The sequence below is a fragment of the Stenotrophomonas cyclobalanopsidis genome (assembly GCF_008710035.1).
GTDB classification, from domain to species: Bacteria; Pseudomonadota; Gammaproteobacteria; order Xanthomonadales; family Xanthomonadaceae; genus Stenotrophomonas; species Stenotrophomonas cyclobalanopsidis.
Genome location: NZ_VYKI01000003.1, coordinates 182,611 through 234,512, shown reverse-complemented (window position 1 = coordinate 234,512; position 51,902 = coordinate 182,611). Strand labels below are relative to the sequence as shown.

General features: G+C 66.8%; 52 protein-coding genes and 8 tRNA genes (1 of these 60 running past the window's edge). 43 read left to right on the top strand and 17 right to left on the bottom strand.

Going from position 1 to position 51,902, the window contains the following annotated elements; translation table 11 throughout:
* Positions 1–285 precede the first annotated feature (285 nt).
* Positions 286–906: a glutathione S-transferase family protein gene (locus FJU31_RS04490; protein WP_108768382.1), complete on the bottom strand. Its 621-nt coding sequence runs from the start codon at positions 904–906 to the stop codon at positions 286–288.
* 81 nt (positions 907–987) lie between these two features.
* Between FJU31_RS04490 and FJU31_RS04485 the strand changes: the two genes are divergently transcribed.
* The 7 genes from FJU31_RS04485 to FJU31_RS04455 all read left to right on the top strand — a co-directional run bounded on the left by FJU31_RS04485 (position 988) and on the right by FJU31_RS04455 (position 7,037).
* Entirely contained in the window at positions 988–1,956 is a 969-nt protein-coding gene (locus tag FJU31_RS04485; protein WP_150453659.1) for a helix-turn-helix transcriptional regulator, read from the top strand.
* A 46-nt stretch (positions 1,957–2,002) separates the two neighbouring features.
* Complete coding sequence (locus tag FJU31_RS04480; protein ID WP_150453658.1) at positions 2,003–2,935, top strand: lytic transglycosylase domain-containing protein; 933 nt, start codon at positions 2,003–2,005, stop codon at positions 2,933–2,935.
* A 157-nt stretch (positions 2,936–3,092) separates the two neighbouring features.
* Positions 3,093–3,713 (top strand): ubiquinol-cytochrome c reductase iron-sulfur subunit, encoded by a 621-nt coding sequence (petA, locus tag FJU31_RS04475; RefSeq protein WP_004151998.1) that lies wholly within the window; start codon positions 3,093–3,095, stop codon positions 3,711–3,713.
* A complete protein-coding gene (locus tag FJU31_RS04470; protein WP_150453657.1) occupies positions 3,713–4,972 on the top strand; it encodes a cytochrome b in 1,260 nt (419 codons plus the stop codon). Before petA ends, FJU31_RS04470 begins: the two co-directional genes overlap by 1 nt.
* The gene (locus tag FJU31_RS04465) at positions 4,965–5,714 is read left to right on the top strand and encodes a cytochrome c1 (RefSeq protein ID WP_150453656.1); all 750 of its coding nucleotides are present in this window, start codon (positions 4,965–4,967) and stop codon (positions 5,712–5,714) included. The genes FJU31_RS04470 and FJU31_RS04465 overlap by 8 nt, the downstream gene beginning before the upstream one ends.
* Positions 5,715–5,848: 134 nt before the next feature.
* Positions 5,849–6,484 carry a glutathione S-transferase N-terminal domain-containing protein gene (locus FJU31_RS04460; protein ID WP_150453655.1) on the top strand — a complete coding sequence of 212 codons (636 nt, stop codon included), beginning with the start codon at positions 5,849–5,851 and terminating at the stop codon, positions 6,482–6,484.
* Between the two features lie 85 nt (positions 6,485–6,569).
* Positions 6,570–7,037 (top strand): ClpXP protease specificity-enhancing factor, encoded by a 468-nt coding sequence (locus FJU31_RS04455; RefSeq protein WP_150453654.1) that lies wholly within the window; start codon positions 6,570–6,572, stop codon positions 7,035–7,037.
* A gap of 91 nt (positions 7,038–7,128) precedes the next feature.
* Here the strand turns inward: FJU31_RS04455 and FJU31_RS04450 are convergent, their stop codons facing one another.
* The 4 genes from FJU31_RS04450 to FJU31_RS04435 all read right to left on the bottom strand — a co-directional run bounded on the left by FJU31_RS04450 (position 7,129) and on the right by FJU31_RS04435 (position 9,770).
* Positions 7,129–7,479 carry a DUF3301 domain-containing protein gene (locus FJU31_RS04450; RefSeq protein WP_150453653.1) on the bottom strand — a complete coding sequence of 117 codons (351 nt, stop codon included), beginning with the start codon at positions 7,477–7,479 and terminating at the stop codon, positions 7,129–7,131.
* 68 nt (positions 7,480–7,547) lie between these two features.
* Positions 7,548–8,486, bottom strand: a complete 939-nt coding sequence (locus FJU31_RS04445; RefSeq protein ID WP_150453652.1) for a DUF2272 domain-containing protein — start codon at positions 8,484–8,486, stop codon at positions 7,548–7,550.
* Between the two features lie 163 nt (positions 8,487–8,649).
* Positions 8,650–9,504: a carboxylating nicotinate-nucleotide diphosphorylase gene (gene nadC / locus FJU31_RS04440; protein WP_150453651.1), complete on the bottom strand. Its 855-nt coding sequence runs from the start codon at positions 9,502–9,504 to the stop codon at positions 8,650–8,652.
* Positions 9,501–9,770: a Trm112 family protein gene (locus tag FJU31_RS04435; RefSeq protein WP_150453650.1), complete on the bottom strand. Its 270-nt coding sequence runs from the start codon at positions 9,768–9,770 to the stop codon at positions 9,501–9,503. Before FJU31_RS04435 ends, nadC begins: the two co-directional genes overlap by 4 nt.
* A 58-nt stretch (positions 9,771–9,828) precedes the next feature.
* Here FJU31_RS04435 and purE point away from each other — a divergent pair, with 58 nt between their 5' ends.
* Positions 9,829–10,332, top strand: a complete 504-nt coding sequence (gene purE / locus FJU31_RS04430; protein WP_150453649.1) for a 5-(carboxyamino)imidazole ribonucleotide mutase — start codon at positions 9,829–9,831, stop codon at positions 10,330–10,332.
* Positions 10,329–11,477 carry a 5-(carboxyamino)imidazole ribonucleotide synthase gene (locus FJU31_RS04425; RefSeq protein ID WP_150453648.1) on the top strand — a complete coding sequence of 383 codons (1,149 nt, stop codon included), beginning with the start codon at positions 10,329–10,331 and terminating at the stop codon, positions 11,475–11,477. Before purE ends, FJU31_RS04425 begins: the two co-directional genes overlap by 4 nt.
* 106 nt (positions 11,478–11,583) lie before the next feature.
* Here FJU31_RS04425 and FJU31_RS04420 read toward each other — a convergent pair whose 3' ends face one another.
* The gene (locus FJU31_RS04420) at positions 11,584–12,162 is read right to left on the bottom strand and encodes a superoxide dismutase (protein ID WP_150453647.1); all 579 of its coding nucleotides are present in this window, start codon (positions 12,160–12,162) and stop codon (positions 11,584–11,586) included.
* A gap of 119 nt (positions 12,163–12,281) precedes the next feature.
* On the opposite strand from FJU31_RS04420, the gene grxD reads away from it, so the two are divergent.
* The 11 genes from grxD (at position 12,282) to FJU31_RS04365 (ending at position 26,496) form a co-directional block, all read left to right on the top strand.
* Positions 12,282–12,602 carry a Grx4 family monothiol glutaredoxin gene (gene grxD, locus FJU31_RS04415; protein ID WP_150453646.1) on the top strand — a complete coding sequence of 107 codons (321 nt, stop codon included), beginning with the start codon at positions 12,282–12,284 and terminating at the stop codon, positions 12,600–12,602.
* Positions 12,599–13,375, top strand: coding sequence for an SDR family NAD(P)-dependent oxidoreductase (locus tag FJU31_RS04410; RefSeq protein WP_150453645.1), 777 nt, complete (start codon positions 12,599–12,601; stop codon positions 13,373–13,375). The genes grxD and FJU31_RS04410 overlap by 4 nt, the downstream gene beginning before the upstream one ends.
* Before the next feature lie 229 nt (positions 13,376–13,604).
* The gene (locus FJU31_RS04405; RefSeq protein WP_246161213.1) at positions 13,605–16,811 is read left to right on the top strand and encodes a TonB-dependent receptor; all 3,207 of its coding nucleotides are present in this window, start codon (positions 13,605–13,607) and stop codon (positions 16,809–16,811) included.
* Positions 16,812–17,061: 250 nt separating this feature from the next.
* Positions 17,062–18,450, top strand: coding sequence for a nucleotide 5'-monophosphate nucleosidase PpnN (gene ppnN / locus FJU31_RS04400; protein ID WP_150453644.1), 1,389 nt, complete (start codon positions 17,062–17,064; stop codon positions 18,448–18,450).
* A 195-nt stretch (positions 18,451–18,645) separates the two neighbouring features.
* A complete protein-coding gene (locus tag FJU31_RS04395; RefSeq protein ID WP_150453643.1) occupies positions 18,646–19,164 on the top strand; it encodes a GspH/FimT family pseudopilin in 519 nt (172 codons plus the stop codon).
* A 26-nt stretch (positions 19,165–19,190) separates the two neighbouring features.
* On the top strand, positions 19,191–19,631 hold the full coding sequence (gene pilV, locus FJU31_RS04390) for a type IV pilus modification protein PilV (RefSeq protein WP_150453642.1): 441 nt from the start codon (positions 19,191–19,193) through the stop codon (positions 19,629–19,631).
* On the top strand, positions 19,628–20,824 hold the full coding sequence (locus FJU31_RS04385; RefSeq protein WP_246161212.1) for a PilW family protein: 1,197 nt from the start codon (positions 19,628–19,630) through the stop codon (positions 20,822–20,824). The genes pilV and FJU31_RS04385 overlap by 4 nt, the downstream gene beginning before the upstream one ends.
* Positions 20,825–20,831: 7 nt before the next feature.
* Entirely contained in the window at positions 20,832–21,317 is a 486-nt protein-coding gene (locus tag FJU31_RS04380) for a pilus assembly PilX family protein (protein WP_150453641.1), read from the top strand.
* Positions 21,314–25,936: a pilus assembly protein gene (locus tag FJU31_RS04375; RefSeq protein ID WP_150453640.1), complete on the top strand. Its 4,623-nt coding sequence runs from the start codon at positions 21,314–21,316 to the stop codon at positions 25,934–25,936. Before FJU31_RS04380 ends, FJU31_RS04375 begins: the two co-directional genes overlap by 4 nt.
* A 22-nt stretch (positions 25,937–25,958) precedes the next feature.
* Positions 25,959–26,372 (top strand): type IV pilin protein, encoded by a 414-nt coding sequence (locus FJU31_RS04370; protein WP_150453639.1) that lies wholly within the window; start codon positions 25,959–25,961, stop codon positions 26,370–26,372.
* A 47-nt stretch (positions 26,373–26,419) separates the two neighbouring features.
* A tRNA-Asn gene (locus tag FJU31_RS04365) sits at positions 26,420–26,496 on the top strand.
* Between the two features lie 56 nt (positions 26,497–26,552).
* Here the strand turns inward: FJU31_RS04365 and FJU31_RS04360 are convergent.
* Positions 26,553–27,032, bottom strand: a complete 480-nt coding sequence (locus FJU31_RS04360) for a GspH/FimT family protein (protein WP_246161211.1) — start codon at positions 27,030–27,032, stop codon at positions 26,553–26,555.
* A gap of 187 nt (positions 27,033–27,219) precedes the next feature.
* Between FJU31_RS04360 and uvrB the strand changes: the two genes are divergently transcribed.
* From uvrB to FJU31_RS04345, 3 genes are all read left to right on the top strand, one after another.
* Positions 27,220–29,247: an excinuclease ABC subunit UvrB gene (gene uvrB / locus FJU31_RS04355; protein ID WP_150453637.1), complete on the top strand. Its 2,028-nt coding sequence runs from the start codon at positions 27,220–27,222 to the stop codon at positions 29,245–29,247.
* Positions 29,248–29,351: 104 nt separating this feature from the next.
* Positions 29,352–29,426, top strand: a tRNA-Val gene (locus FJU31_RS04350).
* 99 nt (positions 29,427–29,525) lie between these two features.
* Positions 29,526–29,600 (top strand) — tRNA-Val (locus tag FJU31_RS04345).
* Positions 29,601–29,686: 86 nt separating this feature from the next.
* Here the strand turns inward: FJU31_RS04345 and FJU31_RS04340 are convergent.
* The 4 genes from FJU31_RS04340 to FJU31_RS04325 form a co-directional block, all read right to left on the bottom strand.
* Positions 29,687–30,166 carry a hypothetical protein gene (locus tag FJU31_RS04340; RefSeq protein ID WP_150453636.1) on the bottom strand — a complete coding sequence of 160 codons (480 nt, stop codon included), beginning with the start codon at positions 30,164–30,166 and terminating at the stop codon, positions 29,687–29,689.
* A gap of 69 nt (positions 30,167–30,235) precedes the next feature.
* Positions 30,236–30,502 carry a hypothetical protein gene (locus FJU31_RS04335; RefSeq protein ID WP_150453635.1) on the bottom strand — a complete coding sequence of 89 codons (267 nt, stop codon included), beginning with the start codon at positions 30,500–30,502 and terminating at the stop codon, positions 30,236–30,238.
* A gap of 153 nt (positions 30,503–30,655) precedes the next feature.
* The gene (locus FJU31_RS04330) at positions 30,656–30,943 is read right to left on the bottom strand and encodes a hypothetical protein (RefSeq protein ID WP_150453634.1); all 288 of its coding nucleotides are present in this window, start codon (positions 30,941–30,943) and stop codon (positions 30,656–30,658) included.
* 32 nt (positions 30,944–30,975) lie between these two features.
* Positions 30,976–31,743 carry a MipA/OmpV family protein gene (locus FJU31_RS04325; RefSeq protein WP_150453633.1) on the bottom strand — a complete coding sequence of 256 codons (768 nt, stop codon included), beginning with the start codon at positions 31,741–31,743 and terminating at the stop codon, positions 30,976–30,978.
* Between the two features lie 144 nt (positions 31,744–31,887).
* Here FJU31_RS04325 and FJU31_RS04320 point away from each other — a divergent pair, with 144 nt between their 5' ends.
* The 12 genes from FJU31_RS04320 (at position 31,888) to pgsA (ending at position 45,444) form a co-directional block, all read left to right on the top strand.
* Positions 31,888–32,559, top strand: a complete 672-nt coding sequence (locus FJU31_RS04320) for a response regulator transcription factor (RefSeq protein WP_150453632.1) — start codon at positions 31,888–31,890, stop codon at positions 32,557–32,559.
* Position 32,560: 1 nt separating this feature from the next.
* Complete coding sequence (locus FJU31_RS04315) at positions 32,561–33,904, top strand: sensor histidine kinase (RefSeq protein WP_150453631.1); 1,344 nt, start codon at positions 32,561–32,563, stop codon at positions 33,902–33,904.
* Between the two features lie 68 nt (positions 33,905–33,972).
* Positions 33,973–36,360, top strand: coding sequence for a DNA internalization-related competence protein ComEC/Rec2 (locus FJU31_RS04310; RefSeq protein ID WP_150453630.1), 2,388 nt, complete (start codon positions 33,973–33,975; stop codon positions 36,358–36,360).
* Between the two features lie 3 nt (positions 36,361–36,363).
* Entirely contained in the window at positions 36,364–37,026 is a 663-nt protein-coding gene (locus FJU31_RS04305) for a MotA/TolQ/ExbB proton channel family protein (protein WP_108768412.1), read from the top strand.
* A 3-nt stretch (positions 37,027–37,029) separates the two neighbouring features.
* A complete protein-coding gene (locus FJU31_RS04300; RefSeq protein ID WP_150453629.1) occupies positions 37,030–37,452 on the top strand; it encodes an ExbD/TolR family protein in 423 nt (140 codons plus the stop codon).
* A complete protein-coding gene (gene msbA, locus FJU31_RS04295; RefSeq protein WP_108768414.1) occupies positions 37,449–39,197 on the top strand; it encodes a lipid A export permease/ATP-binding protein MsbA in 1,749 nt (582 codons plus the stop codon). Before FJU31_RS04300 ends, msbA begins: the two co-directional genes overlap by 4 nt.
* Positions 39,197–40,216 (top strand): tetraacyldisaccharide 4'-kinase, encoded by a 1,020-nt coding sequence (lpxK, locus tag FJU31_RS04290; protein WP_150453628.1) that lies wholly within the window; start codon positions 39,197–39,199, stop codon positions 40,214–40,216. Before msbA ends, lpxK begins: the two co-directional genes overlap by 1 nt.
* Positions 40,217–40,291: 75 nt before the next feature.
* On the top strand, positions 40,292–41,065 hold the full coding sequence (kdsB, locus tag FJU31_RS04285; protein WP_150453627.1) for a 3-deoxy-manno-octulosonate cytidylyltransferase: 774 nt from the start codon (positions 40,292–40,294) through the stop codon (positions 41,063–41,065).
* Positions 41,062–41,550 carry a low molecular weight protein-tyrosine-phosphatase gene (locus FJU31_RS04280; protein WP_150453626.1) on the top strand — a complete coding sequence of 163 codons (489 nt, stop codon included), beginning with the start codon at positions 41,062–41,064 and terminating at the stop codon, positions 41,548–41,550. The genes kdsB and FJU31_RS04280 overlap by 4 nt, the downstream gene beginning before the upstream one ends.
* Positions 41,547–42,959 carry a hypothetical protein gene (locus tag FJU31_RS04275; protein WP_150453625.1) on the top strand — a complete coding sequence of 471 codons (1,413 nt, stop codon included), beginning with the start codon at positions 41,547–41,549 and terminating at the stop codon, positions 42,957–42,959. Before FJU31_RS04280 ends, FJU31_RS04275 begins: the two co-directional genes overlap by 4 nt.
* Positions 42,956–44,800: an excinuclease ABC subunit UvrC gene (gene uvrC, locus FJU31_RS04270; RefSeq protein ID WP_150453624.1), complete on the top strand. Its 1,845-nt coding sequence runs from the start codon at positions 42,956–42,958 to the stop codon at positions 44,798–44,800. The genes FJU31_RS04275 and uvrC overlap by 4 nt, the downstream gene beginning before the upstream one ends.
* Before the next feature lie 17 nt (positions 44,801–44,817).
* Positions 44,818–45,444: a CDP-diacylglycerol--glycerol-3-phosphate 3-phosphatidyltransferase gene (gene pgsA, locus FJU31_RS04265; protein WP_150453623.1), complete on the top strand. Its 627-nt coding sequence runs from the start codon at positions 44,818–44,820 to the stop codon at positions 45,442–45,444.
* Between the two features lie 35 nt (positions 45,445–45,479).
* Here pgsA and FJU31_RS04260 read toward each other — a convergent pair whose 3' ends face one another.
* The gene (locus tag FJU31_RS04260) at positions 45,480–45,803 is read right to left on the bottom strand and encodes a DUF7710 domain-containing protein (RefSeq protein ID WP_150453622.1); all 324 of its coding nucleotides are present in this window, start codon (positions 45,801–45,803) and stop codon (positions 45,480–45,482) included.
* Between the two features lie 74 nt (positions 45,804–45,877).
* Here FJU31_RS04260 and FJU31_RS04255 point away from each other — a divergent pair.
* From FJU31_RS04255 to FJU31_RS04245, 3 genes are all read left to right on the top strand, one after another.
* Positions 45,878–45,953: transfer RNA gene (locus tag FJU31_RS04255), tRNA-Gly, on the top strand.
* Positions 45,954–46,091: 138 nt separating this feature from the next.
* Positions 46,092–47,198: an NAD(P)/FAD-dependent oxidoreductase gene (locus tag FJU31_RS04250; protein WP_150453621.1), complete on the top strand. Its 1,107-nt coding sequence runs from the start codon at positions 46,092–46,094 to the stop codon at positions 47,196–47,198.
* A gap of 105 nt (positions 47,199–47,303) precedes the next feature.
* Positions 47,304–47,379: transfer RNA gene (locus FJU31_RS04245), tRNA-Gly, on the top strand.
* 44 nt (positions 47,380–47,423) lie between these two features.
* Here FJU31_RS04245 and FJU31_RS04240 read toward each other — a convergent pair.
* The 3 genes from FJU31_RS04240 to FJU31_RS04230 form a co-directional block, all read right to left on the bottom strand.
* Positions 47,424–47,792 (bottom strand): hypothetical protein, encoded by a 369-nt coding sequence (locus FJU31_RS04240; protein WP_246161209.1) that lies wholly within the window; start codon positions 47,790–47,792, stop codon positions 47,424–47,426.
* Entirely contained in the window at positions 47,789–48,238 is a 450-nt protein-coding gene (locus FJU31_RS04235; RefSeq protein WP_150453620.1) for a hypothetical protein, read from the bottom strand. The genes FJU31_RS04240 and FJU31_RS04235 overlap by 4 nt, the downstream gene beginning before the upstream one ends.
* Positions 48,239–48,313: 75 nt before the next feature.
* A complete protein-coding gene (locus FJU31_RS04230) occupies positions 48,314–48,634 on the bottom strand; it encodes a hypothetical protein (protein ID WP_246161208.1) in 321 nt (106 codons plus the stop codon).
* Between the two features lie 130 nt (positions 48,635–48,764).
* Here FJU31_RS04230 and FJU31_RS04225 point away from each other — a divergent pair.
* The 4 genes from FJU31_RS04225 (at position 48,765) to FJU31_RS04210 (ending at position 50,474) form a co-directional block, all read left to right on the top strand.
* Positions 48,765–48,840, top strand: a tRNA-Gly gene (locus FJU31_RS04225).
* A 142-nt stretch (positions 48,841–48,982) separates the two neighbouring features.
* Positions 48,983–49,058, top strand: a tRNA-Gly gene (locus FJU31_RS04220).
* 65 nt (positions 49,059–49,123) lie between these two features.
* A tRNA-Cys gene (locus tag FJU31_RS04215) sits at positions 49,124–49,197 on the top strand.
* 161 nt (positions 49,198–49,358) lie between these two features.
* Positions 49,359–50,474 carry a site-specific integrase gene (locus FJU31_RS04210; RefSeq protein ID WP_150453619.1) on the top strand — a complete coding sequence of 372 codons (1,116 nt, stop codon included), beginning with the start codon at positions 49,359–49,361 and terminating at the stop codon, positions 50,472–50,474.
* On the opposite strand, the gene FJU31_RS04205 is transcribed toward FJU31_RS04210, so the two are convergent.
* Complete coding sequence (locus FJU31_RS04205; RefSeq protein WP_150453618.1) at positions 50,462–50,827, bottom strand: helix-turn-helix domain-containing protein; 366 nt, start codon at positions 50,825–50,827, stop codon at positions 50,462–50,464. The two genes, FJU31_RS04210 and FJU31_RS04205, sit on opposite strands and share 13 nt — an antisense overlap.
* 14 nt (positions 50,828–50,841) lie before the next feature.
* Here FJU31_RS04205 and FJU31_RS04200 point away from each other — a divergent pair, with 14 nt between their 5' ends.
* Positions 50,842–51,489 carry a hypothetical protein gene (locus FJU31_RS04200; protein ID WP_150453617.1) on the top strand — a complete coding sequence of 216 codons (648 nt, stop codon included), beginning with the start codon at positions 50,842–50,844 and terminating at the stop codon, positions 51,487–51,489.
* Between the two features lie 8 nt (positions 51,490–51,497).
* Here FJU31_RS04200 and FJU31_RS04195 read toward each other — a convergent pair whose 3' ends face one another.
* Positions 51,498–51,902, bottom strand: partial view of a DNA cytosine methyltransferase gene (locus FJU31_RS04195; protein ID WP_150453616.1) — the final stretch only. Its footprint extends 1,677 nt past the window's final position; the window shows 405 of its 2,082 coding nt (coding positions 1,678–2,082); the start codon falls outside the window, past its right edge; its stop codon occupies positions 51,498–51,500.

Here is a 51,902-nt window from a genome sequence, read left to right as displayed (position 1 = left end):
CTACCCGCATCCCACTCTGCCCGCCGCGCTGCGCGCTCGCGGGGCATGGCCCCGCGCTACCCGCATCCCACTCTGCCCGCCGCGCTGCGCGCTCGCGGGGCATGGCCCCGCGCTACCCGCATCCCACGCCGCCCGCCGCGCTGCGCGCTCGCGGGGCATGGCCCCGCGCTATCCGCATCCCACGCCGCCCGCCGCGCTGCGCGCTCGCGGGGCGTGGCCCCGCGCTACCCGCATCCCACGCCGCCCGCCGCGCCGCTGTAGAGCCGAGCCCACGCTCGGCTGCTCTTACGCCGCCACCAGCTCCGCGTCGATCTGCCGCGAGCGGTCGAACGCGGCCAGCGTGCCCATCCGGTCGATGTAGGCCGCGGTGGCCGGGGCCGGCTGCACCAGCCCGAACTCGCGCATCCAGCCCAGCGCATTGCCCCACAGGATGTCCGCCGCGCTCAGGGCCTCGCCCAGCAGGTACGGACCCTGCGCCAGCTGCGCTTCGATCACCTGCAGCACGGTCTCGGCATCGTTGTAGGGCGACATCATCCGCGGCGGCGGCTCGCGGTGCAGGGCCTTGTCGGTCATCGCCGGCTCGAAGCAGGCGCCGTAGAAGGCCATCCAGCGCAGGTAGGGGCCGCGCTGCGCATCGCCGATCGGCGGCGCCAGCCCGGCTTCCGGGTACAGGTCGGCCAGGTACAGGTAGATGGCCACCTGTTCGGTCACCAGCGCGCCGTTGTGGATGATCGCCGGCACCTTGCCCATCGGGTTGATGGCCAGGTAGGCCGGGGCCAGGTTGGCGCCGGCCTTCAGGTCGAGCACCTGCAGCCGGTAGTCGGCGCCGAGTGCCTCGAGCAGGGCGACGGCACCGCTCGAGCGTGAACGGGCGGCGTGGTAGAGGGTGATCTGGCGTGCAGACATGGCAGGGCTCCGTGCGGTGGGTGGTGAAGCGGGACGCCATGCTGGGGCACAATCGCGGACGACTTCTGTCCTCGATTCCTCATGCGCCATACCGCCCATCGACTGCTGCGCCTGATCTCGCTTCTGCAGGCCCGCCGGCACTGGTCCGGCGCCGAGCTGGCCGAGCGCATGGGCGTGGACCGGCGCAGCATCCGCCGCGACATCGAACGCCTGCGCGAGCTCGGCTACCCGGTGCAGGCCTCGGCCGGGGTAGGTGGCGGCTACCGGCTCGGTACCGGCGCGCCGGTGCTGCCGATGCTGCTGGACGAGGAGGAGGCGACCACCCTGGCCATTGCCCTGCGGGCCGCCTCGGCCACCCTGTCCGGCATCGACGAGACCGCCCGCGGCCTGCTGTCCAAGCTCGACCCGCTGGTGCCGACCCGGCGTCGGCAGCAGGCCGGCGAGGTGCATGCGGCCACCGCCACCCTGTCCGACCTGCCGGCCACCGATGCGCGCCTGCTCGGCCGCCTGGCCCAGCACTGCCGGCAGGCCGCACGGCTGTCCTTTGACTACCGCAGCGCGCAGGACGTGCTGACCCAGCGCCAGGTCGAGGCCCAGCACCTGGTCAACTACGGCCGTCGCTGGTACCTGCTGGCTTGGGATCTGGTCCGCGAGGACTGGCGCACCCTGCGCGTGGACCGGATGGGCGCGGTGCAGCTGCAGCCCGGGCCCGGCCTGCACCGGCGCACCCCGGCGCCGCCCGACGTGATGGTGCGGCAGGCCGTCAGCCAGGCGCCTTTTACCCTGCAGGCCACCCTGCGCCTGGCCGGCAGCCTGGCCGAGCTGGAGGGTCGCATTCCGCCCTGGTGCGGAGTGCTGGAGCCCGAGGGCCCCGACCATTGCCTGCTGCGCATGGGCGCGGAGAGCTGCGGCATGATGCTGGCTCAGATCCTCAGCCTGGACCGGCTGCCACTGGCCCTGTGGACCTCGCCGCCGGAACTGTGCGACGAACTGGCACAGCGCCTGGCTGGGCTGGGCCAGCTGCTGGCTGTGCCGGCGGTCGCGGACTGAGCGGGGCGGCTTGGCAAGGCAGGGCGAAGCTGGGACACTCGCCGCCATGAAGGGGATACTGGGGACAACGGCGATCATCATCGCTGCGCTGACCGCTGCGCCGGCCAGCGCCGGCACCCTGTTCAAGTGCCAGGGTGCCGACGGCGTCACCAGTTATGTCAGCAAACGCGTGCCCGGCGCGCGCTGCAGCAGCATCAGTTACAGCCGCGATACCCGCCGTCCCGCCACGCCGCGCGCCGTACCGGCCGCTGCGCCGGTGCAGGCCGCCAGCACCACTCCCACCGCCACCCAGGTGGCCAGCGCCGAGCGCAACCCGGTGGCCGTGGCCGCCAGTGCCGCCAGCCCGGCCGTCGCCGCCACCCCTGCAGCCAAGCCGGCGACCACGCCGCGCGGCGGCCGCATGGTCAGCGGCCAGGTCTATTCGTACATGCAGGATGGCGTGCGCCACTACACCAGTGCGCGCCCGACCCAGGTCGCCAACCTCGGCCCGGTGCGCACCATCCGCTACAGTTTCATGGAGCGCTGCTACGCCTGCGGGGTCAACCCGCGCGTCGACTTCGGCAGCGTGCGCCTCAACACCACCTCGTTCCAGACCGAGATCGCCTCGGCCGCGCGTGAGTTCGGCGTGGAAGAAGCGATCGTGCGCGCGATCATCCATGCCGAGTCGGCCTACAACCCGACCGCGCTCAGCCGCGCCGGCGCGCAGGGCCTGATGCAGCTGATGCCACCGACCGCCGCACGCTTCGGGGTCAGCGATTCCTACGACGCCAGCCAGAACATCCGTGGCGGCGTGCAGTATCTTGCGTGGTTGCTGAAGCGCTTCAATGGCGATCTGACCTTGGCCGCAGCGGGCTACAACGCCGGCGAAGGCGCGGTCGACCGCCACGGTGGCGTCCCGCCGTACAGTGAAACCCAGTACTACGTGCGCCGCGTCGGCCAGCTGGCCGACCGCTACCGCACGGAATTGAGCAAGCAGTAGGTGCCGACTGTCAGTCGGCACGCCTTCAAAAGATTGTTGCAATGCGTTGTGTGGCGCGCGACGGTTCCGCTACACTCGCCCATGATTCAATGCGGCTCTGGCCCCCACCGGATCCGCTGGCAGCCTTAAAGCTACCTAATCAATATCGGAGTGCCGGATGGCCAACGATGGGGTACACGATCCAGTCAACACCGGACGTCGGCGTTTTCTTTCTGCCACCACAGCCGTGGTGGGCGCCGTCGGCGTCGGATTCACCGCAGTTCCTTTCATCAAATCCTGGAACCCCAGTGCCCGCGCCAAGCTTGCCGGCGCACCGGTGGTGGCCGACATCAGCGCCCTGCAGGAAGGCCAACGCCTGATCGTGGAATGGCGTGGCCAGCCGATCTGGATCGTCAAACGGTCCAAGGCGATCCTCGATGCGCTGCATGGGCTGGATGGCCGTCTCAAGGATCCCGAGTCCGGCGAGAAGGACCAGCAGCCGGACTACGTGCTCAAGCAGAACCCCGAGCTGCGTTCGATCAAGCCGGACATCTCCGTGCTGGTCGGCCTGTGCACGCACCTGGGCTGTTCGCCTGAAATGGTCGCCGAGATCCGGCCCGAGCCCTACGACCCACAGTGGAAGGGCGGCTACTTCTGCCCCTGCCACAAGTCGCGCTTCGACATGTCCGGCCGCGTCTTCAAGGACGTGCCGGCGCCGATCAACCTGAAGGTGCCCGCGCACCATTACCAGGACGACAACACCATCATCATCGGTGTCGATCCGCAGGGGGCAGCCTGATGGCCAATATCCTCGCCCGTACCGCCAGCGGCGTGGCCGACTGGGTCAACGCCCGCGCGCCGGGGCTGATGCCGGTCTACCGCAAGCATGTCAGCGAGTACTACGCGCCGAAGAACTTCAACATCTGGTACTACTTCGGTTCCCTGGCGCTGCTGGTGCTGGTCAACCAGATCGTCACCGGCATCTTCCTGACGATGCACTACAAGACCAACGCCGCCGAGGCGTTCGGTTCCATCGAATACATCATGCGGGACGTGGAGTGGGGCTGGCTCATCCGCTACATGCACTCCACCGGGGCCTCGCTGTTCTTCATCGTGGTCTACCTGCACATGTTCCGCGGGCTGCTTTACGGCAGTTACCAGAAACCGCGCGAGCTGGTGTGGATCCTCGGCATGCTGATCTACCTGGTGCTGATGGCCGAAGCCTTCATGGGTTACGTGCTGCCGTGGGGCCAGATGTCGTTCTGGGGCGCGAAGGTCATCATCTCGCTGTTCGGTGCCATACCGGTCATCGGCAACGGCCTGACCGAGTGGATCATGGGCGACTACCTGCCCAGTGACGCCACGCTCAACCGCTTCTTCGCGCTGCACGTCATCGCCCTGCCGCTGGTGCTGCTGCTGCTGGTGGTGCTGCACCTGGGCGCGCTGCACGAAGTGGGCTCCAACAACCCCGACGGCGTTGAGATCAAGAAGGGGCCCAAGGGCAACCGCTGGTCGCCGAACGCACCGGCCGACGGCATTCCCTTCCATCCGTACTACACGCTCAAGGATGGCGTCGGCGCCGGCTTCCTGCTGATCATCGCCGCCTTCATCATCTTCTTCGCACCGGCCTTCGGTGGCCTGTTCCTGGAACACGACAACTTCACCGAGGCCAACCGCTTGGTGACGCCCGAGCACATCAAGCCGGTCTGGTACTACACGCCGTACTACGCGATGTTGCGCGTGGTGCCCAACAAGCTGGGCGGCGTGCTGGTGATGTTCTCGGCCATCGCGATCCTGTTCCTGGTGCCGTGGCTGGACCGTGCGAAGGTCAAGTCCTACCGCTACCGCGGCGTGTTCTCGAAGGTGCTGCTGGGCGTGTTCGCCGTGTGCTTCGTCTGGCTGGGCGTGATCGGCTCCGGCCCCGGTACCGATGCGCATGAAACCTACGTCGGGCGGGTGCTGACCTTCCTGTACTTCGCGTTCTTCATCACCATGCCGGTATGGACAAGGTTGGACAGGACCAAGCCGGTACCGGAGAGGGTGACCACCCATGACTGATCGCTGGATGGTCCGGCTGGCCCTGACGGCCACCCTGATGCTGGGCAGTTTCCTGGCCTCCGCCGCCGAAGGTGGCACCAAGCTGCTGCAGGCCGGCAACGACCTCGGTGACCGCGCATCGCTGCAGCGCGGCGCGCAGCTGTACATGAACTACTGTTCCGGCTGCCACGCGCTGAAGTACCTGCGCTATTCGCGCCTGGCGCAGGACCTGGGCCTGAGCGAGGAAGAGGTAATGGCCAACCTCAACTTCACCGGCTCGGCGATCGGCGACCCGATCCCGGTGGCGATGCCCAAGGAACAGTCGGAAAAGTGGTTCGGCAAGATGCCGCCGGACCTCAGCCTGATCTCGCGGGTGCGCGGCAGCGACTGGGTCTACACCTATCTCAAGTCGTTCTACCTGGACAGCAGCCGGCCGCTGGGCTGGAACAACGCCCTGTTCGCCAACGCATCCATGCCCAATCCGCTGTGGGAGATGCAGGGCCTGCAGCACGCGGTGCATGGCAAGGCCGAGGCGCCGGGCATGGATCCGCCGGTCACCGGACTACGCCTGGAAACGCCGGGCAACGTTGATGCCGGGCAGTACGACCAGGCCGTGAGGGATATCACCAACTTCCTTGAGTACGCCGGTGAACCGGCCGCCCTGAAACGCCAGCAGCTGGGCGTGTGGGTGATCCTGTTCCTGGCCCTGCTGACCTTCCTGCTGTACCTGCTGAAGAAGGAATACTGGAAGGACGTGCACTGATTCTGCTGCCAGCACGACGCAAAGCCTATTGGCTTTTGTGATGCTCGGTTGCACACTCGGGGAGGAGTCGACCGCCAGCACGGTGCTGGCGGCGCCGATGCGGCAGGCGGTCTCCTGTCGTGGGAGAGCCTTTGATGGCGGCGAGCGTACGCATGCGCAATACACTGACGCTGTTTTCCTCGAACGATGATGTCCTGTGCCACCGGGTCCGCCTGGTCCTGGCGGCCAAAGGGGTCAGCTATGACGCTGTTCCTGTCGACCCGCAGAACCCGCCTGAAGATCTGATCGACCTCAATCCCTACCACTCGGTGCCGACCCTGGTCGAGCGCGAGCTGGTGCTGTACGCCGCCTCGGTGGTCAGCGAGTACCTCGACGAGCGCTACCCGCATCCGCCGCTGATGCCGGTCGATCCGCTTTCGCGTGCGCGCATCCGCCTGGCCATGCTGCGCATCGAACACGACTGGGTGCCGCAGGTGCAGGCCATCCAGCTGGGCAACAAGACCCAGGCCGAAGCCGGCCGCAAAAGGCTGAAGGAACTGCTGACCGCCTCGCTGCCGCTGTTCAAGGCCAGCAAGTTCTTCCTCAACCCGGAAATGAGCCTGGCTGACTGCGCGATGGCGCCGATCATCTGGCGCCTGCAGTCGCTGGACGTACCGCTGCCCAAGGATGGCAAGGCCATCGAGGATTACGGCAACCGCATCTTCCGTCACCCCGGTTTCGTCCGCAGCCTGACCGACCAGGAAAAGAAGCTGCGCGACCTGCCGGGCTGAGTCCGGCGGGCGCATTCCGTCTGCATGCCTACCGGCGTGCAGGCGATCCACCCCGGCAGGGGCGTCGGGCGCGTACACTTCACGCATGACCGACGACTTCTTCCACATGACCAGCCACCGCCCGTACCTGCTGCGGGCGCTGGTGGAATGGATCAACGACAACCAGCTGACCCCGCACATCCTGGTCGACGCCGGCGTTCCCGGCGTCCAGGTTCCGCCTGCGGCGGTGAACGATGGCCGCGTGGTGCTCAACATCGCCGAGCGCGCCGTGGTGCAGCTGATGATCAACAACGAGATGGTGAGCTTCTCGGCCCGCTTCTCAGGTACCAGCTATCCGGTGCAGGTGCCGATCAGTGCGGTGCTGGCCGTGTACGCGCGCGAGACCGGGCAGGGCATGGCGCTGCCGGACGATATCCCGGGCACCGAACCGGCACCGACCAGCGACGAGCTGCTGCACGAAGGCGAGACCCCGTCGGATGACACGCCGCCGGACGACCGGCCGCCGACCACGCCGCCGCCGAAGGGCCGCCCGACGCTGCGCGTTGTCAAATAACGGGTAGGTGCCGACCGTTGGTCGGCACTCCATCAAGCAACCGGTGGGTGCCGACCGTTGGTCGGCACGCTTCTGCCCGGCGCTACCGGGTTCAGACGTCCTCTGCGTCTTCCACATCCGCGCGGATCTGGCTGATCCGCGCCGCACCCGGGCCGGTGAACGACACCAGCTGGTCGCCGCGCAGCACCATGCGGCCGACGTGGCGATCGATGCCGTCGTAGGAATACTCGAACTTGAAGGTGCGCTCGAAGCCGAGCCGCCCATCCTCGCCGCGTGACAGGCGCATGCCGGTGGCGTGCACTGCCTGGTCCAGCCACTGCACGTCGGCGGCGCGGCAGGCATTGCGGCCGAGTTCGATGGCACGCTCGGCGGCCGAGCGCGCGGCATTCCAGAAGAAGTAGACGATGCCGCCGGCAATCAGCAGAAACAACAGGGTAGGCATGGCATCACGCGTGCAGGGTCGATCCCGCAAAGATGGCGGCGAACGCGCAGCGGATCAAGCCACCCCGCTCATTGTCCGTCCGCAGGTGGTGCCACCGGGGGCGGTGCCACCCGCGATGCTGGGGCCGTCAGTTGCAGCAGTGCCGCCCAGTCCTGCCGGTTGAAACTGCATTCGTCCTCGCGGCCGGGCGTGCAGCTGGGGTCGATGCCGGTGTTGCTGCGATCGCGTGCGGGCGGCAGCTGGATCAGGCCGGTGCGGTCCAGCTGCAGCAGGCGCATGGCCACGGTGTTCATCACGTTGCCGCCCACCAGGTACAGGGTCTGGTCCCCGCCGAGGTTGGCCGCCACCACGACTTCGCAATGCGATTTCCAGTGGCCGACCGAGCCGTTGCCCAGCGCCTTCACCAGCCCGCTGTAGCTCAGCGTGCTGCTGCGGTCGCGCAGGAAGCACAGCAGGTCGCCCGGTGCCGGCTTGGCCGTGGCCGGATCCACCAGCCGGTACGGCACGCCGGAAGGCCCCGCCTGGTAGGCGGCGCGGATGTAGTCGATATGCCGCGGCGAAGTGGTGAAGCTCGGCACGCCTGCGCGGGTCATCACCCAGGAAATGAACGCGGCCGACCACGGGTTGTCGACCAGGAACGCGCGGCAGTCGTTGTCGGTGTAGCGCGTGCCCTGCGGCGCCAGGCAGCTGCTGGCGCCGGGAATGCTGCCCATCGCATTGAGCGTGCCGCTGTCGCGCCAGTAGCTGGCCACGCGCTGCCAGGCGATCAGGCCGTTGTCGGCCAGGTTCTCGTTCTCCGCTTCGGTGACGCTGAGGCTGGCCGCGCGCCCCTCGCGGTCGATGAAGGGGCGGTACCAGAGCCGGTGTTCGTTGCAGGCGGCATTGCGGATGGAGATCGCCAGCGGACTGAGTCCGAAGCGGGGTGGCACGTCGCAGGCTTCGGCGGCGGCGGCTGACAGCGGCGCGGCGGCCAGCAGCAGGCAGGCAGGCAACAACATCCGGCGCATGCGCGGCTCCTGTGGGGGATGGCCGCAGCGTCGCAGTGCCGTCGTGAACGCAGGGTGGAACTGGCACGTCCGCCGGGCATGGCCCGGCGCTACCCGATTAATGATGGTGGCGGTAGCGCCGGGCCATGCCCGGCGAGCGAAGCGGTGGCACCCGGATTCACCCTCAGCCCGGCGGCGGCCCCAGCTTCAGCGACAGGTCAATGGCCTGCACGTGCTTGGTCAGGCCGCCGATGGAAATGCAGTCCACGCCGTCCTCGGCAATCGCCCGCAATCCCTCCAGGCCGACACTGCCGGAGACTTCCAGCGGAATGCGCCCAGCGGTAATGCGCACGGCCTCGCGGCGCAGTGCGGCATCGAAGTCGTCCAGCAGGATGCGCTCGCAGCCGGCATCCAGCGCCTGCTGCAGCTGGCCCAGGTCTTCCACCTCCACCACCAGCGGCAACGACGGCCATTGCTGGCGCGCGGCAGCCACGGCAGCGGGCAGCGAGCCGGCGGCGCGGATGTGGTTTTCCTTCAGCATCACCGTGTCGTACAGGCCGAAGCGGTGGTTGTCACCGCCGCCGCAGCGCACCGCGTACTTCTGCGCCAGGCGCAGGCCGGGCAGGGTCTTGCGGGTATCGAGGATGCGCGTGCCGGTGCCGGCCACGGCGGCCACGTAGCGGGCGGTGGTGGTGGCGGTGCCGGACAGGGTCTGCAGGAAATTCAGCGAGGTGCGCTCGGCGCTGACCAGGCTGCGGCTGCGCCCGTGCAGCAGGGCCAGCACGGTGCCGGCGGCGACGCAGTCGCCCTCGGCCACGCGCCATTCGATGCGGACGTCCGGGTCGAGCGCCCGATGGGTGGCGTCGAACCAGGGGCGGCCGGCGATCACCGCATCGTCCTGCTTGCACAGCAGGTAGGCGCTGTCGGCCTGGTCGGGCAGCAGGGCGGCGGTGACGTCACCGCTGCCCAGGTCCTCGGCCAACGCGCGGGCGACATCGGCCGCGACGAGGGCCGCATCCGGCGTCGGCAGGGCGGTCATGCGGCGGGGAAGTCGACGATCTGCGCGGTCGGGATGGCCTCTTCGGCCAGCAGCACCGGAATGCCGTCGTCGACCCGGAACACCTGCTTGCGGTCGCGGGTGACCAGCGCTTCGCGCAGCGGCTGGGCCAGCGGGTTGCCATCGGCCTTGCTCACCGAGCCGGCGGAAATGGCCTTGTTGAGGGCTTCCAGGCCCTTGCCATCCAGCAGGGACAGGGGCTGGCGGGTGTCCGGCGACACCAGCAGGTCAAGCAGCTTGCGATCCATGGTTCTTCGTCTTGCGTGGAAGACGGCTAGAATACGTCTTTAAGGCAGGTGACGGCCAATGACCCCCAACCCGATCGCGCCGCTTGTCGGCATTGTCATGGGTTCCCGCTCCGACTGGGAAACCATGCAGCACGCCGCCCAGAAGCTTGAAGCCCTGGGTGTTCCGTTCGAAGTGAAGGTGGTCTCCGCCCACCGCACCCCGGACGTATTGTTCAGCTACGCAGAAGAGGCGGGCCCGCGCGGCCTGCGCGCGATCATTGCCGGTGCCGGCGGGGCCGCGCACCTGCCGGGCATGATCGCCGCCAAGACCGCCGTGCCGGTGCTGGGCGTGCCGGTGCAGTCCAAGGCCCTCAACGGCATGGATTCGCTGCTGTCGATCGTGCAGATGCCGGCCGGCATTCCGGTCGCCACCTTCGCCATCGGCAATGCCGGTGCATCCAACGCGGCGCTGTTTGCCGCGGCGATGCTGGCCAGCGACCAGCCGGCCATCGGCGAGGCGCTGGGGGCCTTCCGCACCCGCCAGACCGAAGATGTCATGGCCCACGACGATCCGCGCCAATGAGCCTGACCGTCGGCATCCTGGGCGGCGGACAGCTCGCCCGCATGATGGTCCTGGCCGGTGCGCCGCTGGGGCTGCGCTTCGAGCTGTACGATCCGGCGGCCGACGCCTGCAGCGGCCCGCTGGCGCCGCTCACCGTGGCCGCGTTCGATGATCGCAAGGCCCTGGCCGAGTTTGCCGCCAAGGTCGACGTGGTGACCTTCGATTTCGAGAACGTGCCGGCCGACAGTGCGCAGTGGCTCGCCGACCAGGTGCCGGTCTACCCGCCGCCGTCGGCGCTGGCCGTCGCGCAGGACCGGCTGAGCGAAAAGACCCTGTTCCAGCAGCTGGGCATTCCGCTGCCGGCCTTCGCCGATATCCGCAGCCGGGACGAGCTGGCCGCCAAGGCCACCGAATTCGGCCTGCCGTGCATCCTCAAGACTCGTCGCCTGGGTTATGACGGCAAGGGCCAGTTCCGCCTGCGCAGCGAGGCCGACATCGACGCCGCATGGGACGCACTTGGCGCCCAGGTCGAGCGCACCGGCCTGATCCTGGAAGGCTTCGTCGCCTTCCAGCGCGAAGTGAGTGTGGTCGCCGTGCGCGGCCGTGATGGCAGCTTCCGGGCGTGGCCGGTCACCGGCAACTGGCATGTCGATGGCGTGCTGTCGGCCAGCGTGGCCCCGGCCGTGCTGGCCGATGCCGAGCATGAAGCGGCGATTGGTTACGCGCGCCGCGTGGCCGAGCACCTGGGCTACGTGGGTGTGTTCGCGCTGGAGCTGTTCTGCCGCGATGGCGAGTTGCTGGCCAACGAGATGGCACCGCGCGTGCACAACTCCGGTCACTGGACCATCGAGGGCAGCGAGACCTCGCAGTTCGAGAACCACCTGCGCGCCGTGCTGGGCCTGCCGCTGGGCAGTACCCGCATGCTCGGCCATGCCTGCATGCTGAACTGGCTGGGCGCGATGCCCGATCCGGCGCCGGTGCTGGGCCAGGCCAGTGGCCATTGGCATGACTATGGCAAGCAGCCGCGCGACGGCCGCAAGGTCGGCCACGCCACGCTGCGTGACGATGATGCCGATGCGCTGGCCGATGCACTGCTGCAGGTCGGCCTGGAGCTGGACCGCCAGGACCAGGTGGCGCCAGCGGTGCACGCGCTGCGCAACCGCTGATCGCCGGTAGTGCCGGCCGCTGGCCGTCAATGCCCACCAAGGTGGGATCTACCAGAGCATCGCGAAGCCGGTAGCGCCGGGCCATGCCCGGCGGATGCCAGCCCCCTCAGCGCAGCTGGCTCTCGGCGAATTCCCAGTTGACCAGCTGCCAGAACCCTTCCAGATAGCGCGCGCGCTCATTCTGGTAGTCGGTGTAATACGCGTGTTCCCACACATCGCAGCACAGCAGCGGGGTGCTGTCGCCAGTCAGCGGCGTGCCCGCGTTGCGGGTGGCCTGGATGCCGAGCTGGCCGCCGGGATGCTGCACCAGCCAGACCCAGCCCGAGCCGAACAGCCCCAGCGCGGCGCGGTTGAACTCCTCGCGCAGGCGCTGGCCATCGCCGAACTGGCGCTTGATGAGCTCACCCAGCCGGCCCTGCGGCTCGCCGCCGCCCCGCGGGCGCAGGCACTGCCAGTAGAAACCATGGTTCCAGGCCTGGGCGGCCGCATCGAACAGCGTGCCTTGGGCCTGGCGGACAATCTCCTCCAGCGGCGCTTCTTCCCATTCGGTGCCGACAATGGCGGCATTGACCGCATCCACGTAGGCGCGATGATGGCGGCCGTGGTGCAGTTCCACGCTCTGCGCGGACAGGTGCGGCTGCAGGGAGCCGGAAAGGTAGGGCAGGGCAGGGAATTCGACGGGCATGGACAGGTTCGTGGCCAGGGGACGGCGGCAGCCGGTTCCATCGGCTTACAATGGCGGCTACCGTGGGCAGTCTAGCCGACCACTGCGGTCGGTTTGTCCGGCGAAGCAAGGAGTGAGGTGTGGCGGTAATGCAGCAAATCCAGGCCGAGGTGGATCGTTACCCGCTCGTGCTGTTCATGAAGGGCACCCCGCAATACCCGATGTGCGGCTTTTCCAGCCGTGCCGTGCAGGCGTTGATGGCCGCCGGTGCCGTCGCCCTGCGTACGGTCAACGTGCTGGAGGAGCCGGAGATCCGCGCCAACCTGCCGCGCTTCTCCAACCTGCCGACGTTCCCGCAGCTGTTCATCAACGGGGAGCTGATCGGCGGCTGTGACATCGTCATGGAGCTGTTCGAAGCCGGCGAGCTCAAGCGCATTGTCGAAGAGGCCAGCCAGGGATGAGTGCCTGGCCATCGACGTCGGCGACCGCTGCGGCGCTCGATGGCCGTCCCTTGCAGGATCGCGTGGTCCTCATCGCCGGTGCCGGTGGCGGGCTGGGCAGTGCCGCGGCCGTTGCGGCCGCCGAAGCCGGGGCCACCGTGGTGCTGATGGGCCGCAAGCCGCGGCGGCTGGACCGGGTCTATGCCCAGGTGCAGGCCGTGGGCCCGGAGCCCCTGTTGTATCCGCTGGATCTGGAAGGTGCCGGCCCCGACGACTATGCCGAACTGGCCCAGGCCCTGCAGCGTGAGCTGGGGCGGCTGGATGGCCTGCTGGTCTGTGCCGCGCATTTCCCCGGCCTGACCCCCTTCGAGCTGGCCGACCCGGCCAGTTTTGCCCGCGCCGTGCACGTCACCCTGACCGCGCCCGCGTGGCTCGCCCAGGCCTGCCTGCCGCTGCTGAAGCAGCGCGAAGATGCGGCGATGGTGTTCGCTGTCGATGCCCCGGAAAGGGTGGGGCAGGCCTACTGGGGCGGATATGGGGTGGCCCAGCACGGGCTGCGTGGGCTGATCGCCAGCCTGCACGATGAATTGGGCCGTACTCCCGTCCGGGTCAGTGGCCTGTATCCGGGCCCGCTTCGCACCGCACTGCGCGCCCGCGCCTATTCAGTTGACCAGGATCCTGCTGCCCAAGGCCCGGAAAAGGCCGCCGCTGCGTCCGTAGCGCTGCTTTCGACGGCTGGCGTCCCGTGGCGCGGGCAGGTACTTGACGCGAGTTACACTGCCGCCGCCGGTTAACTGGACGATAAGACGGAATGAAGGTTCCGTCACGATCGGGTTGCGATCCCGTGCCGTTTGTCGCACAACCGTCACATTGCAGGCGTAGCGTGTTAATCTAGTGTTAACCGTTGCGGCAGCTGCCGTTCACGGTAGGGAACCCCAGATAAATATCCAGTCAGCCGCCCGCAAGGCTGGTTGGATGCGCTTTTTTTCCGCCATCGCCAACTCGCATCGAGGCTACCGAAAAATGACCCACCCACTCCGGATGTCCAAGCTTACCCTTGGTCTCGTGGCTGCACTTGCCGCCGCCCCCGCCTTCGCCCAGAGCACCTCTGCCGGTGTCGGCGGCCAGGTGATCTCCCGCGCGGGCCAGCCCGTCGCCGGCGCTGAAGTCACCATCACCCACACCGAGTCGGGCACCGTTTCGCGTGCCACCACCGATGCGGCCGGTCGCTACAACGCCCGCGGCCTGCGCGTGGGTGGTCCGTACTCGATCACCATCACCAAGCCGGGTGAAGGCACCAAGACCGAAGATGGCGTCTACCTGGGCGTGAACCAGACCGGCACCATCAACGCCACCCTGGCGGGTGATCTGGCAGCTGCCACTAATCTGGACACCGTGCAGGTCACCGCCGTCGGCGGTGGCTCGGAAGTGTTCAGCGCCACCAAGATGGGCTCGGGCACCAACCTCAGCCAGCAGCAGATCGAAGTTGCGCCGTCCGTCGGCGGCAACATCCAGGATCTGATGCGCCTTGACCCGCGCGTGACCTTCATCGACCGCGCTTCGGGCTCGATCTCGGCCGGTGGCCAGAACCCGCGCTTCAACTCGATCAACATCGACGGCGTCTCGGCCAGCGACACCTTCGGCCTGGAAGGCAACAACATGCCGACCCGCCGTCAGCCGGTCGCGATGGAAGCCATCGAAGCGCTGGACATCAACCTGTCCAACTACGACGTCAGCATCGCTGCCGCCGCCGGTGCCACCGTCAACGCGGTGACCAAGTCCGGTACCAACGAATTCCACGGTTCGGTCTACGGCACCTACCGTGATGGCGACTGGTTCGGCGACAACCCGGAAGGCCAGCCGTTCAAGGGCTTCACCAAGGAAAAGACCTACGGCATGACCCTGGGTGGTCCGCTGGTCAAGGACAAGCTGTTCTTCTTCGCCAACTACGAGAAGTTCGAGCAGGCCGCGCCGGGCGCTGACCTGAGCGGCACCGCGCTGGGCAAGGCCAACCCGCAGTTCACCCTGGCCGACGTGACCCGCGCGCAGCAGATCGCCCAGGGCTACGGTATCAACGCCGGTGGCCTGGAAAGCAATGGCGACACCGAGATGGAAGAGTACGCGCTGAAGCTCGATTGGAACATCAGCGACAATCACCGCGCCAACTTCCGTTACAGCAAGATCGACCAGAGCAAGCTGCGCATCAACGGCATGAGCACCAGCTCGGCTTCACTGAGCTCGTACTGGTACCAGCACGACAAGACCAATGAGAGCTACGTCGCGCAGCTGTTCAGCGACTGGACCGACAACTTCTCGACCGAGTTGAAGGCCTCGTACCGCGAGTACTCGGCGATCCGCAACGTGTCCACCGACGCGCCGAGCATCCGCATCTATTTCCAGGGTACCCAGGCCGCGCCGACTGGTGACTCGCTGTACCTCGGTACCGAAGTCAACTCGCAGAACAATATCCTGCAGACCAAGGCGTGGAACTATTACGCGGCCGGCACCTGGACCCTGGGTGACCACGACGTCAAGTTCGGTGCGTCGTACGATACCAACGACATCTACAACTACTTCGGCGCCAGCTCCTGGGGTGCTTACACCTTCTACGGTCTGGACAACTTCGCCAACGGTATCTGGAGCACCTACAACTACAACCCGGAACGGACCCCGGGCTCGATTCCGGCTGACTACAAGTACAGCAACCTGGCCCTGTTCGTGCAGGACACCTGGTACGTCAACAGCAACCTGACCCTGACCATGGGCGTGCGTGCGGACCGTGCCGACACCAGCCCGGCCCCGGCCTACAACGCTGCGGCGTCGGCCTTCTTCGGTAACGACAACAGCAAGGTCCTGAGCAACAAGTTCCTGGTCCAGCCGCGCTTCGGCTTCAACTACACCTTCGACAGCGAGCGCCCGACCCAGCTGCGCGGTGGCGTGGGCCTGTTCCAGGGTGATGCCCCGCAGGTGTGGCTGAGCAACAGCTACTCGGCGACCGGCTTCAACAATTCGGTCTATACCAACAACGCCTACAACCCGGCGCTGCCGTTCAACCCGAACAAGGACAGCCAGCCAGTCCCGACCACCGCGGGTTCGAACCGTCAGAACGTCAACTTCGTCGGCAGCGACTTCAACATGCCGTCGGTCTACAAGGCCAACCTGGCCTTCGACCACGAGCTGCCGTGGAATGGCATCGTGGCCTCGGCTGAACTGCTGGTCACCAAGGTCAAGGACGCGCTGTACTACAGGAACCTGAACCTGGGCCCGGTGCAGCAGTTGGGTCCGGACGGTCGTGAGCTGTACTACGCCGTCTCCCGCAATGGCAACGCCTGGTCGAACAACGATGCACGTGTCCGGCGCAATCAGGCCTACGACGCTGTGTACGAAATCGCCAACACCGACAAGGGTCGCACCTCGCAGTTCACCGTGTCGCTGAGCAAGCCGTGGTCGGATGCCAGTGACTGGTCCTGGAACCTCGGCTACACCTACACCGACGCCACTGAGGTGGGTTCGCTGACCAGCTCCACCGCCAGCTCGGGCTGGGGCTACCAGTACGCCTTCAACGCCAACAGCGAAACCGAGAACACCTCGCGCTACCAGATCCGTGACCGCGTGTCGGGCGCGCTGAACTGGAAGCACAAGTTCTTCGGCGACTACGAAACCAAGGTGGGCCTGGTGTACGAAGGCCGCAGCGGCCGTCCGTACAGCTACGTCTACGTGAACGACGCCAACGGTGACGGCCGTTCCGCGAACGACCTGTTCTACGTGCCCAATCCGGGCGAAGTGCTGTTCGGCAACCTGGTGGGCAATACCTTTACTCCGGATGCGGCGATGGAGAAGTCGTTCTACGAATGGCTGGCCAACAACCCGCAGCTGGCGAAGTACGCAGGCGGCTACGCTCCGGCCAACCAGTTCCGTACCGGCTGGATCAACACCTTCGATATCCGTATCAGCCAGCAGCTGCCGGGCTTCATGAAGGGCCACAAGTCGGAAGTGTGGCTCGACATCCAGAACGTCGGCAACATGCTGAACAAGAAGTGGGGCAACATCTACGACTACGGCTTCTTTGCTGATGCCCGCGTCGCCAGCCTGCAGGGCATCAAGGACGGCAAATACGTTTACAACTTCCGCGGCGCGGATGAGCCGACGGTGGCCAACAACGACGCAGACGGCTTCGACGTCGGTGTCTCGCAGTGGTCGCTGCAGCTGGGCTTCCGCTACCAGTTCTGATGAACTGACGTAGCTGCTGCACACGGAAACGGCCGGGGAAACCCGGCCGTTTTCGTTCAGGCGAAAGTCCTTGCGGGCGTGCGGGCGGGGGCGTAGCATCGCTCCTCGTGCGCGGCGCACTACGCCGCCTGGCGGTCCCGGAACGGCGGACGCGGGCAGCACCTATCCAACGGTCGGGTTTCCCGGCCGTTTTGCTTTTTAAGGGGGCGGCAGTACAGTCGGAAACCTTGAAGGAAGCGAAAAGTTGGATATGACGACGAACGAAAAGGCAGCCCGCGCGCTGCCGGTGCAGGATGCGCGGATCTACCCGCGCGGTGGGCTGGATGTGCTGTCGCGGGCCGAGGTCGCGCGCCTGCGCGATGCCTCCGGTGGCGGCATGCACGAGCTGCTGCGCCGCTGCGCGCTGGCGGTGCTGACCAGTGGCAGTGCCTCGGACGATCCGCGCGCGGCGCGTGATCTCTACCCCGATTTCGACATCCAGGTGGCGCAGCAGGATCGCGGCGTGCGCATCGACCTGGTCAACGCCCCGGCGATGGCCTTCGTCGACGGCGAGATCATCCGCGGCGTGGCCGAGCTGCTGTTCGCGGTGGTCCGCGACCTGGCCTACATGGCCATCGAGATGGGCCCGGCCTACGCCGCCGAGCTGGAATCCTCGGAAGGCATCACCAACGCGGTGTTCGGCCTGCTGCGCAACGCGCGCATCCTCAACCCGGGCGACCCGAACCTGGTGGTCTGCTGGGGCGGCCACTCGATCGGCCGCGACGAGTACCTGTACACCAAGCAGGTCGGCTACGAGCTGGGCCTGCGCGGCCTGGACATCTGCACCGGCTGCGGCCCGGGCGCGATGAAGGGCCCGATGAAGGGCGCCACGATCGCCCATGCCAAGCAGCGCAAGACGGTCACCCGCTACATCGGCCTGACCGAGCCGGGCATCATCGCCGCAGAGTCGCCGAATCCGATCGTCAACCACCTGGTCATCATGCCGGACATCGAGAAGCGCCTTGAGGCGTTCGTCCGCATCGGCCACGGCATCATCGTGTTCGCCGGCGGCGTCGGCACGGCCGAAGAGATCCTGTACCTGCTCGGCATCCTGCTGCGCGAGGAGAACAAGGACCTGCCGTTCCCGCTGATCCTGACCGGCCCGACCGTGGCTGCGCCGTATTTCGAGCAGATCGACCGCTTCATCCGCCTGACCCTGGGCGATGCCGCGGCCGAGCGCTACGAGATCATCATCGGTGACCCGGTGGCGGTGGCCCGCAGGATGGCCAGTGGCATCAAGCAGGTGCGCGAGCATCGCCTGGCGCAGAAGGATTCGTTCTTCTTCAACTGGTCCATCGAGATACCGTGGGAGTACCAGCAGCCGTTCGTGCCGACCCACGAGGCGATGGCCGCGCTGGACCTGCACCACGGCCGCGCCCCGCATGCGCTGGCGGCCGACCTGCGGCGGGCGTTCTCCGGCATCGTGGCCGGCAACGTGAAGGAAGATGGCATGCGCCGCATCGAGGAGTTCGGGCCGTTCCAGATCCACGGCGACGCCGACATGATGCAGGCCCTGGACGCGCTGCTGCGCGCCTTCGTCGAACAGCGCCGGATGAAGATCTCCGGCGAATACCAGCCCTGCTACCAGGTGCTGGCCTGACCAGCCGGGGCGGCCTGCCAGGCCGCCCGGGGTCGGGCCCCCGAAGGGGCTCCGACCCCTTCCGGGGCTGCCGGAAGGGCAGGGCGTGTCAACGCTTTGACGCCCGTCCCCCCGTTCTGACCGTTCATCCTGCCGCCGCTTGCCGGCGGCAACCGGGTGCGCCATCGTGGCCACCAACACGCTGGGGAGCGTTTCATGTCACTGCGCCGGTCCAAGGGCTTCACGCTGGTCGAGTTGATGATCACGATTGCCGTGCTGGCAATCCTGACCGCCATTGCCTATCCCAGTTTCCAGAGCACCATCCGCTCCAACCGGATGGCCACCACGGCCAATGAACTGATGGGCGCGCTTGCGCTGGCCCGTTCCGAGGCCATCCGCGGCACCCATGGCGGCGCGGTCTGTGCATCCAAGGACGGCACGGCCTGTGACGGGGCGACGTGGGCCGACGGCTGGATGGTCTGGAACGACAGCAACGGCAACGGAAGCTACGACAAGGACGAGCCGGTGCTCCGCTACGCCGACGCGCGACGGCAGATGCAGGGCGCATCGGGCGAGTCGTTGAGCATCGCCTTTGATCAGCGCGGCCGCAGTCGTGCCGCCGCTGTCAGCAACATCACCCTGCGCCCTGCCGACTGCGGCGGTCAGCCGTTGCAGCGGCGGATGATCGTCTCGCTTACCGGACAGGTCCGGCTGCAGAAGGAAGCATGCAAGTGAAGCCCAGATCGTCCCGTCGATTCAACATGCGCCCCGGCGCAGAGCAGGGCTTTACCCTGATCGAAGTGCTGATCGCGATCTTGGTGCTGGGCTTCGGACTGCTCGGGTTCGCGCTGCTGCAGACGATGAACGTGCGTTACGTTCAGAGCGCGAACTTCCGTACCCAGGCAACCAACCTGAGCTACGAGCTGCTCGACCAGATCCGTGCCAACCGGGTTGGCGCGGCCTACTACCTGGGCGACTACACCGCGACCACCAGCAACTGCTCGCCGCCGACCGGCACGAAGATCTCCAAGGATACCTACATGGCCGACTGGCGCTGCCGCATGGGCAAGGGCCTCGGCGATGGTGCCACGGCGAAGGTCACCCGCAACGGGACGCTGTACACCGTGCAGGTGACCTGGGGCGATGACCGGTGGAAGGCCGACGCCGCTGACACCACTTTCAGTGCGAGTACCCGACTGTGAAGAACACCTATCATCGTCGTGATGCTGCACGCGGCCTGTCGCTGATCGAACTGATGATCTCGATGGTGATCGGCCTGATCATCATGCTGGCCGTCGTGCAGGTATTTGCCGCATCGCGCGAGGCGTATCGCCTTTCTGAAGGGCTGGCGCGTGTGCAGGAAAACAGCCGTTTTGCCATGGACACCCTGCAGCGGGAGATCCGCATGGCCGGCCATTTCGGCTGCGTGAACGACCAGGCGCAGACCTCGCCGACGCGGATTTCCCTGCGCTCCACGCTGGATGGCGCCGCGAACCCGGTGCTGGACTTCAACCGTTCCATCCAGGGTTACGAGGCCAACAACACCGGGCCGGGCGAGACGCTGACCATCGCGGCGACGCCGTCGACCGGTGGTACCGACTACACGCCTGCGTTGCCGAAGGCCATTGCCGATGCGTTGACCAACCGGGTCAACGGCAGCGACATCGTTGCGCTGCGCTACCTGATGCCCGATGGCGTGCCGGTGACCTCGGTCGGCGGTGACGTCACTCGACCGGTCTTCAATTTCGATGCGTCACGCCTTTCCGTCTTGCGTAGCGGCATGACCAACCCGGGCCTGTATGGCGTGGCGGACTGCACGTCGGCCACGGTGTTCCAGGCCCGCGCCGTCAACAGCGGTACCGCCAGCATCACCTTCGACACCGTCAAGCTCAACGGCTCGCGCACCTTCTTGCAGGGGTACACGGTGGGCCAGGCCAACCTGTATCGGGCGGAGAGTGCGGTCTATTACATCGGATATGACGCCGATACGAAGCAGAGTTCGCTGTACCGGGTGCGCTTCAGTGCGACGCCGAACGGCGATCTTGCCGCAGGTGCGCCGGAGCCGCTGGTGGAGGGCGTTGACAACATGCAGCTGTTGTATGGCCAGGACCGCAGCCTGGATCCTGCGTCGCCGTCGGGTTACATCGACAGCCAGGGCACGGCGACGACGGTGGACGGTTCGGTGTCCGGCGATGCGCAGTTGGCCTGGCGCCGTGTCGGCGCGGTACAGATCGGCCTGTTGATGTCCAGCCCGGACCCCGCGTCCGCGCGCAAGGCCGATGGCGCCGCTGCGCTGGTCGGCATGGGCGTGACCTTTACCCCTCCCGATGACAGGCGCATGCGTGCGGTCTACCAGACCACCGTTGCCCTGCGAAACCGCCTTTACGGCAATTGAGGCCATGATGCGTACGCCACGATCCCAGCCGGCCTTTCCGCAGCGCCAGCGCGGTGCCGTGCTTTATGTTGCGCTGATCATGCTGATCCTGCTTGCCCTGATCGGTATCGCCGGCATGCAGGTCACCAGCATGCAGGAGCGCATGGCCTCCAACTATCTGCGCACCAACCTGGCGTTCCAGAATGCCGAATCGAGCGCGCGCGCGACCGAAGCGACCATTGAAACCGCACTGGACAGTGGCGCGAACGTGTACCTGGCCAACCAGGAAGAGTGCAGCCCCACCTTCGATCCGGCGACCTGGGCCAACGCAGTCACCGCCACCTCGTCCAACTACACCCGGCGCCTGGACAAGTGCTTCGCCTCCTCGACCATCACCGTGGGCAAGAAGCGCAACGAAGAGACCGGAAACATCTACCAGGTCACCGCGCTTGCCAGTGACCAGGCCACCGACGCAACCGCCAGCGCTGTCATCGATACGGTCTTCATCCCATGAACAACGATCAACGCTTTCTTCGCCTGCGCCCCTCAACCTGGCTGAAAGGCGGCGCTGGGCTGGCCGTTCTTGCCGGCCTGGCCGCGCTGATCATTCCGCTGCATGCAGCGCTTGGCGACTACGACATCGCACAGGAGCCGCTGTACACCAAGCAGAGCCAGCCGCCGCTGATGATGATGGTGATGTCGCGTGACGAGCAGCTGTTCAACAAGGCCTACAGCGATTACAGCGATCTCAACGAAGACGGCACGCTGGACACCACCTACCTTGATACATTCGAGTACGGCGGCTATTTCGACTCGAACCTCTGCTATGCGTATGCCAGCGGTGTGTTCAAAGCCTCCGCCGCCGCCGGGGGTGCCAACAAGCACAGCTGCAGCAGTGCGTGGTCTGGCAACTTCCTGAACTGGATCACCATGAGTCGCCTCGACGTGATGCGAAGCGTGCTTTACGGCGGCCAGCGCTCCACTGACGACGCGAACAAAACGGTCATTGAGCGCGCGCAGATACCCAACGATCTGCATGCTTGGGTGAAAGTTTACAGCGGCAGCGACATCGGTAGCTTTGCGCCGCTGAGCGGTACCCAGTCATTCTGCAATGCGACCATTTCCGCCAGCGGCGCGCCGCTGATGCGCGTGGCCTCGGGCAACTGGTCCGAATGGGCGTCGACCGCTGCACGGCAGTGTGATGCCAACCGTTCCGGTGACGGCGCTGCCGATATTCCCAAGAACCCGGTCGATTACACCGTGCGCGCGGAAGTCTGTGGCTCGACCACCGCCGCGCTGCGTGAGAGCTATTGCCGCAAGTACAGCGACGGCACCACCGACCGCTACAAGCCGGCCGGCGTGCTGCAGACCTACGGCGAAAGTGGTCGCCTGCGATTTGGCTTGATCAGCGGTACCTATGCCAATCCGCGCGACGGTGGTGTCTTGCGCCGCAACATCGGCAAGATCGCGGGCAATGGCACCTCGTTCTGTGCTACTGGTGATGAGATCAATCTGTCCACCGGCCAGTTCTGCAATGCACTGAACAGCGGGAATGAGGGGGTCATTAATACCATCTCCAATTTCCGTATCGACCAGTGGAACTGGAACAGCAACTGGACCGACTGCAACACCTACGGCATCCTCAATCGTCAGGGTCAGAACGGCAACGGCAACCTGACCGACCCCGGCACCGGTGGCCAGAAGTGCAGTGCGTGGGGCAATCCGCTGGCGGAGATGTATGCCGAAGCGCTGCGTTACGTGACCGGTGGCACCAAGGTCTACGGCGACAGCGGCGACCTCGGTGGCCTGCCGACCAACGTCACTTGGCAGGACCCTTACCGATTGCCGGCCAATGGCGGCAATTCCTACTGCGCCACCTGCAACATCCTGGTCCTGTCCTCGGGCCTGCCTTCGTTCGACAGCGACGACATCGGCGCGGTGACCAACCTGACCAGCGCAACGGCGGCGACCGATGCCGTCGGCGTAGCGGAGGGCATCGCCGGCAAAACTTACATGGTCGGTCGCGTCGGTGACACCCCGAGGGGTACGTCGCTCAACACCCATGAGGACATCTGCCAGGGCCAGACGGTCACCAGCCTGAGCAAGGCGCGTGGCATCTGTCCAGATATCCCGTCGATGGAAGGCAGCTACATGATCGCCGGACTGGCCAAGGCGGCGGCCGAGACCGACATGCGTCCCGGCGTACAGAGCAAGCCGTCGTCGTACAAGCTGACCGCGACCACCTACACCGTCGCCATGGCCGAGAACCTGCCGCAGTTTGAGATTGCTGTGGGCAACAGCAAGATCGGTCTGGCACCGCTGTGCCAAGCGAACAATACCGGTTCTGCCACGCAGACCTCCTCCGGCTGGCGCAGCTGCTTCCTGGGTGCGGTCGGCATCGGCACAAAGACTGCCAACAGTACGGGTGGAGGCTTGGTGTACGGGCGGCCCTACCGAGCCGATGCCAAGGCCGGTAGCTTCTCGCTGGTCTGGGAGGATTCGCTGTGGGGCAATGACCACGACAACGACGTCGTTGCCATGCTGAGCTACTGCGTGGGTTCGACCTGCATGGACAACGGCGGTATCAACAACATCTGCTGGCGTGCAGACACCAGCAAGAGCGTGAGCGCGGCAAACAATGCGGCGATCTGCAACACCACTGGCCTGATCAGCACGCCCGCCGAAGACGAGGTGGTGATCCGCATCGAGAATCTTTCGGCCTACGCCGGAAACGCGATGCTGACCGGCTACACCATCACCGGCTCCAATGCCGCAAGCACCGTGCAGCGACTCGCCCTCCGTCCCGGCGGCTCCGACAACTCGGTGCTGAGCAACACGAACAACTTTCCTTCGAACTGGCAGAAGCCGGTCGTCATCAAGTACAAAGCGTCTACTACCGCAGCAGGGCAGCTGCAGAGCCCGCTATGGTACGCGGCCAAGTACGGCAAGCCTGCCGGTGGCAAGGCATGGGACAGCAAGGTCAAGGGCGTGCCGGATAATTACTTCCTGGCCCGCAATCCGACCAAGTTGAAGCAGGCACTGGAAGAGATCTTCGACAGTGCGGCCGAAGGCGATGCCCCGGTCGGCGGCAGCGGTTCGGGTGCGCGAATCAGTACCGGCTCGTTCACCGTGGCATCGCACTTCCGCGTGCCGTCAGGCAGCAACGACTGGACTGGCGACGTGATCGGAACCGAGGTCACCAGTACCGGCGTCGACGGCAAGGAGCTGTGGAAGGCGTCGAGCAGGATCACCTCGTCCACGCGTCGCATCTTCATGGCGAAGACGCCCACCTCGACCGACTCCAATGGCCAGGTAACCGCCGCGAGTGTCGCTGAATTCCTGGCCAGCAATCTGGCGGGTACCACGGATAACGCCAAGGTCGAGACCCTGGGTCTTTCCTCAACCGCGCTGCCGGCCTGGTACAGCAAGAAAACGCCGGGGGACCTGGTCAACTATCTCCGTGGCTCCGCCATCAGTGGCTTCCGCACGCGCAGCTCGCCGCTGGGTGACATCGTGAACTCGACCACCGAGGTGGTGTCGAACCGCGACGATTTCGGCTATGCATCGTGGTCGACCTCGGCGACGACGTGGAAGAAGACTCTGGGTGCTTCCTACGCCACGTTCCTGACCGCCAAGCGGGCCGCGGGTGGGCCGCCGACCATGGTCTACGTCGGCGCCAACGACGGCATGCTGCACGGCTTCAACGCGTCAGATACCACGTCGGCGGGCAACGAGGAGTTGGCTTTCGTTCCGTCCACGTCCCTGCAGCACATCGCCGAGCTGGCCAATCCCCAGTACGGGCATCGTTACTACGTGGACGGTCCGCTGACTTCGGCTGACGCCTACGACGGCACCAACTGGCGGACGGTCCTGGTGGGCACGACGGGCGGAGGTGGTTCCTCGGTTGCGCCCAGTAGTGGCAGGACCAGCAATGGTTCGGTCTTCGCGCTGGACATCGGAAGCCCGACCACGTTCGGTGCCAGCAACGTTCTGTGGGAAGTCTCGGGCAAGACCGAGTCGGACCTGGGCTTCGTGCTGGGCAAGCCGGTGGTCGTTCCTGCCACCGGGACCTCCGCAGGGGGGCAGCCGCGCTTTGTGGCGCTGTTCGGCAACGGCGTCAATTCGACCAGTGGCAAGGCGGTCCTGTTCGTGGTTGATATCAGCAGTGGCAAGGTTCTGCGTCGCATCACGCCGACCGGTTCCGGCTATGCCGTCCGCAATGGCCTGATCAACCTGGCACCGGTCGCGCTGAAGAACAACGATGGCATCACCGATACCGTGTACGGCGGTGACATGCAGGGCAACCTGTGGAAGTTCGATCTGTCCGACACCAACATCAACAACTGGACGGTGGCTCTGAGCGGCGCGCCGCTGTTCACTGCCGTCCGCGACAACAAGCCGCAACCGATCATGAGTGGCATCGAGGCCACGCGAGGTCCGTCCGGCGGCGTCAATGTCTACTTCGGCACCGGCCAGTACTTCGCCGCCGATGACAATGCCGTCAGCAGCTCTTCGCCGGTGCAGAGCCTTTATGGCATCTGGGACAACCTGTCGACCGCGGTAAGTGGACGCAGCGCACTGCAGGCGCAGACGGTCACCACGACCACTGCAAACGCGGGTTACTCCGGACGCGCGGTCAGCCGGACCGAGTTCGTCTATGGCGATGTGCGCGGCTGGTATGTCGACCTGGTGGTTGGAAACACCATTGAAGGCGAGCGCTTCGTCGGCAACCCCACCATCCAGAACGGCACAGTGTTCTTCACCACCTATGTTCCCGGTACCGCCATCTGTGGCAGTGGCGGTGGCGTGAACTGGATGTACGGACTGAACCTGCTGACCGGTGGTGGCGCCATGAGCGGGCTGACGACCAGCATCAACGGGCAGTCGGTCTGCAGTGGCAACTGCGGTGCAGTCGCTCTGAACAAGGGCGGCAGCACGGGCCAGGGGCCGCCAGTCAAGGACAGCAACATCTTCGTACCCAAGCTGACGCCGTGCGATCCGACCAAGGCAACCTGCACGGTGCAGCAGCTGCTGGACGCGGAAGCGTGTACCTTCGTGCTGCGGGCGCAGGGCGCAGATGCCATGTACATGCCGCGCCCCTGTGGTCGCCAGTCCTGGCGCCAGATCCGCTGATGAGGTTGCCAGAGAGCATCGTATGAAGATCAACTCGTTTTCCCGCATGGCGCGTGGTTTCACCCTCATCGAGCTGATGATCACGGTAGCGGTGGTGGCGATCCTTGCCGCCATTGCGATCCCGTCCTACAGCGAGTACGTGCTGCGTTCGCGCCGGGCCCAGGCCAAGGCCGATCTGGTGGAGATCGCCCAGCAGCTGGAGCGTTTCCACACCGTGCAGAACACCTATGCGGGGGCGACGCTGCCGTTCGAGCAGTCCCCGCGTGATGGCACGTCGCGCTACACGATTTCGTTGAACGGGAAGGCCACTGCATCGGCCTTCACCCTGCAGGCAGTGCCGGCGACCGGGCAGGACAAGGACAAGTGCGGCACCCTGACTCTGGACCAGGCCGGGCGCAAGACCCCCACGGCGGCGAAAGTCGCCGGCTGCTGGTAAAGAGGGTATTGCATCCCCTGCAATCACCGTCTAGAATTCGCCTCCCCGCCCGAATAGCTCAGCCGGTTAGAGCACTTGACTGTTAATCAGGGGGTCGTTGGTTCGAGTCCAACTTCGGGCGCCAGATTCGAGAAAGCCGCGAGAAATCGCGGCTTTTTTCGTTGTTGCTCTGGCGCCGTCTCAGCAGTCGGCGGGTGATCGGGGGCGCTCGCTGCGTACCCGGCCGGTCACGTTGATGACCACACGGCTGTGCTCGCGCCCGTCCACGCACAGCACGAGGGACTGGTTGGTGCCTGCATTGCGTCCGTCCGGCAGGAACTGCACATGAGGGCGGTGTTGGCTGGATTGGACCCTGATGCCGCCCGGTTGCCGGTCGCGCACATGCACGACCTTGCCCGGTGCTGCTGCTCCCCACGGTGAGTCTTCCGTACGCACCAGCCAGCCGAGGCTCCATTCCTGGCTGCAGGACATGCCGTCGAGCGAGCCACAGACGGTGACCCGCCTGCGCTGGGTCACCGCCGTGGAGCGCGCCAGCACCAGGCTGCCGGTGAGCTCGGCGCGCAGGGTGTCGGCGCGCAGGCGTGCCACCAGGCGCTGCCAGGGGCCCCATGCGAGCGTGAGCAGGACGGCCAGCAGCATGACGACCAGCAGCAGTTCCATCAGATGGAACCCCGGCGCGGGGTGGGGCAGGTGAGTCAGGGAGCGGCACGGCTTCATGCTTTCAGCCTGAACGCCTGCTCCCCATGCCGGCCATCGGCCGAGCACGCATCGCGGTGCAGGGCGTTTCCTCAACCGGCCGTCACCAGACCGGCCGCTATAATCATCATTCCCGGGACCTGGCAATACCATGAGCGACAGTTTTCAACTCGTCTCGCCGTATTCACCGGCGGGCGACCAGCCCAACGCGATCGCGAAGCTGACCGATAATTTCGAAGCGGGCATCGCCAAGCAGACGCTGCTGGGCGTGACCGGTTCGGGCAAGACCTACACCATCGCCAACGTCATCCAGAACGTGCAGAAGCCGACGTTGATCATGGCGCCGAACAAGACGCTGGCCGCGCAGCTGTATGGTGAATTCAAGGCGTTCTTCCCGCACAACGCGGTGGAGTACTTCGTCAGCTACTACGACTACTACCAGCCCGAAGCCTACGTGCCGTCCTCGGACACCTTCATCGAGAAGGACAGTTCGATCAACGAGCACATCGAGCAGATGCGTTTGGCGGCGACCAAGACGCTGCTGTCGCGCCCGGATGCGATCGTGGTGGCCACCGTGTCGGCCATCTACGGCCTGGGCGCGCCGGAAGACTACCTGTCGCTGCGCCTGATCCTGTCCAAGGGCGAGCGCATCGAGCAGCGCGACCTGATCAACCACCTGACCCAGCTGCAGTACACGCGCAACGAGTACGAACTGCAGCGCGGTACGTTCCGCGTGCGTGGCGAAGTGATCGATGTGTTCCCGGCCGAGTCGGACAGCGAGGCCCTGCGCATCGAACTGTTCGATGGCGAGGTTGAAAAGATCACGATGTTCGATCCGCTCACCGGCGAGACGATCCGCAACATGCAGCGCTTCACCGTCTACCCGAAGACCCACTACGCCACCACGCGCGAGCGCGTGCTGGCCGCCGTGGAGACCATCAAGGTGGAGCTGAAGGAGCGCCTGGAGCAGCTGTACGCGGAGAACAAGCTGGTCGAGGCGCAGCGCCTGGCACAGCGCACCCAGTTCGACATCGAGATGATGGCCGAGGTCGGGTTCTGCAACGGCATCGAGAACTACTCGCGGCACCTGACCGGCAAGAATGCCGGCGAGCCGCCACCGACCCTGTTCGACTACCTGCCGCCGGACGCGCTGCTGGTCATCGACGAATCGCACGTGACCATTCCGCAGATCGGCGCGATGTTCAAGGGCGATCGTTCGCGCAAGGAAACCCTGGTCGAGTTCGGCTTCCGCCTGCCGTCGGCGCTGGACAACCGTCCGCTGCGTTTCGAGGAATGGGAGGCGCGCTGCCCGCGTGCGATCTACGTGTCCGCCACGCCGGGCCCGTATGAGTACCGCGAGGCCGGTGATGACATCACCGAGCTGGTGGTGCGCCCGACCGGCCTGATCGATCCGGTGGTGGAGATCCGCCCGGTCGGCACCCAGGTCGACGACCTGATGAGCGAAGCCAACGAGCGCATCAAGGCCGGTGACCGCGTGCTGGTCACCACGCTGACCAAGCGCATGGCCGAGAACCTCACCGAGTACCTGACCGAACATGGCATCCGCGTGCGCTACCTGCATTCGGACGTGGACACGGTGGAGCGCGTGGAGATCATCCGCGACCTGCGCCTGGGCAAGTTCGACGTGCTGGTGGGCATCAACCTGCTGCGCGAAGGCCTGGACATGCCGGAAGTCTCGCTGGTGGCGATCCTGGATGCGGACAAGGAAGGTTTCCTGCGTTCGACCGGTTCACTGATCCAGACCATCGGCCGCGCCGCCCGCAACGTCCGTGGCAAGGCCATCCTGTATGCGGACAAGATCACCCGCTCGATGCAGGCCGCGATCGACGAGACCGACCGCCGCCGCGCCAAGCAGGTCGAGTACAACGAGGAGCATGGCATCGTGCCGCGTTCGGTGGCCCGGCCGATCGTGGACGTGCTGGAAGGCGCGCGCTCCGATGCCGCCGAGAAGGAGTCCCGCAAGGGTAAAGGCAAGGGCAAGGGCAGGGCAGTTGCCGAGGATGCGGCCGATTACCGGTCGATGTCGCCGGCCCAGCTGGCCACACGGCTCAAGGCGCTGGAGCAGCAGATGTACCAGCACGCCAAGGACCTGGAGTTCGAAGATGCCGCCCGCGTGCGCGACCAGATCCGGCAGCTGAAGGAGGCCAGCCTCGGCTGAACACGGCAGCGCGGCAATCTTCACAAAAGTGTTGCGCTTACCTGTCGGCATCCGTAATATACGCGGCCTGCACCAACGCAATCGCGGAGATGCAGAAGCAAAACGGGCGGTTAGCTCAGCGGTAGAGCACTACCTTGACATGGTAGGGGTCACAGGTTCGAACCCTGTACCGCCCACCACGAAGTCCCTTCCAGAGGGGCTGTCGTGACCTGAAAAGCCCGGCCCTGGCGCCGGGTTTTTACGTAGCAAGGCCAGCCTTCGGGCGGCACGAACAAGATGGGCGGTTAGCTCAGCGGTAGAGCACTACCTTGACATGGTAGGGGTCACAGGTTCGAACCCTGTACCGCCCACCACCTGCCTCCCGGCATTGCCGGTGCAGCGGTGGAAACAGGAAAGCCGGCCCGATGGGTCGGCTTTTTTGTTGCCTGGCTTCCGCCCCTCAGAACTGGATCATGCGGCACATACGCACCGGTCGTTCGCTGCGCACCAGGCCCTTGTCCATGCGGCACTGCTGCACGCGCGCCTCGGCTTTGCTGCGGCACTCCGGGCACATCGCGGCCAGCGCGCTGTCCTTTCCCTGCGCCGCAGTGCAGGCGCGCTGCGCGTGGTCGGCGCGTGCCTCGATGGCGCGCTCCGGGGAAACGGCCTCGCCCATGGCATTGACGAAGCGGTAGTCCGCGAACGGCTGCGGCAGCGCGCATTCCTGCCGGGCGTTTTCCACATACGCCGCCTCCAGCTGGCGGCGCAGCTGCGCGCCCTGGTGATCGCAGTCGGCGACCAGCGAGCGCGACGCGGCAGGCGTCAGCTGTGGGTTCACGTAGACCGGGCGGGTGCGGATTTCGCTGCCGAACGGGCAGCAGGCGGCAAGCAGCACGACGGCAAGCAGCAACAGTACATGGGCAACGATCCGGGTCTTCATGGCGCTTACTTTCGACAGGGCACCATGCTGTCACCGGGCGTGCTGGCGATGATGAATCGCGGCTGGCGATCAGTGCGCGCCCGATGCGCCCATGTTGAAGCGGTGACGCAGCTGCCAGTGGCCCTCGACCTGGTGGACCACGCCCAGGGCATGCGTCTTCCCGCCTGCGCCGCGCTCCCAGCGCAGCATGCTGTCCTGGCGCAGGCGCAGCTGCAGGCAGAGATCGTCGGGGCTGGCCGGGGTCAGCCCGGCAGGGAGCGCCTGGCCCGCATCCGGGCCGCCGCTGCCAGCGCTGGACAGGACCGCGTGCAACAGCAGCAGGGCAAGCATCGGCATGGCGCGGTGCTCCGGAGAAGGGAGTGCAGCGTGTCATTGGCGCTGGCGGATCGATACCGGCATGCGACGAAGCGGGGAAATGTGCGTGCCAAGGGCTCGCTACGGAGATGAATCCGTGCGCTGGCGGGCCGGTCCGCGCACCAGCAGCGCCGCTCAGGCCGCGGCGTAGACCTGGCGAAGGTTGCGCAGCGTCGACTGGCGGTGCGCCGTGGCGCAGGCCTCGTCCATCTCCAGTTCCTGCAGCCGCAGGCCGACCAGGGTCATCGACAGGGCATAGCCGCGGGCCGCATCGGCAACACGCGACAGGCCGAGTGCGCGGCGCACCAGCGCGTCGATGTGGGCCTGGTCCGGCATCAGGCCGAGGTAGGCCTGCTCTGCACTGTCCAGGTCGGGCGCGCGCAGGATGGCCTGCGCATCGGTGGGGAAGGAGACGGAGGCCATGGGGGTGTCCTTGTCCGTTGCAGGGCGCGCGATCAGAACGCGCGCATCAGGGAAATGAAGGCGGAGTTCTGCGCGCCGCGGCGGGCCATCGGACTGTCCTTGACCGCATCGCCGAACCACTGGCTGGCGACCACGCCGGTAGCGCGCCACTTCGTACCCAGCGGTGTGCTGACCGCGATCTGCAGGCCCGGCGACGTGGCGCTGCCCGGCGAATAGGCGGCCAGACCGGAGCGCAGGGCTTCCTCGTCGCTGGTGCCGTAGTAGTAGTCGAGCAGGCGTGCACTGCTGTGCACCACACCCACGCGCGGCACCCAGGTGAAGCGCCCGGCCTGGATCGGATAGCTGTAATACAGGCTGGATTCGAGGCCGCCACCGTGGCCGCTGACCTCGCGCTTGACGCTGGCCGACAGGGCACCCCAGTCGGCGCTGTACTCGGCGCTGACGCCGGCCATGGCCGACATCTGCCGGCTATGCAGGCGGCGCAGCTGCGCATCGGTCACGTCTTCGGTCTTGAAGCGCAGCGTGTAGGGCGTGACCACCGCGGAAACGCGCAGGCCCTGTTCCTTGTACAGGTACATGCCCAGCGAGCCGGGGCTGGCATGGAAGCGCTTGCCCTGCCATGCCAGCGCCGGCACCACCAGTGGCTTGTCATCGTAGTGCGCGTACGCACCCGTGGTCGCGCCGAAGGTGATGCCGGCCTGCACGCCCGGTGCCTGTTCCTGGGCGCTCGCCAGCAGCGGCGTGGAGAGAGCGGCGGTGCACAGCAGGGGGCGCAGCAGGGCAGGGGGCAACGGGAGCATCGAGGGGCACTTTGCAGGGAACCGTGTTGCATCCTGACCGCGCAACATTGTCGGAACATTGCGCCACGGTAATGTCCGTGCAAAGGCCTCATTGGTGCCCGGCAGGCACTATCATCGGCAGCGTTTCCGGTAGCCGAGCCCACGATGCGCATCCTCCTGGTGGAAGACGATCCCGATCTCTCGCGGGCCCTGCAGTCGGGGTTGGAACGGCAGGGCGTGGTCGCCGACGTGGTCGGCAGCCTGTCCGAGGCGGCGCTGGCCCTGCGCGAACCCGTGCACCAGCTGCTGCTGCTCGACCGCCAGCTGCCCGATGGCGATGGCGCCGGTTTCGTTGCCACCGCGCGTGCGTTGCGGCCGAACATCGCGGTGATCATGCTGACCGCCAAGGGCACGTTGTCGGACAAGGTGGAGGGGCTCGATGTCGGCGCCGACGACTACCTGGTCAAGCCGGTGGCGATCGAAGAACTGATGGCGCGCATCCGCGCAGTGTCACGGCGGCCGTCGGCGATGGTCACGCCGAGCCTGCGGCTGGGCAACTTCGAGTTCGATTTCGAATCGCTGCAGGCGCAGGTCGACGGCCAGCTGCTGACCTTGCCGCGGCGTCAGGTACTGGTGCTGCAGGCGCTGGCGATGCGCCAGGGACGCACGGTCACCCGCAGTGCGCTGGAGGCGGCGGTGTACGGTTTCGACGATGAGATCCAGTCCAACGCACTGGATGCGCATATCTCCAAGCTGCGCAAGGCGCTGCAGCAGGCGGGCGCGGGCGTGGAGATCCACGTCATCCGCGGCGTCGGCTACCTGCTGGCGGAGGCCTGAGATGGCCAGGCAGATCCGTTCGATCACCCTCGGCCTGGCCTGGCGCCTGTTCCTGGCGCAGGCGTTCACCGTGCTGTTCGCGGTGGTGGCGCTGATCCTGACCTGGGGTGACAAGGAGTCCTGGAACATGGACATGTTCACCGCCGAGGACGTCGCCAAGGCCGTGCACAGCCAGGGCGCGCACATGGTGCTGGACGAGCCGCGCTGGCAGGCGTTGAACGCGCGCGCCGGTGGCAACCTGTGGTTCGTCGCCGTCGATGACCGCGGCATCTGGCTGGAGCGCGGCAAGGTACCTGCGCTGCATGCACCGCTGCTGGCGCGGCTGCCGGCATTGGGCGCAACCGAAGTCGGATCGCTGGTGCCGCCCTATCTGGACGTGGCGCGGGTGATGGTGCGCATCGAGGATGGACGTCGCATCACGGTGATGGCCGGTGGCGCGCCCAAGGGCGGGCTGGTCGACGGCGCGCTGATGGTGCTGCGGCTGATCGGTTTCTGGTTCTTCCTGCCGCTGATCGTGGTCACCCTGCTGGTGATGCCCACCGTCATCCATCGTGCGATGCGTGGGGTGCGCCGGCTGGCGCAGCAGGCCAAGGAGCTGGACGTCGGCCAGCCCGGTGCGCGCCTGGACGAACAGCTGGTCTCCACCGAGGTCGCGCCCCTGGTGAGTGCCTTCAACGATGCCATCGACAAGGTGCAGCAGGGCTACGCCGCGCGCGACAAATTCCTGGCCGATGCCGCGCACGAACTGCGCGTGCCGATCGCGGTGGTGCAGGCACGGCTGTCGCAGCTTCCTCAGGGTGAACTGAAGTCGCAGCTGCTGACCGACGTGGCGCGGCTGGGCAACGTCGCCGAGCACCTGCTCGACCTGCAGCGCCTGGACCGCAACGTCAGCACGCTGCAGCGCGTGGATCTGGCCCATGTGGTGCGTGAATCGGCGGCCGAGCTGGCGCCACTGGTGGTCGGCGCAGGGTATGGCTTCGAAGTGGATGCGCCGGAAGCACCGGTCTGGATCCAGGGCGATGGCCTGGCGCTGGGCCGGGTGATGGCCAACCTGGTGCACAACGCCATCGTCCACGGTGGCGGCCGCGGCACCATCTGCGTGCGCCTGGATGCGCAGGGACTGCTGGAGATCAGCGATCAGGGCGCGGGCGTGCCGGTCGGTGACCGCGAGTCGATCTTCGAACCCTTCCATCGCCTGCGTGCCGCCGGCAGTGGCAGCGGCCTGGGGCTGCATCTGGTCAAGGAGATCGTGCAGCACCACGGTGGTACGGTCAGCGTGGCCGAAGCCGTCGGTGGTGGCGCCAGCTTCCGGGTCAACTTCCAGCGCGCCACCCTGCGCCGCTGAGCCTGCCCACAGCGGCGCGCGGGTTTGCCTGATAGGCAGCCCTGCCGCCGCGCGGCGACGCTGCGCCCATGCGCACCGTTGCCGTGGTTGCCCCCCTGCTGGGCCCTGCCTGTGCCGCCGGCCTGGTGCTGGGGGCGCTGGCGTGCGTGCTGCTGCCGGCATTGCCGCCGCGCTGGCTGTGCAGCGTACTGGCGCTGCTGGCCCTGCCGGGTTGGGCATGGCGGTGGCGCGGGCGCGCATTGGCCGCCGCCGTGTTCGGCCTGGCCTGGGCCGGCTGCCACGGCCACCTGGCCCTGCAGCAGCAGCTCCCGGCGGCGGCGACGGCGCAGGATGTACGGGTACGCGGGCGCATCGCTGACCTGCCGGTGCGGCGCGATGACCACAGCCGTTTTCTGTTCGACGTGGCTGAGGTGGAAGGATGGCCGGCGCTGCAGGGGCGGCGCCTGCAGGTCAGCTGGCATGCACCGCGGCGTTCCGCGGTTCACGATGCCCTGCGCGGCACGCTGCACGCCGGTGCCCATTGGGAGTTGTCGCTGCGCGTACGGCCGCCGCGCTCACGGATCAATCCGGGCGGCTTCGATGCGGAACGCCATGCGCTGCTGCAGGGCCTGGCCGGCAGTGGCAACGTGCGCGAGCCCGGAGCCGCCCGACAGCTGCGCGCCGCCCATGGCCTGGCCGCGTGGCGCGAGCGTTGCAGTACCGCCATCGCCGCCCAGGTCGGCAGGCCGTCAGCGCGATTCGTCCAAGCGCTGGCCGTGGGCGATACCCGTGGCCTGACCGATACCGACTGGGAGCAGCTGCGTGCGCTGGGCCTGACCCACCTGATCGCCATTTCCGGCTTCCACGTCGGTCTGGTCGCGGGTTTTGCGGCGCTGTTGTGCGCAGGTCTGTGGGGGCTTTGCCCTGCATTGGCACGCGCCTGGCCGCGTCCGCAGGCCGCCGCGTGCGCCGCGGCGTTGGCGGCCGCCTTCTACACGCTGCTGGCGGGCAGCGAACTGCCCACCGTGCGCACCGCGCTGATGATCGCTGCGGTTGCAATGGCGCGGGTCTGCCGGCGGCCGCTGGGCACGGCGCCGGCGTTGTCCCTGGCGGCCGCGCTGATGCTGCTGCCGGCCCCGCTCTCGGTGCTGTCGGCAGGCTTCTGGCTCAGTTTCGGTGGCGTGCTGTGGCTGCTGTGGTGCCTGCCGCAGCAGTCGCCGTCCGGCGTCGGCGGCGTGCTGCGCGCGGCGCTGGCCGGGCAGGGCGTGGCCAGCGTGGCACTGCTGCCGCTGGCGGTGGTGCTGTTCGGCGGCACGTCGTGGCTGGGGCCGGTGATCAACCTGCCGGTCATTCCCTGGTGGAGCCTGCTGGTGGTGCCGCTGGCCCTGCTCGGCACCGGCCTGCAGGCGCTGCACGACGGGGCGGGGATGTGGCCGTGGCGCGCGGCGGCCTGGGTATTCGATCTCAGCTGGGGGCTGCTGCAGCCCCTGGCGCAGCACCCGCAGGCGATGTGGTGGCTGCCGCAGGCGCCGCGCTGGGCACTGCCGGCAGCCCTTGCCGGGGTGTTCTGGTGGCTGCTGCCGCGCGGGGCCGGCGGTGGCCTGGCGGGCGCGCTGCTGTGCCTGCCGCTGCTGTGGCCCGCCGCATCGGGGCCGCGCCACGGCGAGGTGGAAGTGCTGGTGCACGATGTGGGGCAGGGTGCGGCGGTGCTGCTGCGCACCGCCACGCATGCGCTCTGGTACGACGCCGGGCCGCCGGCCGGGGAGGGCCGCGAACGGGTGCTGCTGCCGGCCGCGCGCGCGCTGGGGCAGGCGCCGCCGGCGCAACTGCTGCTCAGCCACGACCACCTCGACCATGCGGGCGCTCTGCCGGCCCTGCGCCGGGTGCTGCCGGGGCTGCAGGTGCTGGCCCCGCCAGGCAGCCAGGTCGAGGGCGCCAGGCCCTGCATGAAAGGCCTGCACTGGCAGTGGGACGGGGTAGATTTCCAGGTACTGCATCCGCCAGCCGATGGCAGCGAACGTGACAACGAGGCCAGCTGCGTGCTGCGGGTGGCCGGTGCCCACGGGGTCGTGCTGCTGCCCGGCGACATCGGCGCACGGGCCGAACAGCAGCTGCTGCAGGCGCAGGCGGCGGCGGTGCGCGCCGACGTGGTGCTGGTGCCACACCACGGCAGTGGCGGCAGCTCGACAGCCGCCTGGGTGGCGGCCGTGGCGCCCCGGCTGGCGCTGGTCTCGGCCGGACATCAGAACCGCTTCGGCCACCCGAAACGTGACGTAGTCCTGCGCTGGCGGGCCGTGGGCGCCGAGGTGCTGGCCACGGCCGACGCCGGCGCGATCCGCGTATGGCTTGGCGCACAAGGGCTGCAGGTGCGTGAACAGCGTATCCACGCGGCCCGGTGGTGGGATGCCGCTGGGCGGGCGCGGTCGGCTGCTATCCTATCGCCGATCGAACAAGCGGCCGTTGGGCCGGAGGGTTGAAACGTGTGGGAACTGGTCAAGGCCGGTGGCTGGCCGATGGTGCCGCTGCTGCTGTTGGGCGTACTGGCTTTGGCGATCGTCCTGGAGCGTTTCTGGTCCCTGCGGCGCAATGAGGTGCTGCCGCCTGGCCTCGGCCAGGAAGTGCGCAACTGGGCTGCCCGCGGCAAGCTCGACCCGGCCCACCTGCAGACCCTGCGGGCGAACTCGCCGCTGGGCGCGCTGCTGGCCGCGGCGCTGGAAGCCCGCAACCGCCCGCGCGACCAGATCCGCGAGCGCATCGAGGACACCGGCCGCCACCTGGTCCACCGCATGGAGCGTTTCCTCAACGCGCTGGGCACCATCGCCTCGGCCGGCCCGCTGCTGGGCCTGCTCGGCACGGTCATCGGCATGATCCAGATGTTCCTGGGCATCCTCGACCACGGCGTCGGTGATGTGAACCAGCTGGCCGGCGGCATCGGCAAGGCGCTGGTGTGTACCGCCACTGGCATGATCGTGGCCATCCCGGCGCTGATGTTCCATCGCTTCTTCAAGGGCCGCATCCACGGCTACGTGGTGGAGATGGAACAGGAAGCCAGCGCCCTGCTGGACACGCTGGACGGCCGCCCGGGCGTGATGAACGGCGCACCGGCGCCGCGTGCCGCCGCACCTGCCACGGCCAAGGCCTGATCGATGCGCATCGGCAACGACCGATCCCAGGATGAGCCGCACATCGATCTGGTTCCGCTGATCGACGTCATCCTGGTCCTGATCATCTTCTTCGTGGTCACCACCACGTTCGATGCGCGCTCGACGCTGCAGGTGCAGCTGCCGACCGCCAGCGACCAGCAGACCAATGAGCCGCCGCGTTCGCTCAGCGTGCTGATCAACGCCGACGGCCGCTACTTCGTCAACGACCAGGAAGTGCTGCGCACCGACGTCGAATCGGTCAAGCAGATCATTGCTGCGGTGGCCGGTACCGACCGCGGGCAGACCGTGCTGCTGCGCGCCGACGCGCGCACCCCCTACCAGGCCGTGGTCACCGCGCAGGATGCGCTGAGCCAGCTCGGCTTCCGCCGTATCGCAATCGCAACAGCGCCAGAGGTGCGTCCATGAGTTCCAATCACGCGCCGGTGTGGCCGATCTACAAACGCCTGCTAGGCTATACCCGGGCCTACTGGGTGTTCATGGTGGCCGCCGTCATCGCGATGGTGGTCGAGGCCCTGGCCGGCTACCACTTCACCAAGCTGATGGAACCGCTGGTCAACCGCGGCTTCGTCAATCCCGAGCCGCGCATGGCGGTGATCCTGCCGCTGACCATCCTCGGCCTGTTCCTGATGCGCAGCCTGGCCACCTGGGTCAGCGACTACACGCTGGCCAAGACCGGCCGCAGCGTGGTCCGCGACCTGCGTGAGCAGATCCTGGAAAAATACCTGCACCTGCCGTCCTCGCACTTCGATACCGAAGCGACGCCGGTGATGGTCAGCCGCCTGAACTTCGATACCGAGCAGGTCACCCAGGCCAGCGCCGACGCGCTTAAGACCGTGGTGGCCGACACCCTGACCATCATCGCCATGCTGGTGGTGATGCTGCAGATGAGTGTCAAGGTGACCCTGGCCATGCTGCTGGTGGTGCCGCTGATCGGTGCCATCGTCTCCTACGTGGGCAAGCGCTACCGGCGCATCAGCCGCGGCATCCAGGACGGCATGGGCACCATGGCGCAGACGGCCGAGCAGTCGCTGGCGGCGCAGCAGGAAGTGAAGGTGCACGGCACCCAGCAGCACGAGATCAGCCGCTATTCGCGCCTGGCCAACCGCATGCTGGCGCTGAACATGAAGGTCGAAGTGACCCGCGCTGCGGCGTCGAGCGTGGTCCAGTTCCTCGCCGCGCTGGCGCTGGCGGTCATCGTCTGGGTGTCCACCCGCGAGGCGCTGGCCGGCAAGCTCAACGCCGGCCAGTTCATGGGCCTGATGACCTCGATGATGGCCATCATTCCCTCGCTGCGCCGCCTGACCAGCGTGCAGACCTCGATTTCGCGCGGCGTTGCCGCTGCTGAGCGCCTGTTCGGCATCATCGACATGCCGGTCGAGCGCGACGCAGGGCGCACGCCTCTGCAGCGCGCCCGCGGCGAACTGGCTTTCGAGCACGTCATGCTGCGCTACCGCGCCGACAGCGGTATCGCGCTGGATGACATCAGCTTCGTCGCCCGGCCCGGTACGGTTACCGCCATCGTCGGTCGTTCCGGCAGCGGCAAGACCAGCCTGATCCGCCTGGTGCCGCGCTTCTACGAGCCCAGTGGCGGCCTCATCACCCTCGATGGCGTGGCCCTGGATGACTATCCGCTGGCCGACCTGCGCCGCCAGGTAGCCATCGTCGGGCAGAAGGTCATGCTGTTCGATGACACCATCGCCGCCAACATCGCCTATGGCATGGACGCGACCGATGAACAGATCCGTGCTGCGGCCGAAGCTGCCAACGCCTGGGAGTTCATCGCGCGCATGCCGCAGCAGCTGCAGACCCCGGTGGGCGAGAACGGCGCGCTGCTGTCCGGCGGCCAGCGTCAGCGCCTGGCGATCGCCCGCGCGATCCTGCGCGACGCGCCGATCCTGATCCTGGACGAAGCCACTGCCGCGCTGGACAACGAATCCGAACGCCTGGTGCAGGACGCACTGCAGCGCCTGATGCCCGAGCGCACCACCCTGGTGATCGCGCACCGCCTGTCCACCATCGAGCACGCTGACCAGGTGCTGGTGATGGACCACGGCCGCATCGTCGAGCGTGGCACCCACAAGGAACTGCTGGAAATGGGTGGCCTGTACCAGCACCTGCACAGCATGCAGTTCCGCGAAAGGCAGGACTGATGGCAGGCAAGGGTACCCAGACCCCACCGTACTGGTACGACGGCAGCCCGGTTCCATTGCCGATGCGGCTGCTGGCGCCGGTCTATGCCGGCGTGGCCGCGCTGCGCCGGCGGCTGTACCGCAAGGGCTGGTTCAAGCGGCATGCGCTGCCGGTGCCGGTCATCGTGGTCGGCAACATCACCGCCGGTGGTACCGGCAAGACGCCACTGACCATCGCCCTGGTCGAGCGCCTGCGCGCGGCCGGCTGGAAGCCGGGCGTGGCCAGCCGTGGTTATGGTCGCGAGGAAGCGGACAAGGCGCGCTGGGTCGAGGCCGATACGTCCACCGCGCTGGGCGGTGACGAACCGGTGCTGATCGCGTGGAAGACCGGCGTGCCGGTGCGCGTGGACAGCGACCGCGTGGCGGCCGGCAAGGCACTGATCGCGGCCGGCTGCGATGTCATCGTCTGCGATGACGGCCTGCAGCACTACCGGCTGCAGCGCGACATCGAAATCGAGGTCATCGATGCGCAGCGCCGCTACGGCAATGGCCGGATGATTCCCGCCGGGCCGTTGCGCGAGCCGGTCAGTCGTGCCGACGAATGTGACTTCCGCGTGGTCAACCTCGGCCAGGCCGATGAAGCCACCGCCGCCCAGGCCTGCGGTTTCGGCCAGTGGCCGATGGCCCTGCACATCGACAGCGCGCAGCCACTGCCGGGTGGGCGTCCGCGCCCGCTGGCCTACTTCGCGGGCCAGCGCGTGCATGCCGTGGCCGGCATCGCCAACCCGCAGCGCTTCTTCGCCATGCTGCGTGCGCGCGGCATCGGCGTGGTGCCCCATGCCTTCGCCGACCACCAGGTCTACCAGCCGCAGGACCTGTCCTTCGGCAGCCAGCTGCCGGTGCTGATGACCGAGAAGGACGCGGTGAAGTGCCGCGCCTTCGGTAACGACTGGCATTACGCGGTGCCGCTGCGCGCCGAACTGCCGGCCGCCTTCTGGGTGGCGCTGACCGACCGCCTGGACAAGCTGCGCCCGAACTGAGCGGCCGCGCGGCGCTTGCAATCGCCCGCCGCCGGCCGCATTCCCGTTGTATCGCGCCTGCCGAGTACCGCCCGCATGACTGAATTCGTTGTCGCCATTCCGGCCCGCCATGCCGCCTCTCGGCTGCCGGGCAAGCCGCTCCGCCCGCTGGGGGGTGAGCCGCTGGTGCTGCACGTGGCACGTCGCGCGCTGCTGGCCGGCGCCCGCGAGGTCTGGGTGGCCACCGATGACAGCCGCATCGCCGACGCCCTGGATGGCCTCGCCGAGGTGAAGGTGGCCATGACCGCGGTCAGCCACGCCTCCGGCACCGACCGCCTGGCCGAATGCGCGCGCATCGCCGGCTGGTCCGACGAGACCGTGGTGGTCAACCTGCAGGGTGATGAACCGTTCGCCCCGGCGGCCGGCATCCGTGCCGTCGCGCAGGCGCTGGTCGAGGGCGATGCGCCGATGTCGACCCTGGCCACCCCCGTCGAGGATGCCGAGACCCTGTTCGACCCGAACGTGGTCAAGCTGGTGCGCAACGTACGCAACGAGGCGATGTATTTCAGCCGCGCGCCGATCGCCTGGCACCGCGATGGCTTCGCACGCAACCGAGAGGCCTTGCCGGAAGGCCATCGCTGGCTGCGCCATATCGGCATCTACGGCTATCGCGCCGGCTTCCTGCAGCAGTTCGCGGCGATGCCGCCGGGCCAGCTGGAGCAGGTCGAGGCACTGGAACAGCTGCGCGTGCTCGAAGCCGGTTTCCCGATCAGCGTGGCGATCTCGCCCGAAGCCTTCCCGCCGGGCATCGACACGCCCGAGGACCTGGCCCGTGCCGAAGTCCTGCTGCAGTCCATGGCCGCGCGATGAACCTGCTGGTCGTCTGCCTGGGCAACATTTGCCGCTCGCCGATGGCCGAGGGCGCCCTGCGTGCCCGATTGCAGGCCTCGCCGCTGGCCGACCGGGTGCAGGTCGACTCGGCCGGCACCGGCGACTGGCACGTGGGCGAAGCACCTGACCGCCGCGCCATCGCCTGCGCCGCCCGTCATGGCGTAGATATCGGCGGCCTGCGCGCGCGTCAGCTGCAGGCGCGCGACTTCGAACGCTTCGACTGGATCCTCTGCGCCGACGAGGCCAACCTGCGCGACGCCGCGCGGCTGGCCACGCACCCCCAGCTCGGGCGCCTGTCGCTGTACCTGCCGTGGTCGGGCGGGCAGGGCGTGCAGGCCATCCCCGACCCCTACACCGGCGGCCAGGATCACTTCGAGCAGGTCTGGTCGATGGTCGACCAGGCCGCGGAACGGACCGTGGCACGACTGTTGCATGACGCCGAGTCCGGCATAATCAGGCCATGAATGCACAGCCCGTCCAGGACCTGCCCGAGTTTGCTACCTGGCTCAACGCCGCCCCCTGCACCCTGACCGAACTTCGCGGTCGGCCGGTCGCGCTGCTGTTCGTCAATGCCGCATCGGCCTGGAGCATGCAGCGGCTGGCCGAGTTCGGCCAATGGCTGTCACGCAACCCAGGCCGCCTGCAGCCGTTGGTGCTGCATGTGCCGCGCTTCGATTTCGAACGCGACGCCGGCGCTGCGCTGAAGCTGCTGCGCAGGCAGGGGCTGTCGATGCCGGCGCTGCTCGATGCCGACTGGGACGGCTGGCGCCGCTTCGGCGTCACGGCCTGGCCGACCGTCATCCTGCTCGACGCGCAGGGGCGCGAACAGCAGCGGCTGGTGGGCCTGAGCGCACCCGGTGAGCTGGAACGCGCCCTGAACGATCTCTGCGAAGGCGCGCCGCCGGCGCCGTCGCGCGGGGGCAGCGAGCTGCATCCCGAACTGCCGCATCCGCTGCGTTTCCCGGCCGGCCTGGCGGTCAACCGGGACCGCCTGTACATCGCCGACAGCGGGCGCCATCGCATCCTCGAGTGCAGCCACGGCGGGCGCGTGCTGCGCCAGTTCGGGCTGGGTACTGCTGATTTCATGGATGGCAACCTGGCCGAAGCCGCGTTCCACCGCCCGCAGGGGCTGGTGCTCGAGCGCGAGTCGCTGTACGTGGCCGATACCGGCAACCACGCGGTGCGCCGCATCAACCTCTCGACCGGCCAGGTCGACACGCTGTGCGGCAACGGCCGCCCCGGCACACCGGTCGAAGGGCCGGTGGCGCAGGCGCGGCAGGTGGCACTGGACAATCCGGTCGGCCTGGCGATCGCCGACAACCAGCTCCATATCGCCATGGCTGGCGACAACCGCCTGTGGAGCTTCCACCTCGGCCTGCGCAGCCTGCAATGGCGCGCAGGCAGCGGTGCCAACGACGAGCGCGACGGCAGTGGCCACATGGCCGCCTTCGCCCAGCCCACGGGCCTGGCGGTGGTGCAGCAGGTGCTGTACGTGGCCGATGCGCTGGGCTCGTCGATCCGTGCGGTGCAGCTGCGCGGTGACCTCGTGCAGACCCTGGTCGGGCAGGGCGCCTGGCGCTTCGGCGCCGACGATGGCCCGCGCGGTCAGGCCAGCCTGCAGTATCCGCAGGCCATTGCATTGAGCCCGGACGCACCCGTGCTGTGGATCGCCGACACCGGCAACGGTCGCCTGCGCACGCTGCGTCTGGGTGGCGGTGACCTGGTCACCCAGCCGCTGCCGCGTCGCCTGCACGGACCGGCCGGCCTGGCCGTGGGTGCCGGCGCGGTGTGGATCGCCGAGACCGACGCGCACGCGGTGCTGCGTTTCGACCCCGACAGCGGCGTGCTCAGCGAAGTGCCGATCAGCGAATGACCGATATCACCGCCCCGGCCTTCGACGGCAAGGCCTTCGCGGCCCAGTTGAGCACCGCACCCGGCGTCTACCGCATGTACGCGGCCGACGACACGCTGCTGTACGTGGGCAAGGCGCGCGCGCTGCGCAACCGCGTCGGCAGCTACTTCAACGGCAGCCCGAAGAACGCGCGCATCATGTCGATGCTTTCGCAGATCGCGCGCATGGACGTGACCGTCACGCGCTCGGAAGGCGAAGCGCTGCTGCTGGAAAACCAGCTGATCAAATCGCTGTCGCCGCGCTACAACGTGTCCCTGCGCGACGACAAGACCTACCCGCACGTGCTGCTGACGCGCGAGGACTGGCCGCGCATCGCCCTGCACCGTGGCCCGCGCGCCATTCCCGGCCGTTACTTCGGGCCGTACCCGGGCGTCACTGCGGTACGCGAAACGCTGAACCTGATGCACAAGCTGTTCAAGCTGCGCAGCTGCGAGGACAGCGTGTTCCGCAACCGTTCGCGGCCGTGCCTGCAGTATCAGATCGGCCGTTGCAGTGCGCCCTGCGTGGACCTGGTGCCGGCTCCGGAGTATGCCGAATCGGTGCGTCGCGCCACGCTGTTTCTGGAAGGCAAGAGCGATGAGCTGACCCGCGAGCTGGGGGAGCAGATGCAGGGCGCCAGCGAGGCGCTGGAGTTCGAGAAGGCAGCGCGCCTGCGCGACCTCATCGCTTCGCTGCGCAGCATGCAGACCCGCCAGTACGTGGATGGCCGCGCCGCCGACCTGGACGTGCTGGCCGTGGCCATGCACGGCTCGCAGGCCTGCGTGCTGCTGCTGGCCTTCCGCGATGGACGCAACCTCGGCACCCGCCCATTCTTCCCGCGCACCAATGGCGAGGACAGCCCGGAAGAGGTGCTGGCCGCGTTCGTATCGCAGTACTACATCGAATTCGAGCCGCCGCGCGAGATCCTGCTGGACCGGCAGATTCCCGATGCCGACCTGCTGGTGGCCGCGCTTTCGGCCTCGGCCGAGCGCAAGGTGCAGCTGAAGTGGAACGTGCGTGGCGAACGCGCCGGCTACCTGGAGCTGGCCAGCCGCAATGCGCAGCTGACCCTGGCCACCGAACTCAACAGCCGCAACGCGCAGCACGCACGCAGCGAAGCCCTGCGCGAAATGCTGGGACTGGCCGAGCCGGTCAAGCGGGTGGAATGCTTCGACATCAGCCACACCATGGGCGAAGCCACCGTGGCGTCGTGCGTGGTGTTCGATGCCGCTGGGCCGGTGCGCGCGCAGTACCGCCGCTACAACATCAGTGGCATCGAGCCCGGCGATGATTACGCGGCCATGCGTCAGGCCATCGACCGCCGCTTCCGCCGCGCCGTGGAAGAGCAGGGCGTGCTGCCCGACGTGCTGCTGATCGATGGTGGCGCCGGCCAGCTGGCCCAGGCACAGGCCGCCCTCGCCGACCTGGGCGTTGAAGGCGTGCTGCTGGTGGGCGTGGCCAAGGGCGTTGAGCGCCGCGCCGGCCACGAAGCGCTGGTGATGCCTGATGGCCGCGAGCTGCGCCCGGGCGCAGCCAATCCTGCGCTGCAGTTCATCCAGCAGGTGCGCGACGAAGCGCACCGCTTCGCCATCACCGGACATCGGGGCCGCCGCCAGAAGGCCCGGATGACCAGCAGGCTGGAAGATATTCCCGGTATCGGCCCGCGCCGGCGCGCCAGCCTGCTCAAGCATTTCGGTGGCCTGGTCGGCCTGAAAGCCGCTGGCGAAGCCGAAATCGCCAAGGTCGAGGGCATCAATGACGCCCTCGCTGCGCGCATCTACGCTAACCTGCACGGGTTGGCCACGCCTGACCCGGCCGAGTAGAGAGAGAAGCAAGCCGCATGAAGTTGACCCTGCCCACCTGGCTGACGTTGTTGCGGATCGTGATGATCCCGGTGCTGGTGCTGGTGTTCTACCTACCCTACACCTGGACCAATTTCGCGTCCGCAGCGATTTTTGGCCTGGCCGCGATCACCGACTGGCTCGATGGCTGGATCGCACGTCGGTACAGGCTGGAATCGGCGTTCGGCGCCTTCCTCGATCCGGTGGCGGACAAGCTGATGGTGGCCGTGGCGCTGTTCCTGATCGTGCAGGGCCACCCGACGCCCTGGATGGCGTTCTGGGCGGCGGTGATCGTCGGCCGCGAAATCGCCGTGTCGGCGCTGCGCGAGTGGATGGCCGAGCTGGGCCAGCGCGCCAAGGTGCGCGTGGCCATGATCGGCAAGGTCAAGACCACCGCGCAGATGGTCGCGCTGCTGTGCCTGCTGTATTCGGTGGCACCGAACGTGCCGGTCAATGACATCTGGATGGGCCCACCGGTGTTCCATATCGGTGACTGGACCCTTGCCATCGCCGCCGTGCTGACCCTGTGGTCCGGCCTGCAGTACCTGCATGCGGCCTGGCCGAGCCTGCGCGAAGACGAGCGCGCCGCGCGCGAGCGCTCGCGGCAGAAGAAGCTGGGCAACTGAGCCCACGGTTGCCCCTACCCACGCATGGGATGGATCTACTGGGGTGTGCCGTCTTCGACGTGCACATGGTCCATTGATGCGGAGGTAAATCCGCCGATGAAATGCGCTTCGCGATGCTCTGGCCGCTTGGGTGTAAAGGCGCCTGATCGGAGCGCCCAGTCGTACGCGCCTTCATTCAACGGATAGCAGGTGAGCACCCCTGTCAGCGCGTGCTTGGCCGCCCATGACAAGCCGGCCTCACGATTGCCGAAGACGCCCCCGGCGAAGCGCGCGCCTGCGCCGTGGAAGACCCAGATCTCAGTTGGTTCGGTGTTGATGTTCGCGCCTCGGTCGGATGTACACCGGCATGGATACAACATGTCGGTCGCTTCGCGAAGCCCCTGAAAAAACCGCTTGACGCCATTCCCAGAACAGGTAGAATTTCGCCTCCCAAGCGGGAATAGCTCAGTTGGTAGAGCGCAACCTTGCCAAGGTTGAGGTCGCGAGTTCGAGTCTCGTTTCCCGCTCCAGATTCAAGAATAGCGCTCCCGCAAGGGGGCGTTTTTCGTTTCCGTCTTCGGCCGCTTCATCCCCACTTCACCGCCACCCCATCGCCCCGCCACGCACGCACGCGAAGCTGCAACACCGTTCCAACCGGTGCTGCCGCGATGCCCCACATGTCCTCTGCCTACGACCACGATCTGGTCATCGTCGGCGCAAGTTTCGCTGGTGCGGCCTGCGCGTTGGCCGCAGCGCAGTACGGCCTGCGCGTCTGCGTGTTGGAGCGCAAGGCAGATCCCGGCGAGCGCCTGCACACCACCGGCATCGTGGTGAAGGAGGCGATGGAGCAGACCTGGCTGGGGCGCATGCCTGAGCATATGGTCCAGCGTGTCGCGCGCGTCCGGTTGTACGCGCCGAACCTGCGCGGCGTGCAGCTGGCCGCGCCCGGGTACTACTTCCTCACCACCGACACCCCGAACCTGATGCGCTGGCTGGCCGACGAACTGCGTGCGAGCGGCGTGGATCTGCGCCTGCAGCAGTCCTTCAGCAATGCAGAGGCCGATGGCGATGGCTGGCAGGTGGAAGGGGCAGGGCGCTGCGCCTATCTGGTGGGTGCCGATGGCGCGCGATCACGCGTGGCGCGGCGTACCGGCCTGGGCCAAGTGCGCGACAACCTCTATGGCGTCGAGCGCGAATTCGATGGCCTGCAGCTGCTACAGGGCGATGCGCTGCACTGCTTCGTCAGCAAGCGTTACGCGCCGGGCTATATCGGCTGGGTCGCGCAGAATCCCACGGGCGTGCAGGTCGGTCTCGCCCTGCGCCATGCCCCGACGCAGGCGCGGGTGCCGGACATCGATGGCTTCATCGAACATGTGCGCGACATCGTCGGCATCCCACCGTCCTTGCAGCCGTCGTCCACCCGCGCCGGGCTGGTGCCCTGTGGCCTGCCGGATGGACCGATCACCGGCCAGCGCCTGATCCTGACCGGGGATGCGGCCGGCATCGTCTCGCCGCTGTCGGCCGGCGGCATCCACTCGTCGTGGCGGCATGGATGGGCGGTCGGCGATGCCATCGGCCTGCACCTGCGTGGCCATGGCCCCGCCGCCGAACAGGTGGCGCGGCGGGTGGCGCCGACCTTCCGCCGCAAGCGCCTGCTGCGCTGGGCGATGGACCATCTGCAGCAGGACTGGCCGCTCAACGCGCTGCTGCGCACCGCCGTGACGCGGCGCGTGGCCGAGCAGATCTACTTCCACCGGCGCGGCGTGCGGGCCTGACCGCCAAGCTGAACGACGCAGTGCAGACGACCCGAAAAATCCGGTTGACGCCGTGCAGCAATATCGACACAATAGCGCTCCTTCGACGCAGGTCGAACGGAATCTGCGGGAATAGCTCAGTTGGTAGAGCGCAACCTTGCCAAGGTTGAGGTCGCGAGTTCGAGTCTCGTTTCCCGCTCCAGATTGCAGAAAAACGCTCCCGCAAGGGGGCGTTTTTCGTTTGCGTCAGTGCTTTTTGCCGATGGTCGTGCGAGGGGCTCCCCTGCCCACATTGCACCGCGTCCGTATGTCCGCCCGGTCGAAATTCCGGCAGGCGTTCTTCTGCACGGTGTATAGGTACGGAGCATCGGCCTGGTAGGTGAAGTGGTAGTAGTAGGTCAGGTCCTTGCCGTACAGCCAGTCGTTCGAGGAACCATCGCTGATCACGTAAGGTTCGAAGAAGAAGATCGACGACTGTTCGGGGATGAAGTTGCTCCTGTCCATCAGCAGCATCATCGCGTTCGATACCCGCTGGGTCGAAAGGCAGACTGCGAGCGCGCAGGCCGCGAGCATCAGGCCCGTGGCGATGGCTGCATGATGTCGTGCTGCGCTCACGGTGAAGGGTGTCCGCGCGCGGCGGAAGCGCGGCGGCGGAACGCCTGCCACGCACTGATGACGGACACCGCACACAGGGCCAGGAACAGGCTCAGATCCACCAGCAGCAGCCACAGCACGTGCATGCCGTACACCGGCGACTGATGCATCGCGCCCATTGCGAACGGTGCCGACCAGGCCAGCAACAGCGCGAAGGCGATCAGCAGGCGCAGCCACAACCGCTTCCATCGCAGTTTTGCGATCAGCGCCATGACGGCCAGTTCCGCTGTGGCCATCACGCAAAACGTGGCCACCGTGCTGGTGGGATAGGGCAGGGTGACGCCAGGTTCCAGCGCGCGCTGCATCCAGTAGTCGGGCTGGGTACCGGCATGAATCAGCGCGGCCATCACCAGCAGCCAGATCACTGCCACCAGCAACCAGTACAAGCGGGTACCGCGCTCAGTCATCACTATGCTCCGTGCGAATGGTGCTGGCCGGGATGCGCGCAGCGACGCGCGCGCTGGCTGCGATCGCAGCCAGTGTCAGCAGGCCCGGCGCGACGGTGAAGTACACCATGCGCAACGGGTTGTGTGCATCAGCGTCCAGGTCGCGAATGCCAGCGGGATGGCCAGCACCAACAATTTGGCTGCCAAGGGCCGCAGTATCGCGATCAACGGCGGCGCGCCGAGGAACAGCACGAACGCGTAGTACTGCGCGAAGCCCAGGCCGATGTTGCCGTGCGAGCTGAAACCGATATGGTCGCGATACCAGTCCATGCCCAGCGGCATCAACGTCCAGTAGAGCGCGGCCACCAGCAGGTGTAGCAGCAGGGAGATCAGCAGGGATTTGCCGTGCAGGAACATGGGTCGAGGCGTCCGGGCTGGGCAGGGTACCCCACCGCGCGGGGCCCGGATCGCAGTGGGTGAAGACTGTTGACGGCGTGAAGGAATTTGGACACAATAGCGCTCCTTCGACGCAGGTCGAACGGAATCTGCGGGAATAGCTCAGTTGGTAGAGCGCAACCTTGCCAAGGTTGAGGTCGCGAGTTCGAGTCTCGTTTCCCGCTCCAGATTCTACAGGGCCCCGCTAGGGGCCTTGTTTTTCTCCCGCCTCGGCAAGGCGGGGCACGTTGGGCCACAAGGCTTTGCGCGCAGTCAGAAAGGTGAAATCGCTGGTGTGTGTTCCGGATTTCCGGTACCATGGCGGCTTACGCGGGAATAGCTCAGTTGGTAGAGCGCAACCTTGCCAAGGTTGAGGTCGCGAGTTCGAGTCTCGTTTCCCGCTCCAGTTTCGACAGGCCCCGTCGCGGGGTTTTGTCATGTCAGGGGCATCGTTCCTGGCCGCAGTACGTTGGCCTCATGGCAGAGTGGCTATGCACCGGATTGCAAATCCGTTTACAGCGGTTCGATTCCGCTTGAGGCCTCCAAATAAACCCCTGATTCGTCAGGGGTTTTTCTTTGCCTAGCGTTTGGCTGCAGTCCGCAGAATCCCCTGATTCGGCCATGAAATCATCGGTCTGCCACCCGTTTTCGGGTGGCAAACTCGCGTTAACATGTGTCGAGTGCGTTTACGTGAGTTTGAGCAGGGATGGCAACCAAGCGACGCCGGGGCGACTCCTGGCAGTACACGATCAAACGGGCAGGCCTGCTGCCTCAGCCTGTGTATCTGAGCTTCGCGTCGGAGGCTGAGGGCGACGAATACGTCAGGCGCTTGGAGGCGATTCTCGACCGCGGCATCGTGCCAGAGGAGTTGGCCAACACCAAGGCGGCGGCAAAGGATCTGCGTAGCCAAGTCAGCGAGTATCGCGGCGCGCAGCACATCTCTGTGGATGATGAGCAGCTGCTGCCTGTCCTGCTGTCGAGGTTGCCCATCGGCATCACGCTTCCGCAGCTCACCTTTACCTGGGCGACCGAATGGGTCACCACGATGAAGCGTGAGCAGAACCTAGCGCCTTCGACCATCCGGCATTACGTGGGGGCGTTGTCTCGGGCTCTCGACTGGCTGGCCGCTCACGGCGCGCTGCCGATGAATCCGTTGCGCCTTCTGCCGCGCGGCTATTCGACGTACACGCCCGACGACAAGGTGGCCGTGGCGAAAATCGAAGGACATGCAAAGGCCGATCAGGAACGCGATCGCCGGCTTGAAGATGGAGAGGAGGCTCGCATCCGCGAGATCCTGGCTGGGGCGAAGCCGGAAGGCCGCCAACGGGCGCTGGACCTTCCACAGCGGGATGCGCTGGTGCTTATGTTCGATATGGCGCTGGAGACGGCCATGCGCATGCGGGAGATCTACACGCTGGAGCACAGCCAGATAGACGTTGCGCGCCGCACGATCTTCCTGGACAAGACAAAGAACGGGAGCAAGCGCCAGGTGCCGATGACGTCGGTGCTGCTAGCCAAGCTCGCGGCGTACCAGGGTGATTTCGGCGGGCGGTTGTTCCCCTTCTGGGAGGGAGAGCGGAGTCCGCTGGCCCTGCGCCGTGTGTCGAGCAAGCTCTCGCGCCAGTTCGAGCGCATCTTCGTTGCAGCGGGGTGTGCGGATCTCGGCTTCCACGATCTGCGTCACGAAGCGACCAGCCGCCTGTATGAAAAGACCACGCTGACGGACATCAAGATCGCGAGCATCACCGGACATCGCGATCCGCGGCAGTTGAAGCGGTACGCCAACCTGCGTGCCTCAGATTTGGCCGATCAGCTCTGGTGATCGGCCTGCTCGTAGGCGCGCAGGTCAGGCGGGCTGATGCGGCGGGCCTTGCCCTTGCGCTTCGCGGTCGTGGCCACTGGAGCGTTGGCGGCGGGCCGGGTGCCGATCGCTGATTTCTTCCGCTCTGCTGCCTGCCGGCGCCCTTCCGAACGCAGGAAGTCGATGAGATCCTCGCGCAGCATGACGGTGTGTTTCTGATTCAGGCGCACGGCGGGTACTTCGCCCTTGTCCACAAGCTCCTTCATGGCCTCGAGGCCCAGGCGCATCATCCGTGCCGCGTCCTCAAGGCCCAGCGTGTCATCGATCTCGTCTTTGAACCGCTTAGATGCGTAGTCAATCGGAAAGTTTTTCATCGGCCTGCAGTCCCATGGCAAACTTCACCAGAGCAACCAGGGGGATTTCTGAAATGAGCTTTTCTGACGGGATAAGTGAATGCTGGTGGCTTAGTGAAACCTGCGTAATAAATTGGGATGCTTGGGCCAGCATTGGCACTGTGGCAGGTGTTGTGACCGCACTCTCTGTGCCCGCTGTTAAGCGGTTCTTTGCGAGTCGACGTGTGAGCGCGATTTTTGCGGCCGCTCACGTCACTCAGCTTGAGACTGCACAAGCAGCAATCAAGAATTTTAAATCCGTTTACTCGTTCGCCGCGCCCTCGGGGGAGGCGATTGATAAACGGCTGGCTCTCAAGAACGATGCTGGACTTGTGGAAGCGGCGGAGGCGCTTATTGAAAATCTTGCTCCCGTGCGCGCTCTTGAAGTCGATCTGAGTAAATATCCGGACGTCGGTACTCTTCTTGCCGCGGATGTTTCTCGATCTTTGTACTTCGTCAGCTACATATCGAAGCTGGCTGGGCTTCTTCAATTTGACAGGAGCAGGGTTGAGGACGAAGTCTGGATCAAGTTCTGCGTTGCGTTTGATCGAAACTTGAGTAACGGACTTGCTGTGCTTGATCATGCGACCGAAGGTTGCTCGGCCGCGATTGGGCATATGTCCATTCTCAAGCGGTTCCGCTAGGCCGCCGATCACGCTGCCACCGCGATGTAAGCTGGAGCCGGGTCCAGATTGGCCTCGGCCAAGGCGCGCAGCGGCGGCGGGCTGACGCTGTTGCCGACCATGCGCACGGCGGCGCTGGTGCTGAGCGGCGTGCCGTTGGCGGTGCGATCGATGATGTAGCCGGTAGGGAATCCCTGGGCGCGGTACAGCTCATGCGGCTTGAGCATGCGCAGGCCGATATCCACGATCACGTGCGGCACGCCCTGGATGTGGACGGTGACCAAGGCCAGGCGGTCCTTGGTGGTGATGGTGTCCACCGGGTCGTGCAGATCGACCGCGATGCCGCTGCCGTAGTACTTCACCAGGAAGGCGGCGACGCGCAGCGCACCGGCCTCCTGCTCGGGCGACAGCTGGGCCAGTTCGGCCTCGGCCAT

Bases quoted from the DNA above. Each gene is read 5' to 3' on its own strand.
- FJU31_RS04490 (WP_108768382.1), bottom strand. From the start codon at position 906: ATGTCTGCACGCCAGATCACCCTCTACCACGCCGCCCGTTCACGCTCG.
- FJU31_RS04485 (WP_150453659.1), top strand. From the start codon at position 988: ATGCGCCATACCGCCCATCGACTGCTGCGCCTGATCTCGCTTCTGCAG.
- FJU31_RS04480 (WP_150453658.1), top strand. From the start codon at position 2,003: ATGAAGGGGATACTGGGGACAACGGCGATCATCATCGCTGCGCTGACC.
- petA (WP_004151998.1), top strand. From the start codon at position 3,093: ATGGCCAACGATGGGGTACACGATCCAGTCAACACCGGACGTCGGCGT.
- FJU31_RS04470 (WP_150453657.1), top strand. From the start codon at position 3,713: ATGGCCAATATCCTCGCCCGTACCGCCAGCGGCGTGGCCGACTGGGTC.
- FJU31_RS04465 (WP_150453656.1), top strand. From the start codon at position 4,965: ATGACTGATCGCTGGATGGTCCGGCTGGCCCTGACGGCCACCCTGATG.
- FJU31_RS04460 (WP_150453655.1), top strand. From the start codon at position 5,849: ATGGCGGCGAGCGTACGCATGCGCAATACACTGACGCTGTTTTCCTCG.
- FJU31_RS04455 (WP_150453654.1), top strand. From the start codon at position 6,570: ATGACCGACGACTTCTTCCACATGACCAGCCACCGCCCGTACCTGCTG.
- FJU31_RS04450 (WP_150453653.1), bottom strand. From the start codon at position 7,479: ATGCCTACCCTGTTGTTTCTGCTGATTGCCGGCGGCATCGTCTACTTC.
- FJU31_RS04445 (WP_150453652.1), bottom strand. From the start codon at position 8,486: ATGCGCCGGATGTTGTTGCCTGCCTGCCTGCTGCTGGCCGCCGCGCCG.
- nadC (WP_150453651.1), bottom strand. From the start codon at position 9,504: ATGACCGCCCTGCCGACGCCGGATGCGGCCCTCGTCGCGGCCGATGTC.
- FJU31_RS04435 (WP_150453650.1), bottom strand. From the start codon at position 9,770: ATGGATCGCAAGCTGCTTGACCTGCTGGTGTCGCCGGACACCCGCCAG.
- purE (WP_150453649.1), top strand. From the start codon at position 9,829: ATGACCCCCAACCCGATCGCGCCGCTTGTCGGCATTGTCATGGGTTCC.
- FJU31_RS04425 (WP_150453648.1), top strand. From the start codon at position 10,329: ATGAGCCTGACCGTCGGCATCCTGGGCGGCGGACAGCTCGCCCGCATG.
- FJU31_RS04420 (WP_150453647.1), bottom strand. From the start codon at position 12,162: ATGCCCGTCGAATTCCCTGCCCTGCCCTACCTTTCCGGCTCCCTGCAG.
- FJU31_RS04410 (WP_150453645.1), top strand. From the start codon at position 12,599: ATGAGTGCCTGGCCATCGACGTCGGCGACCGCTGCGGCGCTCGATGGC.
- FJU31_RS04405 (WP_246161213.1), top strand. From the start codon at position 13,605: ATGACCCACCCACTCCGGATGTCCAAGCTTACCCTTGGTCTCGTGGCT.
- ppnN (WP_150453644.1), top strand. From the start codon at position 17,062: ATGACGACGAACGAAAAGGCAGCCCGCGCGCTGCCGGTGCAGGATGCG.
- FJU31_RS04395 (WP_150453643.1), top strand. From the start codon at position 18,646: ATGTCACTGCGCCGGTCCAAGGGCTTCACGCTGGTCGAGTTGATGATC.
- pilV (WP_150453642.1), top strand. From the start codon at position 19,191: ATGCGCCCCGGCGCAGAGCAGGGCTTTACCCTGATCGAAGTGCTGATC.
- FJU31_RS04380 (WP_150453641.1), top strand. From the start codon at position 20,832: ATGCGTACGCCACGATCCCAGCCGGCCTTTCCGCAGCGCCAGCGCGGT.
- FJU31_RS04375 (WP_150453640.1), top strand. From the start codon at position 21,314: ATGAACAACGATCAACGCTTTCTTCGCCTGCGCCCCTCAACCTGGCTG.
- FJU31_RS04370 (WP_150453639.1), top strand. From the start codon at position 25,959: ATGAAGATCAACTCGTTTTCCCGCATGGCGCGTGGTTTCACCCTCATC.
- FJU31_RS04360 (WP_246161211.1), bottom strand. From the start codon at position 27,032: ATGGAACTGCTGCTGGTCGTCATGCTGCTGGCCGTCCTGCTCACGCTC.
- uvrB (WP_150453637.1), top strand. From the start codon at position 27,220: ATGAGCGACAGTTTTCAACTCGTCTCGCCGTATTCACCGGCGGGCGAC.
- FJU31_RS04340 (WP_150453636.1), bottom strand. From the start codon at position 30,166: ATGAAGACCCGGATCGTTGCCCATGTACTGTTGCTGCTTGCCGTCGTG.
- FJU31_RS04335 (WP_150453635.1), bottom strand. From the start codon at position 30,502: ATGCCGATGCTTGCCCTGCTGCTGTTGCACGCGGTCCTGTCCAGCGCT.
- FJU31_RS04330 (WP_150453634.1), bottom strand. From the start codon at position 30,943: ATGGCCTCCGTCTCCTTCCCCACCGATGCGCAGGCCATCCTGCGCGCG.
- FJU31_RS04325 (WP_150453633.1), bottom strand. From the start codon at position 31,743: ATGCTCCCGTTGCCCCCTGCCCTGCTGCGCCCCCTGCTGTGCACCGCC.
- FJU31_RS04320 (WP_150453632.1), top strand. From the start codon at position 31,888: ATGCGCATCCTCCTGGTGGAAGACGATCCCGATCTCTCGCGGGCCCTG.
- FJU31_RS04315 (WP_150453631.1), top strand. From the start codon at position 32,561: ATGGCCAGGCAGATCCGTTCGATCACCCTCGGCCTGGCCTGGCGCCTG.
- FJU31_RS04310 (WP_150453630.1), top strand. From the start codon at position 33,973: ATGCGCACCGTTGCCGTGGTTGCCCCCCTGCTGGGCCCTGCCTGTGCC.
- FJU31_RS04300 (WP_150453629.1), top strand. From the start codon at position 37,030: ATGCGCATCGGCAACGACCGATCCCAGGATGAGCCGCACATCGATCTG.
- msbA (WP_108768414.1), top strand. From the start codon at position 37,449: ATGAGTTCCAATCACGCGCCGGTGTGGCCGATCTACAAACGCCTGCTA.
- lpxK (WP_150453628.1), top strand. From the start codon at position 39,197: ATGGCAGGCAAGGGTACCCAGACCCCACCGTACTGGTACGACGGCAGC.
- kdsB (WP_150453627.1), top strand. From the start codon at position 40,292: ATGACTGAATTCGTTGTCGCCATTCCGGCCCGCCATGCCGCCTCTCGG.
- FJU31_RS04280 (WP_150453626.1), top strand. From the start codon at position 41,062: ATGAACCTGCTGGTCGTCTGCCTGGGCAACATTTGCCGCTCGCCGATG.
- FJU31_RS04275 (WP_150453625.1), top strand. From the start codon at position 41,547: ATGAATGCACAGCCCGTCCAGGACCTGCCCGAGTTTGCTACCTGGCTC.
- uvrC (WP_150453624.1), top strand. From the start codon at position 42,956: ATGACCGATATCACCGCCCCGGCCTTCGACGGCAAGGCCTTCGCGGCC.
- pgsA (WP_150453623.1), top strand. From the start codon at position 44,818: ATGAAGTTGACCCTGCCCACCTGGCTGACGTTGTTGCGGATCGTGATG.
- FJU31_RS04260 (WP_150453622.1), bottom strand. From the start codon at position 45,803: ATGTTGTATCCATGCCGGTGTACATCCGACCGAGGCGCGAACATCAAC.
- FJU31_RS04250 (WP_150453621.1), top strand. From the start codon at position 46,092: ATGCCCCACATGTCCTCTGCCTACGACCACGATCTGGTCATCGTCGGC.
- FJU31_RS04235 (WP_150453620.1), bottom strand. From the start codon at position 48,238: ATGACTGAGCGCGGTACCCGCTTGTACTGGTTGCTGGTGGCAGTGATC.
- FJU31_RS04230 (WP_246161208.1), bottom strand. From the start codon at position 48,634: ATGTTCCTGCACGGCAAATCCCTGCTGATCTCCCTGCTGCTACACCTG.
- FJU31_RS04210 (WP_150453619.1), top strand. From the start codon at position 49,359: ATGGCAACCAAGCGACGCCGGGGCGACTCCTGGCAGTACACGATCAAA.
- FJU31_RS04205 (WP_150453618.1), bottom strand. From the start codon at position 50,827: ATGAAAAACTTTCCGATTGACTACGCATCTAAGCGGTTCAAAGACGAG.
- FJU31_RS04200 (WP_150453617.1), top strand. From the start codon at position 50,842: ATGGCAAACTTCACCAGAGCAACCAGGGGGATTTCTGAAATGAGCTTT.